The organism is Ezakiella coagulans, assembly GCF_003096635.1.
Lineage (GTDB): Bacteria > Bacillota > Clostridia > Tissierellales > Peptoniphilaceae > Ezakiella > Ezakiella coagulans.
In genome coordinates this window covers 244,548-302,218 of the sequence record NZ_QEKV01000001.1, presented here as the reverse complement: position 1 = coordinate 302,218, position 57,671 = coordinate 244,548, and the positions used below count along the sequence as shown (strand labels likewise).

54 protein-coding genes and 1 tRNA gene (2 of these 55 cut by a window edge) are annotated in these 57,671 nt (G+C 35.6%); 14 read left to right on the top strand and 41 right to left on the bottom strand.

Features of this window, described 5'->3' with window-relative positions; genetic code table 11:
• The 4 genes in view from C7381_RS01380 to pssA are tightly spaced (at most 9 nt apart) and all read right to left on the bottom strand, a layout consistent with a single transcriptional unit that may run on beyond the window.
• Positions 1 to 1,510, bottom strand: the 5' portion of a protein-coding gene (locus tag C7381_RS01380; RefSeq protein WP_116479632.1) for an NAD(P)/FAD-dependent oxidoreductase. Its footprint begins 20 nt before the window's first position; the window shows 1,510 of its 1,530 coding nt (coding positions 1-1,510); it begins with the start codon at positions 1,508 to 1,510; the stop codon falls past the left edge of the window.
• Positions 1,511 to 1,512: 2 nt separating this feature from the next.
• On the bottom strand, positions 1,513 to 3,015 hold the full coding sequence (locus C7381_RS01375) for a zinc-binding metallopeptidase family protein (protein WP_116479631.1): 1,503 nt from the start codon (positions 3,013 to 3,015) through the stop codon (positions 1,513 to 1,515).
• Positions 3,003 to 3,707, bottom strand: coding sequence for a purine-nucleoside phosphorylase (deoD, locus tag C7381_RS01370; RefSeq protein ID WP_116479630.1), 705 nt, complete (start codon positions 3,705 to 3,707; stop codon positions 3,003 to 3,005). The genes C7381_RS01375 and deoD overlap by 13 nt, the downstream gene beginning before the upstream one ends.
• A gap of 9 nt (positions 3,708 to 3,716) precedes the next feature.
• Positions 3,717 to 4,256 (bottom strand): CDP-diacylglycerol--serine O-phosphatidyltransferase, encoded by a 540-nt coding sequence (gene pssA / locus C7381_RS01365; protein WP_116479629.1) that lies wholly within the window; start codon positions 4,254 to 4,256, stop codon positions 3,717 to 3,719.
• An 85-nt stretch (positions 4,257 to 4,341) separates the two neighbouring features.
• Between pssA and C7381_RS01360 the strand changes: the two genes are divergently transcribed.
• The 11 genes from C7381_RS01360 to C7381_RS01310 all read left to right on the top strand — a co-directional run bounded on the left by C7381_RS01360 (position 4,342) and on the right by C7381_RS01310 (position 15,045).
• Positions 4,342 to 5,046 carry a phosphatidylserine decarboxylase gene (locus tag C7381_RS01360; RefSeq protein WP_116479628.1) on the top strand — a complete coding sequence of 235 codons (705 nt, stop codon included), beginning with the start codon at positions 4,342 to 4,344 and terminating at the stop codon, positions 5,044 to 5,046.
• A 90-nt stretch (positions 5,047 to 5,136) separates the two neighbouring features.
• Positions 5,137 to 6,036 carry a hypothetical protein gene (locus tag C7381_RS01355; protein WP_116479627.1) on the top strand — a complete coding sequence of 300 codons (900 nt, stop codon included), beginning with the start codon at positions 5,137 to 5,139 and terminating at the stop codon, positions 6,034 to 6,036.
• The gene (locus tag C7381_RS01350; RefSeq protein ID WP_116479626.1) at positions 6,036 to 7,055 is read left to right on the top strand and encodes an LCP family protein; all 1,020 of its coding nucleotides are present in this window, start codon (positions 6,036 to 6,038) and stop codon (positions 7,053 to 7,055) included. Before C7381_RS01355 ends, C7381_RS01350 begins: the two co-directional genes overlap by 1 nt.
• Before the next feature lie 2 nt (positions 7,056 to 7,057).
• Positions 7,058 to 8,020, top strand: coding sequence for an alpha-hydroxy-acid oxidizing protein (locus C7381_RS01345; RefSeq protein ID WP_116479625.1), 963 nt, complete (start codon positions 7,058 to 7,060; stop codon positions 8,018 to 8,020).
• The gene (locus C7381_RS01340; RefSeq protein ID WP_165803549.1) at positions 8,013 to 8,657 is read left to right on the top strand and encodes a YARHG domain-containing protein; all 645 of its coding nucleotides are present in this window, start codon (positions 8,013 to 8,015) and stop codon (positions 8,655 to 8,657) included. The genes C7381_RS01345 and C7381_RS01340 overlap by 8 nt, the downstream gene beginning before the upstream one ends.
• Positions 8,658 to 8,702: 45 nt before the next feature.
• Positions 8,703 to 9,167, top strand: coding sequence for a tRNA adenosine(34) deaminase TadA (gene tadA, locus C7381_RS01335; RefSeq protein ID WP_116479623.1), 465 nt, complete (start codon positions 8,703 to 8,705; stop codon positions 9,165 to 9,167).
• 4 nt (positions 9,168 to 9,171) lie between these two features.
• A tRNA-Ser gene (locus C7381_RS01330) sits at positions 9,172 to 9,260 on the top strand.
• 1,102 nt (positions 9,261 to 10,362) lie between these two features.
• On the top strand, positions 10,363 to 12,093 hold the full coding sequence (locus C7381_RS01325; RefSeq protein ID WP_116479622.1) for an ABC transporter ATP-binding protein/permease: 1,731 nt from the start codon (positions 10,363 to 10,365) through the stop codon (positions 12,091 to 12,093).
• Complete coding sequence (locus C7381_RS01320) at positions 12,083 to 13,735, top strand: amino acid ABC transporter ATP-binding/permease protein (protein WP_165803548.1); 1,653 nt, start codon at positions 12,083 to 12,085, stop codon at positions 13,733 to 13,735. The genes C7381_RS01325 and C7381_RS01320 overlap by 11 nt, the downstream gene beginning before the upstream one ends.
• A 286-nt stretch (positions 13,736 to 14,021) precedes the next feature.
• On the top strand, positions 14,022 to 14,564 hold the full coding sequence (locus C7381_RS01315; RefSeq protein WP_034546335.1) for a CD3073 family putative ECF transporter S component: 543 nt from the start codon (positions 14,022 to 14,024) through the stop codon (positions 14,562 to 14,564).
• Positions 14,554 to 15,045, top strand: coding sequence for a CD3072 family TudS-related putative desulfidase (locus tag C7381_RS01310; RefSeq protein WP_116479620.1), 492 nt, complete (start codon positions 14,554 to 14,556; stop codon positions 15,043 to 15,045). Before C7381_RS01315 ends, C7381_RS01310 begins: the two co-directional genes overlap by 11 nt.
• 452 nt (positions 15,046 to 15,497) lie before the next feature.
• On the opposite strand, the gene C7381_RS01305 is transcribed toward C7381_RS01310, so the two are convergent.
• The 3 genes from C7381_RS01305 to C7381_RS01290 form a co-directional block, all read right to left on the bottom strand.
• Entirely contained in the window at positions 15,498 to 15,857 is a 360-nt protein-coding gene (locus C7381_RS01305) for a DUF488 domain-containing protein (RefSeq protein ID WP_081935458.1), read from the bottom strand.
• Positions 15,858 to 16,494: 637 nt separating this feature from the next.
• The gene (locus C7381_RS01295; RefSeq protein WP_034546330.1) at positions 16,495 to 17,550 is read right to left on the bottom strand and encodes a DMT family transporter; all 1,056 of its coding nucleotides are present in this window, start codon (positions 17,548 to 17,550) and stop codon (positions 16,495 to 16,497) included.
• A gap of 187 nt (positions 17,551 to 17,737) precedes the next feature.
• Positions 17,738 to 17,995, bottom strand: a complete 258-nt coding sequence (locus tag C7381_RS01290; protein ID WP_281261744.1) for a type I restriction endonuclease subunit R, EcoR124 family — start codon at positions 17,993 to 17,995, stop codon at positions 17,738 to 17,740.
• Between the two features lie 126 nt (positions 17,996 to 18,121).
• Here C7381_RS01290 and C7381_RS01285 point away from each other — a divergent pair, with 126 nt between their 5' ends.
• From C7381_RS01285 to C7381_RS01275, 3 genes are all read left to right on the top strand, one after another.
• Positions 18,122 to 19,126: an alpha/beta fold hydrolase gene (locus C7381_RS01285; protein ID WP_116479619.1), complete on the top strand. Its 1,005-nt coding sequence runs from the start codon at positions 18,122 to 18,124 to the stop codon at positions 19,124 to 19,126.
• 111 nt (positions 19,127 to 19,237) lie between these two features.
• On the top strand, positions 19,238 to 19,747 hold the full coding sequence (gene yfcE / locus C7381_RS01280) for a phosphodiesterase (RefSeq protein WP_116479618.1): 510 nt from the start codon (positions 19,238 to 19,240) through the stop codon (positions 19,745 to 19,747).
• 94 nt (positions 19,748 to 19,841) lie between these two features.
• Positions 19,842 to 20,879 carry a threonine aldolase family protein gene (locus C7381_RS01275; RefSeq protein WP_116479617.1) on the top strand — a complete coding sequence of 346 codons (1,038 nt, stop codon included), beginning with the start codon at positions 19,842 to 19,844 and terminating at the stop codon, positions 20,877 to 20,879.
• Positions 20,880 to 20,985: 106 nt separating this feature from the next.
• Here C7381_RS01275 and C7381_RS01270 read toward each other — a convergent pair whose 3' ends face one another.
• The 34 genes from C7381_RS01270 to C7381_RS01105 all read right to left on the bottom strand — a co-directional run.
• On the bottom strand, positions 20,986 to 21,915 hold the full coding sequence (locus tag C7381_RS01270; protein WP_165803547.1) for a copper amine oxidase N-terminal domain-containing protein: 930 nt from the start codon (positions 21,913 to 21,915) through the stop codon (positions 20,986 to 20,988).
• Between the two features lie 164 nt (positions 21,916 to 22,079).
• The gene (locus tag C7381_RS01265; protein ID WP_165803546.1) at positions 22,080 to 23,234 is read right to left on the bottom strand and encodes an alginate O-acetyltransferase AlgX-related protein; all 1,155 of its coding nucleotides are present in this window, start codon (positions 23,232 to 23,234) and stop codon (positions 22,080 to 22,082) included.
• A 9-nt stretch (positions 23,235 to 23,243) separates the two neighbouring features.
• Positions 23,244 to 24,566, bottom strand: coding sequence for an MBOAT family O-acyltransferase (locus tag C7381_RS01260; protein ID WP_342748604.1), 1,323 nt, complete (start codon positions 24,564 to 24,566; stop codon positions 23,244 to 23,246).
• Positions 24,567 to 24,641: 75 nt separating this feature from the next.
• Positions 24,642 to 27,422 (bottom strand): LTA synthase family protein, encoded by a 2,781-nt coding sequence (locus tag C7381_RS01255; protein WP_116479613.1) that lies wholly within the window; start codon positions 27,420 to 27,422, stop codon positions 24,642 to 24,644.
• A 115-nt stretch (positions 27,423 to 27,537) separates the two neighbouring features.
• Positions 27,538 to 28,890, bottom strand: coding sequence for a branched-chain amino acid transport system II carrier protein (brnQ, locus tag C7381_RS01250; RefSeq protein WP_116479612.1), 1,353 nt, complete (start codon positions 28,888 to 28,890; stop codon positions 27,538 to 27,540).
• A 153-nt stretch (positions 28,891 to 29,043) separates the two neighbouring features.
• Positions 29,044 to 29,268 carry a hypothetical protein gene (locus C7381_RS01245; protein ID WP_116479611.1) on the bottom strand — a complete coding sequence of 75 codons (225 nt, stop codon included), beginning with the start codon at positions 29,266 to 29,268 and terminating at the stop codon, positions 29,044 to 29,046.
• 1 nt (position 29,269) lies between these two features.
• Positions 29,270 to 29,839 carry a hypothetical protein gene (locus C7381_RS01240; protein WP_116479610.1) on the bottom strand — a complete coding sequence of 190 codons (570 nt, stop codon included), beginning with the start codon at positions 29,837 to 29,839 and terminating at the stop codon, positions 29,270 to 29,272.
• Positions 29,840 to 29,847: 8 nt separating this feature from the next.
• Complete coding sequence (locus C7381_RS01235; protein WP_116479609.1) at positions 29,848 to 30,849, bottom strand: FAD:protein FMN transferase; 1,002 nt, start codon at positions 30,847 to 30,849, stop codon at positions 29,848 to 29,850.
• Positions 30,849 to 31,418, bottom strand: coding sequence for a ComF family protein (locus tag C7381_RS01230; RefSeq protein ID WP_116479608.1), 570 nt, complete (start codon positions 31,416 to 31,418; stop codon positions 30,849 to 30,851). The genes C7381_RS01235 and C7381_RS01230 overlap by 1 nt, the downstream gene beginning before the upstream one ends.
• Positions 31,408 to 33,618, bottom strand: coding sequence for an SF1B family DNA helicase RecD2 (gene recD2, locus C7381_RS01225; protein WP_116479607.1), 2,211 nt, complete (start codon positions 33,616 to 33,618; stop codon positions 31,408 to 31,410). Before recD2 ends, C7381_RS01230 begins: the two co-directional genes overlap by 11 nt.
• Positions 33,619 to 33,715: 97 nt before the next feature.
• Complete coding sequence (locus C7381_RS01220; RefSeq protein WP_116479606.1) at positions 33,716 to 35,269, bottom strand: hypothetical protein; 1,554 nt, start codon at positions 35,267 to 35,269, stop codon at positions 33,716 to 33,718.
• A complete protein-coding gene (locus tag C7381_RS01215) occupies positions 35,269 to 35,961 on the bottom strand; it encodes an ATP-binding cassette domain-containing protein (RefSeq protein ID WP_116479605.1) in 693 nt (230 codons plus the stop codon). Before C7381_RS01215 ends, C7381_RS01220 begins: the two co-directional genes overlap by 1 nt.
• A gap of 105 nt (positions 35,962 to 36,066) precedes the next feature.
• Entirely contained in the window at positions 36,067 to 37,347 is a 1,281-nt protein-coding gene (locus tag C7381_RS01210) for a polysaccharide deacetylase family protein (protein WP_116479604.1), read from the bottom strand.
• Complete coding sequence (gene ychF, locus C7381_RS01205; RefSeq protein ID WP_034546292.1) at positions 37,347 to 38,438, bottom strand: redox-regulated ATPase YchF; 1,092 nt, start codon at positions 38,436 to 38,438, stop codon at positions 37,347 to 37,349. Before ychF ends, C7381_RS01210 begins: the two co-directional genes overlap by 1 nt.
• A 58-nt stretch (positions 38,439 to 38,496) precedes the next feature.
• Positions 38,497 to 39,057 carry a hypothetical protein gene (locus C7381_RS01200; RefSeq protein WP_116479603.1) on the bottom strand — a complete coding sequence of 187 codons (561 nt, stop codon included), beginning with the start codon at positions 39,055 to 39,057 and terminating at the stop codon, positions 38,497 to 38,499.
• Positions 39,050 to 39,991, bottom strand: coding sequence for an AAA family ATPase (locus C7381_RS01195; RefSeq protein WP_116479602.1), 942 nt, complete (start codon positions 39,989 to 39,991; stop codon positions 39,050 to 39,052). Before C7381_RS01195 ends, C7381_RS01200 begins: the two co-directional genes overlap by 8 nt.
• On the bottom strand, positions 39,988 to 42,159 hold the full coding sequence (gene ppk1, locus C7381_RS01190; protein ID WP_116479601.1) for a polyphosphate kinase 1: 2,172 nt from the start codon (positions 42,157 to 42,159) through the stop codon (positions 39,988 to 39,990). The genes C7381_RS01195 and ppk1 overlap by 4 nt, the downstream gene beginning before the upstream one ends.
• Complete coding sequence (locus C7381_RS01185) at positions 42,156 to 43,058, bottom strand: Ppx/GppA phosphatase family protein (RefSeq protein ID WP_165803545.1); 903 nt, start codon at positions 43,056 to 43,058, stop codon at positions 42,156 to 42,158. Before C7381_RS01185 ends, ppk1 begins: the two co-directional genes overlap by 4 nt.
• Positions 43,059 to 43,263: 205 nt before the next feature.
• Positions 43,264 to 43,731, bottom strand: coding sequence for a hypothetical protein (locus C7381_RS01180; protein WP_116479599.1), 468 nt, complete (start codon positions 43,729 to 43,731; stop codon positions 43,264 to 43,266).
• Positions 43,731 to 43,949 (bottom strand): hypothetical protein, encoded by a 219-nt coding sequence (locus tag C7381_RS01175; RefSeq protein WP_116479598.1) that lies wholly within the window; start codon positions 43,947 to 43,949, stop codon positions 43,731 to 43,733. The genes C7381_RS01180 and C7381_RS01175 overlap by 1 nt, the downstream gene beginning before the upstream one ends.
• Positions 43,950 to 44,011: 62 nt before the next feature.
• Positions 44,012 to 44,485 carry a hypothetical protein gene (locus C7381_RS01170; protein ID WP_116479597.1) on the bottom strand — a complete coding sequence of 158 codons (474 nt, stop codon included), beginning with the start codon at positions 44,483 to 44,485 and terminating at the stop codon, positions 44,012 to 44,014.
• Positions 44,486 to 44,489: 4 nt separating this feature from the next.
• Entirely contained in the window at positions 44,490 to 44,684 is a 195-nt protein-coding gene (locus tag C7381_RS01165; protein WP_116479596.1) for a hypothetical protein, read from the bottom strand.
• A 151-nt stretch (positions 44,685 to 44,835) separates the two neighbouring features.
• Positions 44,836 to 45,423 carry a hypothetical protein gene (locus tag C7381_RS01160; RefSeq protein ID WP_133240914.1) on the bottom strand — a complete coding sequence of 196 codons (588 nt, stop codon included), beginning with the start codon at positions 45,421 to 45,423 and terminating at the stop codon, positions 44,836 to 44,838.
• Between the two features lie 108 nt (positions 45,424 to 45,531).
• Entirely contained in the window at positions 45,532 to 46,119 is a 588-nt protein-coding gene (locus C7381_RS01155) for a hypothetical protein (RefSeq protein WP_116479594.1), read from the bottom strand.
• 354 nt (positions 46,120 to 46,473) lie between these two features.
• Positions 46,474 to 46,998 carry a flavodoxin family protein gene (locus tag C7381_RS01150; RefSeq protein WP_133240913.1) on the bottom strand — a complete coding sequence of 175 codons (525 nt, stop codon included), beginning with the start codon at positions 46,996 to 46,998 and terminating at the stop codon, positions 46,474 to 46,476.
• Positions 46,999 to 47,006: 8 nt separating this feature from the next.
• Positions 47,007 to 48,203: a D-alanyl-D-alanine carboxypeptidase family protein gene (locus tag C7381_RS01145; protein ID WP_116479592.1), complete on the bottom strand. Its 1,197-nt coding sequence runs from the start codon at positions 48,201 to 48,203 to the stop codon at positions 47,007 to 47,009.
• Positions 48,196 to 48,645 carry a VanZ family protein gene (locus C7381_RS01140; RefSeq protein ID WP_116479591.1) on the bottom strand — a complete coding sequence of 150 codons (450 nt, stop codon included), beginning with the start codon at positions 48,643 to 48,645 and terminating at the stop codon, positions 48,196 to 48,198. The genes C7381_RS01145 and C7381_RS01140 overlap by 8 nt, the downstream gene beginning before the upstream one ends.
• Positions 48,646 to 48,699: 54 nt before the next feature.
• On the bottom strand, positions 48,700 to 49,899 hold the full coding sequence (arcA, locus tag C7381_RS01135) for an arginine deiminase (RefSeq protein WP_116479590.1): 1,200 nt from the start codon (positions 49,897 to 49,899) through the stop codon (positions 48,700 to 48,702).
• 513 nt (positions 49,900 to 50,412) lie between these two features.
• Positions 50,413 to 51,777 carry an MATE family efflux transporter gene (locus C7381_RS01130; RefSeq protein WP_116479589.1) on the bottom strand — a complete coding sequence of 455 codons (1,365 nt, stop codon included), beginning with the start codon at positions 51,775 to 51,777 and terminating at the stop codon, positions 50,413 to 50,415.
• Between the two features lie 21 nt (positions 51,778 to 51,798).
• Positions 51,799 to 53,544, bottom strand: a complete 1,746-nt coding sequence (locus C7381_RS01125; protein ID WP_006701969.1) for an ABC transporter ATP-binding protein — start codon at positions 53,542 to 53,544, stop codon at positions 51,799 to 51,801.
• Positions 53,545 to 55,257: an ABC transporter ATP-binding protein gene (locus C7381_RS01120; protein WP_007891092.1), complete on the bottom strand. Its 1,713-nt coding sequence runs from the start codon at positions 55,255 to 55,257 to the stop codon at positions 53,545 to 53,547. It lies immediately after the preceding gene.
• Positions 55,258 to 55,272: 15 nt separating this feature from the next.
• Entirely contained in the window at positions 55,273 to 56,781 is a 1,509-nt protein-coding gene (locus C7381_RS01115; RefSeq protein ID WP_116479588.1) for an ABC transporter ATP-binding protein, read from the bottom strand.
• Positions 56,769 to 57,443 carry an energy-coupling factor transporter transmembrane component T family protein gene (locus C7381_RS01110; protein WP_000687642.1) on the bottom strand — a complete coding sequence of 225 codons (675 nt, stop codon included), beginning with the start codon at positions 57,441 to 57,443 and terminating at the stop codon, positions 56,769 to 56,771. Before C7381_RS01110 ends, C7381_RS01115 begins: the two co-directional genes overlap by 13 nt.
• Before the next feature lie 17 nt (positions 57,444 to 57,460).
• Positions 57,461 to 57,671, bottom strand: partial view of an MptD family putative ECF transporter S component gene (locus tag C7381_RS01105; protein ID WP_001060382.1) — the 3' portion only. 392 nt of this gene lie beyond the right edge of the window; only the last 211 of its 603 coding nucleotides appear in the window; its start codon lies beyond the right edge, outside the window; the stop codon is at positions 57,461 to 57,463.

The following is a 57,671-nucleotide window of genomic DNA, read 5'->3' as shown; positions in this document are numbered from 1 at the left end:
CCTCCATTATTTTTTCAGCACACTTGAGTCCGTCAAGTGCCGCACTTACTATGCCGCCTGCATAACCTGCTCCCTCGCCGCATGCAAAAAGATTTGAAATGTTTGTATTAAAATATTCATCTCTTTTTATGCGAACAGGAGAACTTGTCTTCGTTTCCGGAGCAGTAATAATCGCATCATCTATAAAGCCGCTCATCTTTTTGTCCATTTGAATAAGGCCTTCTCTCAAATCATCTGCAAAGCCCTTTTCAAAAATTTCATCAATCTTTGTGTATCTCACACCGGTTTTTATGCTCGGTCTGACATTAATAAGAGTTTTTGCTTCACTGTTGTTTAAAAAATCTCTAACGTGAATTGCAGGAGCGGTGTAATCCTCACCGCCCAAAATAAACGCTTTTCGCTCAATCTCCCTTTGATATTCAATAGCCTTTATAGGATCATCGATATCATTTACAGTTCGAACAATTGCTGAGTTCGCATTCGGAAGCCCCCGATCATGAAAACTCATACCGTTTACCGAAAGGTGAAATTCTTCGCTTGCACTCGGTACAACTATTCCGCCCGGACACATACAAAAGCTGTACACTCCATTGTCGCCCGACTTTGCAGTCAAACTGTACTCGCCGTGCAAAAGTCTCTTGTGTCCGACATAATTTCTAAACTGTGCCTTGTCGACAAAAAGCTGACTGTGCTCAATTCTAAAACCGACTGAAAAAGATTTTCCCTCAAGGTGCACTCCTTCGTCGATTAGATTTAAAAATGTATCTCTTGCGGCATTCCCTATTGCAAGCACCACTATATCATAATAATATTTACCCGTTTCAGTCTCAATTCCAACAACTTTACCACCCTCAAAAATCAATCGCTTGACTTTTGAATTAAAATAAATATTCACACCTCTTTTAATCAAATCGTTTCTGAATTTTTTTATGACCTCCGTCATTATATCAGTACCGATATGAGGTTTGTGCATAATCTTAATGTCTTCAGGTGCCCCAAAAGAATAAAGCGTGTCTTTAACATATTCCTTGCGATCATCCTTGCTTCTTGATGTAAGTTTGCCGTCGCTGAAAGTGCCGGCACCGCCTTCTCCGAAAGAAATGTTTGACTCAGGATTTAAAATCCTCGTCTCAATAAATTTAAAAACATCCTCTTTTCTCTTATCAACATCTGACCCACGCTCATAAACGTCAACATTAAAACCTGCCAGATTTAAAATATGTGCTGCATAAATCCCGGCCGGTCCAAATCCTACAATTCCAACTTTTATTTTGTTTTTAGGAAGTTCCTTCGGTTTGTATTTTTCTCGATATTTTCCGGAGCCTTTAATTTCAAAATCAAAATCCACCAAAAGCTTTAAATTGAATTTTAAAATGCTTCTCCTTGCATCGAGACTTCTTTCAATAATTTCGTAGGACTCCAATTTTAAATTGTAATCTTTTTTCGCCGCTCTTTTTATTTCTGAATCGTCATAATCGAGTGAAACATTCACATTTATTGTTTGCTTCATGGCTACTCTTCACCGTCAAGAAGTCTTAAAATCGATTCCAATAAAAGCTTTGGCAACTTATTAAAATGGTAATCTTCATCAAATACATATTCACCGTTAATAAGCTTTGTCATTGCTCCAATTGTTACAGAAGGAATGCCAAGCTCTTTACTTATGTCAAGCATTTCAACATGGTCTTTTTTGTCGCCAGGCACAAGATCTGTTGCCGCCTTCAAATCTCTATATTCTTCGGTAAAGTCGAAAAATGAACTATAGCTGAGTTCAGGGAAGAAAAACCTTCTCTTAATTTTCGGGTCCACATCATTTATTGCTGACGTTACCGCAAGCATCAAATCCCTTTGGGCGTCGGATGTTCCCGTTATATCAACCCTGTGGAAAGGAAATTCTTCGAGATACAAAATTAATACCGGCTCATTTGCAGTCCTAAAATTATCATATAAATATCTGACCATTCTCAGTCTGATTTCACTTGGGTTTACGTCGTCTTCACGATTCTCCATAATCTTGAATTTATTTTTCAAAGAAGCATTTACAACTTCGCCTCTAACCGTTGCAACTTCATTTAAATACTCGTCCCAAGTGTAGATCTTCGGCATATTTTTCATCGGTGTAAACTTTATATCCCTCTTCAAACAATACTTGGCATATTTAGTATTTATTTCATCAATTGACTTCTTGAGTGACTCAGTAAGCACTCTTTTAAACTCTTTCATAAATCCGACAATCGAATGAGATACACTTGTTGTTGTGAACGATACATATCCAAATGCCGCACTTTGGAACTCCGTTCCCCCCGGCACGAGAAGACGATTTACGTAAATCGGTTCGCTAACTTCATTTTGATATATATCCATAAGTTCGCTGTTTAGAGTAATGTCTCTAACAATAGTAGAGAGAATATATCCCGGGTCGATTCCGTCATAGAAAGCGGTGGTTCTTGCAGTCTTTCCCGCAAAAAATATGCTTGGACGCAAAATCGCCTGCGAGCCAAAGAACACACTCTCTTCACCGTTTGAAAGATAAAGTGAAGTTTGGAAGAGTGCTTTAAAATTGTAACCCTCTTCACTCAACTCTTTAACAAATTTCGACGCCTTTTTTATGCCCTCGTGTTCACCGTATCTGTCACAAACATTTATAAGTACAACTTTTCCTTCTTTAAGCTTTTCAGACAATTCCTCCATCATTTGAAAAAGTGCTGCAGTCGTCGCCTTCATCGACATTATATCGAGACGTGAAAGCTTCTCCGAAAGTGCCGGTTCATCAATTGTGTTTACAATCAAAACAGCATCTTTCGATTCACCCTTTTCCAAAATCGAAACTTGATTGAAACGCAAAATGCTTTTCTCATCTGTCGAAACAAGTTTTACATTTTGAGGATTTTCCTTGAAATACGGAAGTTCCATAAAAAGATTGTATAGAAGCTTCGCCATATCAACTTCGCCTTTTGTATATGTTATGGCATCCATTTCAAGTAGTTTTTGATAAATATTTTCTATATTAAACATGATTCAAGTGCCACCAAAATCATATCGTTAAATGATTTTTCCCTTTCTTTAGGAGTTGTTTGTTCTTTCATGTGAAAACTGTCGGAAACTGTCAAAATTGTAAGAGCCTTTTTGCCCAATTTTTGTGCAGTTAAATATAAGCCGTAGCTCTCCATTTCCACAGCCAAAATTCCCATGTCTTCCCATCTCTTCCACTCGTCTTCATTGTTATTATAAAAAACATCGGATGAGAAAACATTTCCGACTTTTACATTCATATCAAGTTTTTCAGCTGATATTACAGCTTTTCTAAGTAAATCAAAATCACAAATTGCAGAAATTGTTCCCGGCAAATTGAATTGATGTGCAAAGTTCGAATCGCTCGACGCTCCCATCGCAATGACGAGGTCAAAAAGTTTTAAGTCTTTATTGTATGCTCCACATGAACCAACTCTTATAATATTTTCCACATCGTATTTCTCATATAGCTCATGTGCATAAATACCTATTGAAGGAATTCCCATTCCAGAGCCCATGACCGACAATTCTTTTCCCTTGTATTTTCCTGAAAATCCTAACATATTCCTCACAGCATTAAACTGTTTTACATCCGTCAAAAAATTCTCCGCAATATATTTTGCACGAAGCGGATCTCCCGGCATCAAAACAGTTTTCTTTATATCGCCTCTATTTGCTTCGTTGTGTGGTGTCATAAAATCCTCCTAACGCTTTTTGATTCTTATCTTCGAAAGTTCCAAAATTGACAGTATTATCATAACAACTACGAAAGTCACAGGTGCAATATTTCTTCTAAAAATTAAAAGCACCGCAAGAAGACTCCCGCCGATTGTTATCGGAAGGCCCATGAAGCTATTGTCTTCATCAAGCCCGACAATATTGTATCTTGCAAGTCGAAGAGCACCAGCGCAAATTAGCATGACCGTTGCAATGCCTCCCAAAAGTCTAATATTATTCGGTGCATGCAAAAAAACGGAATTGTACGCATGCACAGAAGGTGCAACTCCGAAACTTATAATGTCACCCATACTGTCCATTTGAACTCCCATATCGCTCGAAGTACCAAGCATCCTTGCAACTATACCGTCATATCTGTCTGCAATCGCCGCAATCCAAATCATTGCAATAGCTGTTTTATATTTTCCGTTCATTGTTGCAACAATCGACATTGATCCGCATACCATATTAAGAAGCGTAACGAAATTTGCTGCATTATTTAAAAATATATTATTATCTTTCTTCATTATCTTTCTCCTTCTTGAGAATATCTTACATTTATATTATACTAGATTTATTCAGAGTAATCAAATAAAGAACGGAGATGATAAAATGAAAGCTTATAAAATTTTAATTGAATTTTTTAATCTCGGTTTTATAAATAAATTGTTTTATAAATTGATGCGTACAAAATTCTCGTCGCTTTTCATACCGATTTATAAAAAGATTTTTAAAATCGATGAATCCTTAATCATTAATGACCAATTCGATTCGCTTGAAGATTTTTTTACAAGAAAAATAGATTTAACAAAAAGACCTGAAGGAAGAGGTAAATACATCTCACCTTGCGACGGATTTATTAGTGCTGCCGGAAAACTTAGCGAAGAGAATGAATTCATAGTTAAGGGCCATACTGTAAACACAATATCTCTAACAAACGACTCGGAGATTTACGAATATTATCAGGTTATTTATTTGAGTCCTAGTGATTATCACAGATTTCATGCGATAGATGAAAATGAATTTATATCTTCAACTACAATTGGCGATAAATCGATTCCCGTAAATGATATGGGCTTTAAAATCGGAAATCCGTTTTTAAAAAACTACCGAATAGTGTTAAAGACAAATGACTACGCATACATTCCGGTCGGAGCAACAAATGTAAACAGCATAGAAATAAAAAAACACAAATTCTTAAAAGGCGAAGAAATCGGACAATTTGGGTTCGGCTCTACAATTGTAATTCTTTATAAAGAAATACCGGGCACATCTAAATTCGGCAAAATCAAAGTTCGTGAAGACTTATTTTCATGACTTAAATTTTTAGCTTGAAATTGTCCGTGAATAAGTGATATAATATCAAGAGATTTCCATTAAAGATTGAATAGTTAAACTGGAGGAATTATGAAAAAGAGACTTTGTCTTTTGCTTTTGATTGTCTTTGTACTATTTGTTTGCGGCTGTAAGGAAAGAAGTTACAATAACGGCGGCGAAAATACTACTGAACCGACAGAAAATACACCGAAAGTTCATAAAGACCTTAAAGAATATATAAAAGAAAATATTAACACTTCGAACAAAAAAGAAAATACAAATTTATTGATGAATTTGGAGGATGCACTCACCGAGAATCTTTCGGTTGTCGAAAATATCGTGCTACAAGAGGACATTCAAAATTATCTTTTAAACAATTTCGAAAAAACAATTTTGAGTGAAGAAGATCTTGAAACGATTGAAAACGACGATATAAAAAACGAACTCAAAAAGATTTATAAGTCCGGATATTTCGTTCTTAAAATGGGTGTGAACTATCTTCCGGCTATAGATTATAGAAGTTTTCTTATTGCAGAAGATGAACTTGACGACGACGTAAAGGAATACTATGCCCTGAAAGCTCACGGTGTTGTAAATCCTGTGCTTGCAAGTGGAAAAGTTCTGATTAAGCCGGTTGAAATTCTAAAAAGAATAAATAATATTGAGAATTTTATAAAAAAATATCCTGATTTTCCAAGAAACAACGACTTCACTGTTCGCTATCAAAGTTGGCTCTATCTGCTTTTAACAGGCACGACTTTAAATCCTATTGTGGATGAGAACAACCATTTGACTCCGGATTATGCGGATCTTGTAAAAGAGACAGAAAATCCTGTTACTATGGCGGAAAGCGGAATAAAAGAAGGATATGAATTACTTCAAAAAACAAACTATTCAAATGATGAAAAAACCATGGCTTCTTTAAGGGGAATTGTAAAAGAAAAAACAGAAAATTTGAGACTACTTTCTAATAGAGAAGAGGATAATTAATGAAAAAAAAGTTTATAATATCATTTTTGGTTGCATTTTTAACTTTCGCAGCTTTCTATGCTTATGCCGAGATTAATCATGCACCAAATCCATTTGCGAAGTTAATCGGAATTGAAGAAGAACCGACCGCAAATGATATGAACAATGTCGAAAACGATAAAACGAATGAGGAAAATCCGGATTCTGAAGAACCGAAGAAACCTGAAAAAGAAATCACCGGCGAGCTTTTCTTTGTAGTTATGGGCGTTGACGGTGATGACGTCAAGGACATAAACTCAGTCAAAGGTCAAAGAACCGACACCATGATTTTAACAAAACTTAATTTTGACACCGGTGAAATTGATTTGATGAATTTACCTCGTGACACAATGGTAAATATTCCAAATCATGGAACAAACAAGCTTAATGCCGGTCACGCTTTCGGCGGAAACGAAGGTGCAATGAGTGCAATAAGAAGTCTGACAAATTTGGACTTGAGGCACTATGTAAAAGTTGACTATGAAGCAGTCAGAAATCTTGTTGATGCTATCGGTGGAGTCGAGTTTGATGTTCCTGTAAGAATGAAATACTACGACCCTACTGCAAAACCGCCGCTCGACATCGACCTTCAAAAGGGTCTTCAAACAATCGACGGCAACAAAGCGATAAAACTTTTGAGATGGAGACACAACTCCGACTGGACAACAGGCGGATACGGAAACGGTTCAGATATTTCAAGAATAAAAACTCAACAAGACTTTATAAAAGCGACAATAAAACAAGCACTCACGTTTAAAAATATATTTAAACTCCCATCAATTCTTCAAAAAGTGCTTCCAAATGTCGACACAAATCTTTCAATCGAAAAAATGATTTCAGCTGCAGCAAGTGCCGGAAAACTTAACTCTGAAAATATCAGAACGGAAACTCTTCCGGGGGACGCTCAATACATCGGCGGTGCAAGCTATTGGGTCTATGATAAGACAAAATCAAAAGAACTCATCACTTCCCTTTTCGGTAACTATTATATTGGAGATTAATTTTGAAAAAGTTAAATACAGATTTAGAACAAGCTATGATAAGAAAAATTGAACACCTTTTCTTTTGCAATAACTGCAAAAGAATGGGTGTTTTTAATAATGTAAAACTTGAGCCGGAGGAACTATTGGATTTGTCAATTGAAGACATCGACACAAGTGTTGATTTTCTTGACATGAAACTCTCGTTTCCTTCTTATGTAAACGCAATAACCGGAGGTTCATATATCTCGGAAAATATCAATCGAAAACTTGCTATACTTTCTCGCGAATTTGATATACCGGTTATGACCGGATCAATGTCCGTGTTTTTAAAATATGGCGAACTAAAAAGCTATTTGCCTCTTAAAAACTCCTACAAAGTCATTGTAAATCTTAGTGCGAGAAACACAGTTTCTGAGCTTTTAAAATGTGCAGATGCTATGGACACAAAATATGTTTGTCTTCATGTAAACACTGCACAGGAGCTCATTCAACCCGAAGGCGACAATTCATTTAAAAATGAAACAAGAAATATAAAAGACGCTGTAAATGAATTTGGTGAAAATCTTATTGTGAAAGCAGTGGGACAAGGCTTCAGCAATGGTACGATAAAAAGGCTTTGCGACCTTGGCGTAAAAAACATCGACATAAGCGGTGCCGGCGGTACAGATTTTTCTGAAATCGAAAGAATGCGAACAGTTAAACACTTTGATACTTTTCCTTCGATTGACACCGAGACAAGCCTTTCCTATTTAAAAGAGTTTGACGTATACAAAATTGCAAGCGGCGGCATCGACACTCCACTCGACATGATAAAAGCAATAAAGTTAGGCGCAGACATCACAGCAAGTGCTTATTACTATCTTATGCTCACAAAATTAGACAAATATGCCGCATTCGACAAAATAAAAAATGATCGACTGGAATTCAAAAAACTTATGCTTCTTCTTGGCAAAAAAAGTTTGAAAGAACTTGGAGGTGATTAAAATTATAAATCATCTACCACCACCGTATGACGAATTTGAAAAAAATAATAATAACCAACGAAATGTTGCAATCGGCCTTTCGTTATTTATCATAATTTCAATTTTTCTGCTTTATGTTTTTGCATATCAAAAAAAAGCACCGGCTGACAATGTTGAAATAAAAGAGTCAAACTTAAAAAAAGCGGAAGTGCTTCCGAAAGTTGATGAAAAAAGTGACAAAGAAGTCAAAATAATAACAGAGGAAATAAAACCGGGAGACGCAAATAAAGACGCTCCAACTGACGAAGCTGAACAAAGTGAAGAAGTCGAAATAAATGATACACTTTCTGATAATACCTCAAGTGAAGATTCAGATTATACAGATGAAAAAATCCCAAAAGATGCATTTTTATTTCCATCGGATTCAGTTTTGATAACAGATGAAAAACTCGAAAGTCTTGATGACAAAACAATTGAGCTAATTAAAAATGAAATCTATGCAAGACACGGCTATATCTTTACCGACCGAGCTTTAAAGAAATACTTCGAAACATTCAGTTGGTATAAACCGAACGACGACTACAGTCCGAAGCTTCTCAATCAAACCGAAAAAGCAAATATTAAAATTATAAAAAAATTTCAGTCACGTGAAAAGTAAGTCAAAATCCTTGACTTATTTTTTTTTCTATTGTAAAATGTACTTATGGTTGATGACAAAGTCTTCATGAAAGAAGCTCTAAAACAGGCAAAGAAAGCCTATGAAAAAAATGAAATCCCTATAGGTGCCGTTCTTGTAAAAGACGGCAAAATTATTTCACGCGGAAGAAACTCCGTTATTGAAAAAAATGACATGACTTCGCACGCCGAGATAAATGCTCTTAGAAAAGCGGGGAAAAAATTGGAAAACTATCGCCTTCCTGGTCTTACACTCTATACAACTCTTGAGCCATGCTCAATGTGTGCAGGTGCAATAATCGAATCTCGGATAGAAAGAATTGTTATTGGTGCTCTCGACCCGAAAAGAGGTGCAATAATTTCAAATCTTGAACTCACAAAATCAACCGTCTCCAATACCGACATCGCCGTTACAACAGGCGTCATGGAAAAAGAATGCCTCGAAATCATACAGGAATTCTTTAGAGGACTGCGAGAAAGAAAAAAGAAATAAGAATGGAAAAGTACCGAAGTGGTCGTAACGGGGCGCTCTCGAAAAGCGTTTGCGGGCAACCGCACGTGGGTTCGAATCCCACCTTTTCCGCCAAAATAAAAGTGTGGGCACAACGTGCCCACGCTTTTTATTTTAGAGGTGGGATTCGAACGCCGAGCATTTCCCGAGCGAACAGCGAGGAAAAAGAAATGCGAAGGCCGGACGATAAAATACCCACCTTTTCCGCCTTTTTAAAGGAAGGTGGGATTCGTCGCCGAACATTTCCTTAAGCGTCAGCGAGGAAAAAGAAATGCGAGGCCGGACGATTGCTCCCCACCTTTTCCGCCTTTTTAAAGGAAGGTGGGATTCGTCGCCGAACATTTCCTTAAGCGTTAGCGAGGAATCAGAAATGCGAGGCCGGACGATTGCTCCCCACCTTTTCCGCCTTTTTAAAGGAAGGTGGGATTCTCTCCGCAGATTGTTGTTCACAATCGAACTTCGCTTTGCTCGTTCTCTTGTACAACAAGTTGCGTTAGACCTACTAGCCAATCGAGCTTCCCTACGGTCGCTCTCTCGGGTTAGGTCTTAAACGCCGAGCATTTCCTTAAGCGTCAGCGAGGAAAAAGAAATGTGAGGCCGGACGATTGGATTACCACCTTTTCCGCCTTTTTAAAGGTAGGTGGGATTCGTCGACGAGCATTTCCTTAAGCGTCATCGAGGAAAAAGAAATGCGAAGGCCGGACGATTGGATAACCACCTTTTCCGCCATAATAAAATAGGATTCGTCGCCGAACATTTCCTTAAGCATTAGCGAGGGAAAAGAAATGCGAAGGCCGGACGATTGGATAACCACCTTTTCCGCCTTTTTAATAAAATAGGGTTCGTCGCCGAGCATTTCCTTAAGCGTCAGCGAGGAATCAGAAATGCGAGGCCGGACGATTGGATAACCACCTTTTCAGCCATAATAAAATAGGATTCGTCGCCGAGCATTTCCTTAAGCGTCAGCGAGGAATCAGAAATGTGAGGCCGGACGATAAAATACCCACCTTTTCAGCCATAGCAGTACAACCTTTTTACTAATTTTTCATATTACTCAGACCATTTCAATTTCTCCGCACAATTTCAAAACATTAATACATATATAGAATTTTTGATTATTTTATGCTATACTTTAGTTGATTAGCTTTAGCTAATCAATTTTTTTAAGGAGAAATAAATGCTAGATAAATACTTATTTAAAGCTATTGGCAATGCCAAGAAATATATTAGAAACAGTGTCTTTATGATGATGCTTAGGGTAGTCGGAACCGCCCTATTTGCTTATGCTTTCGGTACATTTGCTGAGAGTTTATACAAAAATAGCCCCATAGATTTAGAAATTCCTTGTATTATACTGGCGTTTGGTATATTGATCAGAGTTTTTGCACTATACAAAGTTACCGATTATCAATCCAATATAATCGGTGAAGTTAAAGGTAAGTTGAGAGAAAGACTGATCACAAAAGCGGTTTCAATCGGTCCTTCATATAAGGAAAAGCTCTCAACTTCAACGCTTATAAACTTGGGTTCCGACACAATCGAGCAGTTGCAAAATTATTATGGACGATTTTTACCGGAATATTATGGGGCTTTTGGAGCAAGTCTTGTAACTTTTGCAGTGTTTTTTTACTTAAATTGGAAACTTGGAATTTTATTTTTATTTTTAATGCCTATTATTCCCCTTCTGCTCAAATTTATTTTGACAATGGTTGGAAGGATGCAAAAAAAATATTGGCGTAAATATCAAGATGTAGGCGAGCTATTTCTAGATAGTTTACAAGGTATAACTGCTTTGAAAATTTTTAAAGCAGACTCTAAGAGAGCGGATGAACTAGACAAAAAGGCGGAAGACTTCAGAAAGGAAACCATGCGTATTCTTGCAATGCAATTGAATTCCATAACTCTTATCGAATGGATTGCATACGGTTCTTCCATTGCATGCATTTTTATGGCTATTAATATTTTCGTAAAAAACAATTTAAGTTTGCACTTATTAATTATGATTCTTATCATGTCGATGGATGCTTTTAGACCTATGATTACTCTTACTGCAAGTTTTCATGTAGCAATGACAGGAGTTGCCGCCGGAAAAACTCTTATGGAATTTTTAGAGCTTCCTGAAGATCAAAGACCGGATACTTTCCCACAAAACGATAAAATTAATTTAAAAATAGAAAAACTTTCATACTCATATCCTGATGGAGATTCGTATGCCCTAAACAATGTCAACATAGAGTTTCCGGATCGAGGTTATATTGCACTTGTCGGTGAATCCGGCTCCGGTAAGTCTACAATTGCAAAAATTTTATCCGGAGCAATGAGAGCAAAAGAAGGCGATGTTTTTGTAAATGACATTCCTTACAGTCAAATTAATTCTGCTTCCATTGCAAAAAACATTAATAGAATTACACACAATGCTCACATTTTTGAAGGTAGTATTTTAGAAAATCTCGTTATGGCAAAAACAGATGTGAAAAAAGAAACTATAACAGACGCTTTAAAAAAAGTGAATCTCTACGATGAAATCACGACTAAAGATGGTCTTGACGCAATGCTTACAAGCGGTGGACTCAATCTTAGCGGCGGACAAAGACAAAGGCTTGCTTTAGCAAGGGCTATGATTGAAGACTCAAAAATATTTATTTTTGATGAAGCTACAAGCAATATAGATATAGATAGCGAAGAAATTATTTTAAACAATATTAAAGAAATAGCCAAAGATAAAACGGTAATCATTGTCAGCCATCGCCTTTCTTCAATTAAAGATGCAGACAAAATTTATGTTATGGCAAACGGCTGCTTGGTTGAAGAAGGCGACCATAATAGCCTAATGGCAAAAGGTGGAGAATATAAACGCATATATGATGCACAAGAAAATTTGGAAGGAGCTTTTACAAATGCAAAATAAAACAAACGGATTAACAGTAATACGAAAATTACTTTCCCTCGTAAAGCCCCTAAGCAAATACATGGTTATTGCCGTAACAGCTGGAGTTATTTCCTTTTTATTTTACACAGCCATAAGTGTGTTGGCGGCAAATTTAATAGTTAAATACATTGATGGTGGCAATAATATCGCTCGTATAATAAAAATTATGATTGGTGCCGTGTTGTTGAGAGGGCTTTTCCGCTATCTCGAACAATATATGAACCATCTTATTGCATTTAAAGTTTTGGCATTACTCAGAAATAAAGTTTTTGCAGCAGTTCGTAAATTGGCACCCGCAAAAATCGAAATGATGAATAAAGGTGATTTGATTGCAGCGATTTCATCCGACATGGAGTTGTTGGAAGTTTTCTATGCACACACCATTTCACCTGTATGTATCGCAATAATCACAAGTATAATTTATGCCTGCTATCTTTCTACGATTTCTCCGGTAGCAGCAGCTATTATGATTATGGGGCATATTGCGATTGCTGTAATCTTACCGATGATATTTTCAAAACATGCAAGTGCTGCTGCCGCTAAAACAAGACATAACCTCGCAATGATCAGTTCAAGTTTTTTGGACCTCTTGAGAGGTCTCGGAGAAATAATCAGCTTTGCATATCAAAAACAAGCTGTAAAAAAAGTAAATGAGCTCAATCATAAATTAAAAACCAATCAAGATATTCTCATTAGACAACTGGCTATACTTCTTGCACTTGTTGATCTTCTTGAAGTTTTCATAACGGCAATTATATTCGCCGTGCTATCAATGACAGGACTCGACGGTAAATCTGCTTTTATTGCAGCAGTTCTTGTGTATTTCAGCTTTGGAGCAGTGCGAGCAGTTGCATTACTAGGAAACGGTCTTTCGCAAACTCTTGCCTCTGCACACAGAGTTATGGGAATTTTGGAAGAAAAACCAATGGTTCAAGAAATTATCGGAAAGCATAATCTAAAGAAAAATGAAATTGCAAACTACAGTGGAGATATTATCGAAATAAACAATATTAATTTTGCTTATAAAGAACGTGCCATTTTAAAAGATTTTTCCACATCAGTAAAAAATCATGAATTCATCGGCATACAAGGACCTAGTGGATGTGGCAAATCAACTCTACTAAAACTTATAATTCATTTTTGGAATTTGGACAGCGGCTCAATTAAAATTGCCGGACATGATATTTTGGATATCAACACTGCATCTCTTTACGAAAATCTCAGCTACATGACCCAAACAAGCGAATTTTTCGAAGGTAGCATACGAGACAATCTCCTAATTGCGAAACCGGATGCATCTGATGATGAAATTAAAGAGGCACTAAAAAAGGCATCGATTCTCGAATATGTTGAGGGACTTAAAGGTGGACTTGACAGTCCTATAAAAGAATTAGGCGACAATTTCTCCGGCGGCGAGAAACAAAGACTTGGACTAGCAAGATGTTTTTTGAAAGACGCAGAAATATATTTATTTGATGAACCAACAAGCAATCTGGATGCATTGAATGAAAGCATAATTTTGAATTCGATTAATCAATATATGAAAGAGAAAACCATAATTATGGTTAGCCACAGAACATCTACACTAAGAATATGCGATAAAATTATACAAATGTTATAAATACAAGCCATAAAAATAAGAAAATTGAGAAAAGACCCAATGGATTTCTTAAGTTCAAAAATATATACTATAAGAAATATGAATAGATGAAAATATTATAATAGCATGTCCTTTTTATCTGAGTAACCAATAAAAAGGGCATTTTTATTTATATTTTAAACATTAATATATATTCATTTAATTGAACTTGTCTATATTAAAATGTTCTATATTGAAATTTCCTATACATATACATTTATATTATCAAAGTGATATAATATAGTTATAATAAAAAGGAGGTCTCATTATGAGCAATAGTAAAAAATTAGCCTTTGCCGGTATTTCTATCGGCATTAACATTGTGCTTGGAACTATCGTAGGTTGGATTTCTATTCCACTGCTGTTCCTTGACACTGTCGGAACAATACTCTCAGCTGTTGTACTCGGACCATTATATGGTATGGCTGTAGGCGGCATAACAAATGTTGTGCTCGGATTTATATATAATCCAAAAGACATTCCATTTGCCCTCGTAAATATTGCCATAGGTCTTATAGTCGGACTTATAGCAAAGAAATTCAGATTTGATCTTAAAACCGCAATTATTACGGGATTAATCTTGGCAGTTGTAGCTCCTGCAATCGGAACTCCAATAGCAATTTATGTATATGGCGGTATTACCGGGGATTTTAATGACGTATTATTCACTGCTTTAAAAAATGCAGGTAAAGATATATTTTCAGCAGCATTTATTCCAAGAATCACCAGCAACATCATCGACAAAGTAGTATCTTGCGTTTTGGTTGCCGTCTCATACAATAGATTGAAAGGAGCAATCAATGGACGTTAGGTCCAAAAAAGTTGTCCTCGTCTCTCACTGCATTTTAAATCAAAATTCAGTTGTTAACGACCTGGCTCGCGCAAAAGGTGCTTACAAAGAAATTGTCGAAACAATTATGGATGGCGACATCGGAATCCACCAACTGCCCTGTCCTGAAATGATTCATCTTGGAATGGAAAGGCCATCAATGACAAAAGAACAATATGACACCGAAGATTATCGTAAACTTTGTCGGAGCCTTTCCGACCACACAATCGCAATAATTAATAACTATTTAAAAAATGATTATAAAATTGTCGGTATAATCGGAATAAATCATAGTCCAACATGTTCTATCAAATGTGGCGAAGGGGTTTTTATGGAAGAGCTGCTAAAAAAATTAAAAAATCTCGGCTTAGAAATACCTACCACTGATGTATCGACAGCATATGTAGAAGGCGGCGACAACAAATTAGAAATTGACGAACTAAAAAAATTTTTAAATAAATAAAAATAGGCTCTACAATCTTTTTATTTTAAACCAAAAGATTATAGAGTCTTTTATTTTAATCAAATTTATTTAGTTGCTTCATAAACTTCCCTACAACCCGACAAAAACATCCACAAGATTTTGTACTTTATAAAGCACTTCTTCTTTTTTCTTTTCTCTTGCACCTTTACGTCTTGATGTAGATGGTAATATACTGTCGTGTTCTTCGCCATTGTTTTAAGCAAAGCCTTCGGCTATAGATTTATTTTATAAATTTTTCTGCATTAAAACGAAATATAAAACCCTCCTATCAAAATTACATAAATAATAAGGACCACACGCCGCTTACTTTAAAGATATTATACCGTATAAAAAATAAATATGATAACCCCAATAAAAAATGAGGCCCCAGCCCCATTTTTATTTTATCAAAGCAACTAATAAGCTTTTAGTAGTTGATGATTTCTATTAAATTACTCTTGCAAAAATTTTTTCAAAACCTGGACATGATTAATCTCTGGATCCTTGGCTGCGTAAATCAAAATTACATTCTCAGTTTTTAAAATGTTTTTTACATGGATTTTAAATTTTTCCGCTTCAGGATTTTCCTCCAGCTCTTCCAAATAAAGTTTGGAAAATTTTTCAAAGTTTTCCGCCTTATGTGCAAAAAATTTTCTTATTTGTGTAGAAGGAGTAATTTCTTTTGCCCATTCAAAGGGCTCTAAACTTTCTTTTTTAATTCCCCTGGGCCAGAGCCTGTCGACCAAGATTCTCCTGCCTTGGCAAGTATCATCTATATCATAGGCCCTGATCATTAGTAATTTTCCAGCCATATATTCATCTCCTAAGCTTTTAATTTATAATATGCAAGGCCCAAAAGACCCCTGCCTGTGTGTACTGCTAGTGTTGGTGCTATCTGCTCTTCAACGTAAATCTTTGCTCGATCAACTTCACAATTTTTTTAATAATAAATTAAAACAATTGCTCCCTTACTTATTTTTCTAATCTTCTTTCAACCTTACAGCATCTAATTCTTTAATTATAAAATCTTAACCCTTTCGGTTTCTCTATCGTCAATTTCAAAAGAGCCGTCATTTACTTCTTCAATTCTTTCCATAAGTTTCCCAAGCAAATCAAGCATTTTATATTTATCCTTTTTCTATTGTTCTTTGTCAAAATATACGTGTTCTTCATTATAATTAATTTTATAATAGGATGAATATAAATCCGAAATTTCATCATTTAGATTTTGAATATATTCGTCATCATCAACTACATATATTCCAGTAACTAATTCTTTCTTTTTGTATCATATATATCCTTCCAAACCAGCCCGGATATTTAATCTAGAATTATTAATTTCTTCATTATCTTGAACCGCTTTAACTGAAATTATCTTCTTTTGTGTTCCCGTTATTAACATTATATAACAATATTTAGCTTTATTTGTCTTAATAATATTAATAGTATTTATACTTTATATTTATGTGCTGCAATATGCTCATCACTGAACAAAAAATCTGCGTGATTATGATTGTGTGTCTCCTCATTTATAAAATGAGAATGCTCATGCAAATGAGTAATAATATGTTTGTGCGTTACTCCGTCATGTGTATGAACAATTGTATGAGTGTGCGAATGCAAATGTTGTTTAATTAAAGTGTCATATACGACAAATGCAGTTCCAATAATCATAAATAATAAACCGGCATAATACATATTATTTAATTTTTCACCATTAATTAAAAATGATAAAAATGTCCCTACAAACGGTGCAACTGCATAATAAGCACTTGTTTTAGCCGCTCCTAATTCTCTCTGTGCTCTTACATAAAGAAATATACTGAGGCCGTAAGATATAAATCCCAACAACAAAATAAAAGCAATATATTTCGCCGCAGGTACTTCCTCTCCTATAATCATTGCAATAGCAAGTGAACCTCCACCTGAAAAAATTCCCTTCAGCAGAACAATCTGATAAGTGCTTTTCTCAGAAATTTTTCTCGTGCAATTGTTTTCAAGACCCCAACAGCATGTTGCAAGAATTACGAAAAACGAACCGACGGAAAATTTAAAACTGCCGCTGCCTTCAAATGAAAGTAAAATACTCGAAAAAGTAATAAACCAAATAGCCGTCCACAATCTTTTAGAAACTTTTTCTTCAAATAAAATCAAGGCAATGAGAGTCGTTGAAACTATCTCAAAATTTCCAAGAAGAGACGCGTTCGATGCCGTTCCGAGACTTATCCCAAGCATTAAAAATATCGGTGCCGCAATATCCAAAACCACCATTCCAATGGCATAAATAAAGTCGTCACTTGAAAGTCTATCCGACTTTTCTTCATATTTATAATTAAATAAATACATAAAGCCGACGCCAAGACCGGCACCAATATACAAAAACGCCGCCATAAATGTCGGCGAAACATACTCCAATAACAATTTTGAAAAAGGTGTATTGATTGCATAAAAAACAGCCGCCAGCAGTGCTAAACAAATCGCCCATACTCTACTTTCACTTTTCAAAAATATATCCCCCTATACTAAATTATCACTGTTTAATCCATTTTTAGCTTTGTAAAAGTTGTATTTTTCATCATGAAAAATAGTAGAATTAAAAAATCTTAAACACCGGAAGAAAAAACTTCCCTGTTTTAATTATATCATAAATCGGAAAATTACACGACTATTCCACTATAAAAGCAAGACTTCCCTAAAGCCCGACAAAAACATCCACAAGATTTTGTATTTTAAAAAGCACTTCCTCCTTCTTCTTTTCTCTTGCGCCTTTCCGTCTTGAAGTCGGCGGAATTATACCGTCGAGTTCATCCCCGTTATTTTCGGCAAATCCTCTCGAAATCGATTTTTCAATAAATCTCTTTGCATTTTCATTAAGATTTTCCTCAACTATTAAATCATTGATACTTTTAATTTGTTCTTCGATTTTTAATCTTGTCGTTGTCTGTTTTATTTTTATGTATCCGTTTTATTTTGTTCCTTGCTTTTCGGCGTTTTTTATATTACTCCTCTCCTGTTTTTTTCTTTCCAATTCGGGTAAATCTATAGATATACATTAGTTTATCCGGGAGATGTTTTTATGCTTATTTTAGCAATTATATTTTTAATTTTGTTTGTGCCGCAAGTTTATTACGCTTTTAAGAGGAAAAGATATAAGTCGCTCGATATGGCGAGCAAGTTTTTCAAGAGAATGACAGTCCTTAAAGAAGACGGTTATGAGGAGATGTATCTTACAAATACTGACGGGGCTGATGTTTTTGTGAGAGTTTTATCGTGCGAAAATCCAAAGGCTGTTGTGCAATTGGTGCACGGAGTTTCGGAGCATTCCGGAAATTATATGGAGTTTGCAAGATTTTTAAATCAAAACGGCTATATCGTTGCTATTGATGACCACAGAGGGCACGGGCGTTCCATTTCGAGTGCTTATCCGAACGGTTATATGAATATGGCGGAGGAGCTTGTCGACGATGAGATTATGATTGCAAATTATATGAAGGATGAATATCCGAATCTTGAGCATTATATGATTGGACATTCTATGGGGTCGATGATTGCAAGGCTTTTTTTAAGAAGGCACGACGATATGCTCGACAAGTTTATTGTTATGGGGACGGTGCCGGTAAACAAGTTTTCATTTCTCGGTGTATTTTTCTTAAATATTGCTTGTTTTTATTTGGGCAGCAAAACCGAGATTAGGCTTATTAACTCAGTCGTCGGTGCAAGCGGTCTCGATTTTATAAGTTATGACAGAGAAAATATTGAAGTCAAGTCGAATGATCCGTTGAGAATTTTCAGATTTAAGCTCGGCTATACGAGAGCGCTTATAGATTTAAACAGAAAGCTTGGAAAAAAAGCAGATTATGAATGCAAAAATCCGAACTTGAAAACTTATAATATGGTGGGAGCCGAAGATATTATTACAAAGGGCGAAAAAGGTGTCGCCGACAGTTTGAATTTTTTAAAATCCATCGGATACAAGGATGTTTCGAGCAAAAGTTATGAGCATATGAAACACGAGATTTTGTGTGAAACGAATAAAGAGGTTGTCTATCATGATATTTTGAATTTTTTTGACGAAAAATAGAATAGCTTTTCGAATTTTTATTGAGCCGTTTTCGGCTCTTTTTAGTTTAGCTAATTTTGTTTTCTCTCATAAATGTTGTATAATATTATTGATTGATTTTTGGAGGTTTTTATGAGAATCGGAATTGTTAGCGATACGCACGGTGGATACAAGGATTTTATGACGGCACTTGAAAAGATGGGAGATGTAGATTTTATTCTTCATCTCGGCGATGTTTTATATCACGGTCCGCGAAATGATTTGCCGGGCACTTATGAGCCGAAGAAGCTTGCGGAGTTCATAAAGAATATGGACAATATCATTTTTGTGCGCGGGAATTGCGACAGCGAGGTTGACGAGATGGTCACGGATAAAAATATCCACGAGAATTTCAGGATTATAGATTTCGGTGACATAAGGATTTATGCGACCCACGGCCACAGGGAGTCGGAGGATGAGAGAGTCGCCGCTGCTGAAAACAAGTTTTGTGATTATTTGATCACCGGGCACACTCATATAAAAAAAGATGTGAAAACCGACACACTCCACATTTTAAATCCTGGTTCAACGACGATTCCGAAAGACGGTTCGCACTCTTGTGCCGTCATTGACGACGATGGTGTTCATTTTTATGAATGGTGATTTGAATCGCATTTCACTTGATTTTTTTCGCCCTTGGTATTATAATGGACTTAACCGATGAGAATCGATAATATTATTGCAAAGGAAAGGTAATATGATATTTCTAAATTGTGATTATAACGAAGGCTGTCATCCAAAGATTTTGGAAAGACTGGTTGAAACAAATTTTGAACAATGTTTAGGCTATGGAGATGACAAGTATTCAAAGCATGCAAGAGAACTCATCAAGAAGTCTCTTGGCACTGAAGATTGTGATATTTATTTCTTAGTTTCAGGCACTCCTACAAATGTATCAGCTTTAAATCAAATACTTAAACCATATCAAGCCGTTATGGCTCCGGACACGGCACACATAAATGTTCACGAAACGGGTATGCCCGAAGCATGTGGACACAAGATTTTAACTTTCCCAAATCAAAACGGAAAGATTACAATTGAGCAAATTGACGAGTTTATGCGCCAAAGAAATTTCGAAGCTGTTGTCGAACATTCAGTAGAACCGAAGCTTGTTTATATAACATACCCGACTGAAATCGGTACTCTTTACACAAAGAAAGAACTCGAAGATTTGCACAAATATTGCAAGAGTCACGATCTTTATCTTTACCTCGACGGAGCAAGACTCGGATACGGTTTGACCGCCGAAGATGGAGACATCACTTTTGAAGACATTGCAAAGAACTGCGATATGTTCTATATCGGCGGCACAAAGTGCGGTGCTCTTTTGGGTGAAGCGATGGTCATTATGAACGACGAGTTAAAAAAAGGTTTCAGATATATTATTAAACAAACCGGCCAACTTCTCGCAAAAGGACGTGCAGCCGGCATACAATTTGAAACACTTTTCACTGACAATTTATATATCGACATTTGTGCAAATGCAAACGCACAAGCTTGCAGAGTAAGAGATAAGCTAAAGGAAAAAGGCATCGAGTTTTTATATGAAACTTCTACAAACCAACAATTCCCTATCGTCCCGAATTCATTCCTTGAAGCGACCAAAGATGAATATGTATTCGACAAGACAAAAATCATTTCGGATGATTTGAGTGCAATAAGAATTTGTACAAGCTGGGCAACAAAAGACGAAAATATAGACAAGCTTATCGAAATCATAGATAAAAATTTATAAAATTTACGGACACATTTTGATGTGTCCTTTTTTTAATGAAAAAAATTTCTCAACAAAAATGGACCTGTAAATTAATACAGGCCCTGAGATTTTTTATGACTTTAATCTATAGAAATTCTATTTCATAGATTTCAAATTTGTCACTTGTCTTGGATGTTTCGTGGCTAACATTCGCCGACAAATATCCGTTTGCTCTTGCAGTCTTTGTTGTGATTGATTCTACTTGACCAGGTGTGAGAGTTGATGGAACTGCAAATTTTAAAGTCTTTTTGCCGTCTTTTGCAGCTTTTGTAAGACCCGCTTCGATTTCTTTTATCGAACCGAAATAAAGTCCGTCAGCTTCTTTTTTAACTTTGTCTATGTCTCCACCTGAAGCAGTTGTTTCTCCGCCCTTTTTGTCGTCAACCTTTTTGTCGGCCTTTGCCAATTCCGGAGCGTTTAATTTCTTTGCAAGCTCTGCAATATATGTGTCAACGTCAGCTGTTTTAACATCTTTCAAAGATTTGTATTCAAGTTTCTTTGCAGCAGCTAATGGTTTTACTTCCGCAACCTTGGTCTTGTTGTCCCACTTTACTTCATATCCTAGTGCATCACAGAGAGTTCTTAGCGGAAGATATGTTCTGCCTTCTTTTGCGTCGATAGTTGCCGGCACATCGAGTACATAGAGTTTTCCATTTACATAAAATGCCTTTTTGTCAACCGGGAAAATAATATTGCCCTTGTCGCCGTTGTTTATAACAACAAGTTTGTTTTCCTTGTCCCAATAGACTTTTTTACCGAGTGCTTTTAAAACATCGGTAACCGCCAAAGCACTCTTATTGTCAATGACCTTCGGTGCATATTTAAATTTGTAATCCTTGAGTTCACCTTTGTCATTCGGCACTTTCAAATTGAATTTTGAAACAAACTCACCCAATTTTGCAGGTGTCTTCTTTACTGCTTTCATCTCATCTATGAAACCTGCAGCCTTCAAGCTCATTGTAAACACCATAGTAAACGCAATTAAAATCGCAATAAAAGTAGTTCTCTTCTTCATAATAACCCTCCTTGATAAAATAAGATTTTCGTATTTCCACGAATATGAAAACATCACAAAATATCTTCTAATTATTATTACCCATATCTACTTAATTTAAAACACTAAATCGAAATCACATTGCGTTGAAAAGTTAAAAAAAGAGATGCTTTTGCATCTCAATTTTATTCTACTATTCCATTTTCTTCTCTGTTCAAATACATCAAATTATCCCTTATGCAAATCACAATGTCCGGGTTATATTCATCGACGATTTCAGTCAATGTTTTATTTTTTTGATATCTGAAATCAAAGCTATAAAAATTATTTGCATTTCTAACAAGAAGCGTTTCTAAAGGATTTGTGAAAGAGTCGCCATAAACAAGAATATTTGGCAAATTTTCTCTATGCGTAGCAATTTTTGTAAAACCCTTATCTCCGTTCATATAGACACCGTATCCGACCGCTCCGTCAAATTTATTTTCTTCCGGAAAAAATAGTTTGCTCAAAGTTTTTTCTCCGTCATCAAATCTTTCGAATTCAAAATCCGGGTTGTAGGTGTAATAGTCGTCGTTATATCCACCTACAAAAAAGAGTTTTCTTGAATATGAACCCTTAAACGGTTCCGGCATCTTTACAAGTTCTACATTGCCGTCAAGTTTAAATTCTGTATTTTCATTTATCTTTTGTATTATATTTTCATAAACATTTTTTGCACCGATATAAGAAAAATGGTGATCTGTTTTGGTGTATTCCATTTCTTTATCTTTTATAAATTCGCTCATTTTTATATTTGAGATATTATTTTTATTGAGTGCTGCAAAAAAATCTTTTTCAATGTTGTGCCATTCTTCATATTTGTTTAAAAGATATTTCGGATAATCATCTGAAAATACATAACTGTGCTCCGGCACGCCTACGTAAAGAAAATAAATTCCCTTGTCCTTCAATGCTTCGTTAAGACCTTTATAGCCTAATGTCATTTTTTCGAGGTCCTCTTTGTAGTCGTACGGCCACCATCTTTGCCAACGCGTCATATAGTGCTTATCTGATTTATAAATTCCATTCACAACCGGTCGCTTCAACAATTTAAGATTTAAAAATGTATCAAATTTCAAAATTCTGTTTCTGAGTTTAAAAGAGTCCGACAAATGCTCTTCAACATCTCCAAAGTAATTATTTTCAAAAACATTTTCATAATTTAAAGTCGGACATTCCTTAATATTTCGATTTTCAAAATAGAGAAGTCCTTTTTCATTTCTGAAAAATGTAATCATAAAGCACATTCCGAAAATAATCATGAGAAATCCTGTTGTTATAAAAAAATCTTTCTTTTTCATCGGCATCTCCTAAAATCTAAAATAAATAAATGGATTGTATGAACTACTGAAGAGAGAAACAATCGACAATATCAAAAGTATAAAATAGATTGAGATTGCCGGTATTGTCTTTTTCCCTTTTTCAAATGCCTTTAAAATATTCGCAGAAAAAATTATTCCCAAGAAAATTTCAATATAATATTCTTTTAAATAATAAGTCACTCCACCAATTGTCGGCTTCAGTCCCACGCTAAACATAGCTTTTAGGTATTTCAGAAGTAAGAAGCTGTTCTCCTCTTTAAAAATAACCCATCCGACAAGAATAACTATTAATGCATACAGATGTCTGAAAATTTCCGGCACTTTCTCAAATTTATTTCCAAAGACATATTTTTCAATTACGAGAAAAACAAAGAAGTATAGTCCCCAAATTATATAGTTCCACGAAGCACCATGCCAAAATCCGGTAAGAAACCATACAATAAACATATTAAGAATATGTCTCGGCACGGAAACTCTGTTGCCGCCAAGCGGTATATAGATATAATCTCTAAACCAGGTTCCGAGGGACATGTGCCACCTTCTCCAAAATTCCGTTATGCTCTTTGAAATGTATGGATAGTCGAAGTTTTCAAGAAAATTAAATCCGAACATTTTCCCAAGACCGATTGCCATATCCGAGTATCCGCTGAAGTCATAGTATATCTGAAGTGCAAACATAAGAACTCCGAACCAACTTAAAGGCACACTCAAATTATAGTTGCCGTTCAATTTAAATATTTCATCAGCAATTATCCCAAATTTATTTGCAAGTAATACTTTTTTTGAAAGTCCAACTATAAATCTTATTACACCGGTCGAGAATAAGTCAAGCGTTTCAACTCTTCCGTCTATTTCATCCGCAACGGTTTTATATCGAACAATAGGTCCTGCAATTAATTGAGGGAAAAGAGAAATATATAGTGCTATATCCAAAGGATTTTTCTTAACTTCCGCATTTTTCATATAAACATCAAACACATAACTCATACCTTGAAATGTGAAAAAGGAAATTCCAATCGGCATGTAGATGCTTTTCGTTTCAACACTGAAGTCAAAAATCTTTGAAAGATTCCCAACTATAAACATCAGATATTTGTAATAGAAGAGAATTGTAAGATTTAATATCACTACAATCGTGAGCGAAATTTTTCTTTGCTTTTCTCCTCCACTATTTACCGCAATACCTCCAATATAATTTATAAAAATCGAAAGAAGCATCACAACTATCGCTTTTGGCTCTCCAACAAAATAGAAGAATAAAGAGCCTATGAGAAGAACGAAATTTCTCCCGTATCTAAATTTTTTCGGCAAAATATAATACAGAAACAGTATTGTCGGTAAAAAATAAAATAGAAATGATAAACTTGAAAAAACCATATCTGCCGCCTAATACATATAAATTTGTTCTAACTCTTCGAGTTCATTCGGACCGACATTAAGGTCGAGAACTAGATTTGTAAAGCCCATTTTTGTCACAAATGAAACTTGACCCGGAGTTATAAGTTCAACCATGATTCTGTCTTTCGGAGGGTTCAGCTTTAGAAGTGCCCTCATAATTTCAACTTGTGAGCCGTCGGCGGTTAAATAAATTTTTATATTTTTATTTTCTTCCATAAGTTTAAAGAGTTCTGCAGGGTCACTGCTGTCCGTTAGATTTGTCGTGACTGAATCGCTATTTGCATCATAATAAACCTTGATTGGAACAAATTCATCGCCCGCCCTTTCGGAAATTTCTTGGAGGCTTGTTGCGAGATTGCCATCAGGAATTTTAAATTCTTCGCTCACAGTTTTTATCTCTGCTTTCGAATCGGTCGTTTCGATACTTTCAAAAGGAACTATTGCAAGTTCTCCCTCTTTTTCTTCGCCAAATTTTCTGAATGTTTGGTCTTTAAATTCTGTCAAATCTCCACCGTAAATTAATAAGTCCGGCATGCCGAGTTTGATTGATTTAACTTCGTCTTCAGTATAATCAGAAACATCAAGAAGAATGTTGTATCCGTTTTTCCTGTAGAAAATTTCTTCATACTCATCTTTCGAATTCGCTTTTATTATAAGGCTGTCATGATTTCCGCTGACAGTCTTTACAAAAAATGCAAATTCACGTGGGTCTTTTGTGTCTACGATGAATTTATAGTTTTTGTATTTTCCAAGCACATCTCCAAGGGAAATATATCCCGTTTTTGCCGCTTCGAAATTCATATTTTCGCCGTTTGGATTTGTGACATAGTAGTCGTCAAGCGTTTTATGGAGCGTCAAATAGAAATATTTGTATCCGTTTTGAATCGCGCCTTCAAGTTCGTCTTTCGTTTCGACAACAACTGCATTTGACGGCTTTTCATAAGCATTTGTAAGCTCGTCTTTGTTGCCTTTAGCCATAAGTTTTTCAATGCTGTTTGTGTCCAAAATTTTATTTGAAAGAGTGATTTCTTTTATCGCCTGTTTGTAGAGTTTCTTTGCTTCTTCGTTCGGCGGCGTTTCCTCGCCCGTCTTTCTATTTACGAGAGTTCCGTTTTCAAAAATTCCGTCTCTTTTCATCGTGAATATATAATCGTCGGAAATAAACGATCCCTTTCTCATATATCCTTCCGGAAAAGCGACACATGGATGATTTTTATCAAAAATATCGTGTCCGAATGTGATATATTTCGACGCATCGATGCCGAAAAGATTTAAAATTGTCGGCATAAAGTCGAGCTGTGATCTCACCGATTCAACTGTTTTCTTTTCTTGTAGTTGTGGCACATGAATGATTAACGGCACATTCATAAGCTCATCGAAATCGAATTTCTTTCCGATAAATTCTGCAACTCTTAACATCGCATCCGCTTCAACGCCGGTTATTCCGTGGTGGTCGCCGTAAAGTGCTATAACGGATCTGTCAAACATTCCGTTTTCCTTTATCTTATTCAAAAATTCTCCAAGCGCCTTGTCCGTATAATGAACAGCGTTTATATATCTAAAGAAAAATGTATCCTTGTCTTTGTCGAGTGCGCTTAAAGAGCCTTCATAATCCGGCATTTCGTACGGAACGTGGCTCGATAGCGTAATCAAAAATGAATAGAACGGTTCCGATTGTTTTGAAATAATATCAAAAGATTGTCTTAAGAAACTTTCGTCTGAAAGTCCCATTCCGACAGTGTCATCAAGATTAAAATCGTCCTCGGCATAAAACTTGTCAAATCCGATGTGCGGATAAACTCTGTCACGCATCCAAAAGTCTCTCTTGTAGCCGTGAAATGCATCTACAAGATAGTTGTTGTCAGCAAAAATTTTCGGAAGACCGTAGAGATATGTGTCGATATATGCCTCATAGGACTGCGCCCTCATTGTCGGATAGAGAGAGTGAAGACTAACGAACTCCGCATCAGAAGTGTTTCCCGCTCCGAGCATTTCGATATAATTCTTGCAATAAATGCTTCCCGTTTCCTCAATCAATCGATTTAAGTTCGGCGTGATTTCCTCGCCGTTGTATTCCCTTCCAATCACAAAATCATTCAAACTTTCGATTTGAATATGAATAAAATTGTCACCTTTTGCAATACCTGTGTATTCATTTTCATATTTGTCTTTGTTTAAATTATTAATGCTTTCAGAAACATCGTCCTCGTGTAGCTCGCCCGGCTTCGAAACGCTTTCCGCAATATCTCTTATGTGATAACCGAAGAGCGAAAGTTTTGAAGCCGACGCCATCTTTGAGCCGGAAAATGCAAATGCCGCAATCAAAACTGCAGCTACAACGCTGAGAGAAATATATCTTGGAATATAAATATCAAAAAAATTGTTTTTTAAAAACTTTTCGATATATCGCTTAAAATAAATATAGCCTGTAATCGGCAAATCCAAAATCAAAATGAGATTATTAATCTTAAACAATCTCTTAACGGCGTCTGTAACGCCGCCGAGATTTCCCGCGTGTCCAAGCTCGCTTATGACCGGCATGCGGTTGAAATATGAAAAATAAACCACATCCGCAAACATGATAAAACTTAAAATCGCATAAAGCACAAAATTTAAGACTCTGACTTTCTTACCTCTTTTTCTAAGAAGAATATAAAACGCGTTAATGACCGCAAAGTCCATCAAAAAAACTAACATCGGCGCAAATTGGACCTTGGTCTCCGTGTAAAACAAAATAAGTTTTAAAATAAGTAAAATATATAGTAACATATTCTCTCCATTTCTAAATCATTTTATAAAAATAATTCTACTACATATTAGTTATATAGTCAAGTTTAACGTTTTTACACAATAAAAAAGACTGCATTTTCTGCAGCCTTTAAAACTATGCTAAATTCATATTTGCAATATCAAGTTTTTCATTGTTTCTTAAAACGGTTCTATCGAGAATGAGTGCGATGACCATTCCTATAATTGCTGTGAACACCCAAGCAAAACCGTCTTTTCCGAGAGGGAGTTTATATAAGAAGTTTTGAATAATCGATAAGTTTTCATTTATAGCAGCAACTCCATAAAGAAGTCCCATTACAAGTGCACCATATGAACCTCCGATATAAACTGTTCTTCTTTTCATTTTGTGTCTGATTAAATTCAATAGTATTAAAACTATTGCGACCGGATATAAAACGCTCAAAATCGGAACTGAAAGTTTGATGATGTTGTTTACTCCCTTTACCGAGAGGAAGAATGAAATGATTGTTACAACTGTAACTGTAAAATTATATTTGATTTTTCCGTTACTCATTTCGCTGAACGTGTTTGCAATTGTTGTCATAAGTCCGATTGAGGTTGTGAGACATGCAAAGCACATTGAAATCGAAAGAAGTGTGCGTCCGAAAGTCGAGCCGATTGCTTCAACGAGTTTGATTGTTGCTTCGGTTCTTGCGATATCTTTAAATCTGATTGAGCCGGTTGCTCCGAGATATATAAATCCGCCGTAAACAATGAATAATCCAAGTGCTGCAATTATTGCCGCGCCGATTGTCGCTTTTTGAATTTTCTTTTCGTCTGTGAGCTTTGATTTTATAGACATTATTGCAACGCCCGCCATTGCAAAACTTCCAATTGCGTCCATTGTTTGATAACCTTCTCTGAAGCCCATTCCAAATGGATCCGGAACTAAAGGTTCACCCGGTGCACCGATTGGATTTATAATACCTTTAACAATAAGTGTTATCAATAGTATAAGAAGAATTGGAGTGAAATATTGTCCAATTATGTCGATTACTTTCGATGGTCTCAACACTAAAAAATATGTCAATAAAAAATAAACAAATGAAACTACAACTCTTGAAAGTGGCATCCCTAAAATTGTACCCCAATCAAAGTTTCCAAAAATCGGAACGATACCGATTTCAAATGTTGTTGCAGCTGTTCTTGGAATCGCAAGAAAAGGCCCGATACACATAAGTATAAGTGTGTTGAAAATAAGTGCAAATTTTTTTGAAACTATGCCTGTAAAGCTGAGCATGCTTCCCTTTGTGTTTGTAGTTGCAATGATACCCAAAAGTGGCATTGCAATTCCGGTGAATAAAAATCCAAGTGTGGCTATAGGGAATAATCTTCCGGTGTTGATTCCGATATTCGGTGGGAAGATCAAGTTGCCCGCCCCCAAAAACATTGCAAATAAAGCAAAGCCCGTCACCATCACATCTTTAATAGTGAATTTTCTTTCCATAATAGTAAAATACCTCCAATAAAAATATCTGTATTAGTTTTTAGCTTTACTATACTAATACTGTGTATAAAAACATGAATCCATGATTCATGTTCAATAAAAAGCAAGTTCGACCAAACTTGCGAGCAAAGTCAAACCCACTTTATATCCAAATTATTCGCCTTGTTCTTCCTTTTGTTTTCTCAAAGCTTCTTCTTGCATTTTGTGTCTTGTTTTAAGATCCATTGCATCGACCGATTCTTCCTGAGCTTTAGCTTCCACCGTTCTTAAAACTCTTTTTTCTGCTCTGACCGGAGTGTAAACCGTGTCGAGTTTTCCCATCAATTCGTCCAAAGTTCTGTATGCTTTTTGTCTTATTGCTTCAAAACGTTCTTCCATTCTAATCATCTTCTCCTTTAAATGCTATGACGAAAATCGCCATTAAAAATATGCTTGCTACAACAGGCACAATGAACATCCATCCATAGTAGTGTTCAACCCCACCGAAAATCGCTCCGGCGTTATTTATCATTTCCGCCTTGTCATCGAAAAATCCGAGCCAGTTTGCAATATGGTAAACCGGTGTGACGCTTATTGCTCTGAAACACACCAAATAAAGTGATTCAGTGAGTGCAATGTTTTTTATAATTCCCGGAATGTTCGGCCAAAGTATTGCCGCCACAATCGAAAATATATTCGAAACAAGCATAAACCAATGCATTCCAAAGAATGCTCTTTTAAACGAGATTCCTCTTTTAGAAATTTTTCTCGTATATATAAACCAAATTGCTCCGGTTACAACCGCCCATATTAATGATATTATATCACTTATTGTTGCAATTGTCGTTAGTCCGTAGTAAAGCAACGAAGACATAGCCGGAATTGCAAATCCGACAAACAAAAACATTCTGTCCGTTGCCTTTTCTGTGAACTGTGTGTGTAAAATTTTATCCTTTATATCTATATTCAAAAAATCACCTATTCCAAAGTTGCGCCGCAAGATTTGACATATTTTTTCAAACCCTCGCTCACAAAATGTGTTCCGTCTTTATAAATAATGTAATATTCATATCCAGGAAAATCTTTCAAACATTCGTCAATTTCGTCCTTGCTCTTTAAAAAGAGTGTTGTTGAAAGAAAGTCGCAAAGAAAAGCATCATCCCCCACAATTGTGATGGATCTCTTTTCATTGTCCGACGGATAACCGGTATTTAAATCGACAATGTGGTGATAATTTTTCCCGTCAATTTCCACAAATCTTTGATAGTCACCGCTCGTTACGAGGGATTTGTCAGTTGTGTAAATGATGTCAAACGGATCGCCGAGGTCAAATGGATTTTCGATGCCGATGCTGTAATTTTTTCTGTCAGCAGCTCTTCTCCCGTGAACCGTAACGTTTCCACCCGAGGAAATAATAAAATTTTTTATTCCAAGTGAATCAAAATCTTTTTTCAGTTCTTCGTTCAAATAACCTTTGCAAACCGAGCCGAGGTCAACCGCTGCACCGCTGTTGAGTGAGATGTGGTCGCCGTCAACAATTACGCTTCCCTTGCCCCCTTGCATAAGAGCATCTTTTATATCACTTTCCGGCGGAAGTACGCCACTTTCTATTGCGTCTCTCCAGATATCGAAAAGTTTTCCCTTTGAAATATCAACCGCATTTCCGGTTTGATCTTCAAGTTTTAATGTTCTTTCCAAAATCGGTGCAAGTTCAGGCCAATCTTTTTCACCTGATTTGTTAAGTTCATCAATCGCACCGCCTTCAAAATTTGAAAGCACATCATTTAAATGTTTTATCTTATCTTCAATTACAGTTTTTACTTTTGCTTCGTCAACATCGTCTTTAAAATAAGTAATCTCAATTACAGTATCAAAATAATCATAAAAGACCATGTCATGCTTTGCTTCATCTTTAGGCTTGCACGCACTCATAAGAATTGCACAAACAATTAGTCCGAAAACAATAAATCTTTTCTTCATCAAATTTTATCCCCCAATAATACAATCGCTTTTAAATATACATCATCATTTGAGAATTTTATCGCCTTTCCGGCATCACTAAGCGTTTTTCCTGTCGTAATTACGTCGTCCAAAATAATATATCGCCCCGTTTTCACCGGTTCTTTAACCTTTATGCCGTGGTCAAAACTTGCACGTTTAAAACCTGTCATTGTGTGACTCGGCTTTGTCGGCATACTCTTTTTTAAAATATCGTAAAGCGGAATACCGTAGTCCACAGAGATTCTTTTCGAAAGCTCATAGCTCACGTTGAAACCTCTTTTCAGCTGTCTTATAAAGTCCGACGGAATATAAATTATGCCGTCGATATTTTCAAATGAGCATTCTTTCTTTATTATATCATAAAAGAAATCAAGATAACCATAAATTTTTTCAAATTTTAATTTTGACATATATTTTTTGAGAATTCCCATATATCGAAAAATCACTTCGAGCTCGTCGATAAAGTCGATTGAATTTATCGTGTTTGCCCTTTCAAATTCGGTGTAACATTTTTCACATATAGGATATTCGCCCTCGTTACATATCAAGCAGGCCTTCTTCAAATCTTATTACCTCGTCAATCTTTTCTTTAAGTGTTGTATTTCTCTTTTGCACTTCGGTGTTTTTTATCATTGTGCGGAAAACATCCCGGCTGCCCATCGAAATTAAAAGTTCTTTCGCACGCGTGATTCCGGTGTAGAGAAGATTTCTGTTGTTCAAAAATATATTTCTCGCCCATGCAATGAAAATTATGCACGGAAATTCCGAGCCTTGCGATTTGTGAACGGTGATTGCATAAGCAAGCTCGAGTTCTCTCAAGTCGTCATCGTCATACACCGCATAGTAGTCATCAGAAAAAAGAACCGTTAGTTGTGAATTTTCAATGTCAACGTCAGTCACAATTCCGATATCGCCGTTAAAAACTCCCTTCGTCGTGCCACGTTCGATTGTCTTATATTTAATCTCGCGGTCATAGTTGTTCGTTATTTGCATAACTTTGTCACCGAGCTTAAACATTCTATCGTTGTGCTTTAAAATCATTTTCTTTTCCGGATTCAATTTTTCCTGTAGCACAACATTTAAATTGTTCACTCCGATTTCACCCTTTCTCGTTGGAGAAAGGATTTGAATATCATTGAATTTGTCAAATCCGTAGTGGTTCGGCAGTCTCGTGTCCACAAGTTCGACCAATTCATTTAAAAAGGCCTCATGGTTGTATTCATCCAAAAAGAAAACGTCCGAATCCTTTTCATTAAATTTTGGCTCACCGCCCTCTTTTATAGTCTTTGCAACAACCGCAATCTCGCTTGTGTCGACAGTTCTGTGAATCGTTTCGAGCTTAACCTTCGGCATTTCCTCGACTCGAAGGAGATCCTTTAAAACATTTCCCGGTCCGACACTCGGAAGCTGGTCCGCATCTCCCACCATAATGAGCGACGTGTCCTCTCCCATAGACTCCAACAGCTTTTGATAGAGATTTATATCGACCATACTCATCTCGTCGACAATAACCACATCGGCGTCGATGTCCTCTACGTCCATTATAAAATTGTCGTCATCATCCGACGGTCTCAAACTAAGAAGTCTGTGGAGTGTCGCCGCTTCGACTCCCGAGCTTTCCTCGAGTCTTTTTGCCGCGCGTCCTGTCGGTGCCGCCAAAACAAAACTGAGTTTAAGCTCGCGTAAGCCTTCGAGAATTGCACGAACAATCGTGGTCTTTCCCGTTCCCGGTCCGCCGGTTATGATTGCAATATTGTTTAGAAGAGCCATCTCAATCGCCTGTTTTTGCGTTTCGTCGTATGAGATGTTCTTGCCCGCGAAAAGATTTTCAAGTATTTCCTTCACGCCCGCCCTGAAAGGCTTCGGTCTTTTTATGAGCTGAACGGTTTTACTTGCGGCACTGTTTTCAATCGCATTTAAAACTGTCGGATAAATCATCGGCTCTCCCGTCGACGGCTTTCTTACGACGTCGCCCTTTATTATGAGCTCCTGGAGCGCAACGTCAAAATCCGGTGCATCTTTTTTTAGAAGGCGTTTTAATCGAGTTCTGATTTCGCTCTCATAAAGAAAAATATTTCCCTCGAGTCTCGAATCGTAAATGACGTACATTATCGCCGCTTGCACTCTTCTTATGTCGAGCTCTCCGATGCCCACAGTTCGTGCGATTCTGTCCGCCTTAAAAAAGCCGAAACCGCGCACATCTTTTATGAGGCGATACGGGTCATCCATAATCATACTTTTTGCATTGTCCTGGTAAATATTGTAGATATTATATGCGTCTTGCCCGAAAATTCCGAGCTCCGCAAGGTCGACAATCGACTTTCTCGCAAGCTTTCCGATTTCCAAAGCTTCCTTTATCTTATGTAATTTTTTCGGACCGATTCCCTTTATCGTCAAAAGTTTTTCCGGATTGTTTTCGAGCATATCCATCGTGTCTTCTCCGAATTTGTCCACGATATCCTTCGCAACTTCTTCGCCGATGTAAGGAAGATTTCCCGACTTTAAATAGTTGTAAACTCCGGCGGCGCTCATATCGTCCAAAACTTTGTAACTCGTAAAGCTGAACTGTTCTCCGTATTTCGAATGAACGATAATGTCTCCTTCGAGCTCCAATGGAATTCCGACGCTTGGCGATAGAATATTTCCGGTACAAATGATGTCGTCATCTTCCGTATCAAAAAGAAATACGGCAAAACCGTTGTCGTCGTTTTTATAAATTATTCTTTCGATACTGCCCTTGATAATCATATTGCCTCCTCGCGATTTCGCTACATATATTATATAATAACCGCTTAAATTTGTCTAATAAAAAAGCAAACCCATAAAATGAGTTTGCATAAAATGATTAGTATCTGAGTCTGAAAGTGCGAATAAAATATTTCTTTGCGAATAAAAATATCAGCACAGTTACTCCGAATGCAATATAAATATATTTTTCGATATTTAATATATTTGAATTTTTTAAAATGAAGAGTGCAAAAACAAGTCCGCTAATAAATCTCACAACTTTATATGCCGGAGATTTTACATTGAGCTCCGCTGAATAAGGCGAGAAAATATAATAAACCATAATTTCAACAAGTCCCATGCTTGCCATCATCGCCAAATATGCAGCCATAATTCTCGCAAACTCAACAGGTTCAAATTTCAAACCGTTTAAAAATATTAAAATCAAAAATCCCAATCCTACACTCAGTAAATCAAAAAAGCTGGATTTTATAAGCATTCTTATACGATATTTGAGCGATTCATAGAGCCCCTTTTCGGTCAAAATTTTATTTTTCAAAAGTATTCTGTCCACATTTCTAAAACACATTTGAAGAAGCGCTGCAGAATATCCCGTACCGACTGCAAATGCAATCGCAAGTCCGCTTATTTCCGAAAAGCTTTCAGGCTTTTTTATAATTCCAATCTTTATAGCGATTGAATAAATTATGAGTATGGCGATGCTCCCCGAAAAATTGCCCCTTAGATTTTTTATGAAAACTTTCCTATATCTACTGAAAAATGCCATGTCGATATATTTCGCCGGATCGACATCTTTGTATTTGTTTTGAAAATTTTGAATTTCTTCCGCATCGGACACAAGATATTTCGAGCTGTCTTCGTTAATCGCCGTGCTTACACTCATCTTAACAACTTGTCCCGATGAATTTGCGGTAATCCTTTTTAGTGCTGGATAGTTTTTATATTTTAAAATAAATGCTATTCCTAAAATTGAAATAACAGCAGAAGCTATTGCAAGAATGTTCAAAATTTTGTCGTCGAGATTTAAATCAACTCTAAAAAATATTACTAAACCGCCGAGAATGACAAATAATGCAGAGATGAGGGCTCTGATTTCAGATTTCGGAAGAGTCTCTCTTTTTTTGATATAAGTTAAATATATCATATTTACAAGAAGCATCGACGCCAAATTTAGAACCGCTAATTTCAGGGCGATTCCCAAATCTTGGAACACATAATATGTCGCCGGAAAATTTGCCAAAATCGAAATCACGATGTTCGTAAAAATTTTATTTAAATAATAAACCCTTGAGTTTATTGAAAACAAATTCAAAAATATATAGTCGTCTTCATTGTGTATCAAAAAAGTCGGCTTCGATATCTTTGATGCTATGACCGCAATCAAAATATAAGACAAAAGTTTTACCGATATATTGTCGATGCCGAGTCGAACGAACAAACGCCAGAATATCAATGCCGTAAAAATCGACGGCAGAATTGTTTCTTTTATAAGCTCGAATAAAAACCCGAAACCCGCAAGAATATTTTTGAGTCCTGTGTTTTTATAAAGCTTTTTAAATGAAAGAATTTTTAAACCCGGCAACTTCGACAAAAAGTTGATAAAAGCATTTGTACTCATCAATTGTTTTAGAGAACGCAATTCATAAAACATTATATTTCCCCTATCAAATAATCTTCAAATGCTTTCAAATCGCTTCTGTCTCCATCGTAGTGTGCAACGTTCAGCTTTTTGTCCTTCAAAATCGCAAGTTCATCGCTCACATCCGTTGCAAGCTGAACAATATGCGTCGACATAATTATTATGTGCTCGCTCTTCATTGAAATCAGCATTTCTTTTATATCGTGGCTAACGATTATGTCGAAAGAGCTGAGCGGCTCGTCCAAAAGAATAATTTTCGGTTTTAAAATAAACGCACACATAAGTTGCACTTTGTTTTTCATGCCGAAAGAATATTCTCTAATAAGTACATTTCTATCGCTTTCATTTATATTGAACAAATCGAAAAGCTTTTCCGTGTCGAGACTGTGGTCAGCGTTTTTATTGAGTTTAACAAATGCGTCGATAAATTCCCTTCCCGTCAAAAACTCCGGCAAAATCGGAGAATCGCTTACAAGATATATGTCCTCCTCTTTTAATTCTCGAATAACTCCGTCATCTTCGATCTGAGGCACCGGGCCCTCATACTTTTCCTCGCCGTTTAAACAATGAAAAAGCGTTGTCTTCCCGGTTCCGTTTCTGCCTATGACACTATAAATTTTTCCCTTTTCAAAAGTGTATGACAAGTCTTTTAAAACTTCTTTGTCGCCATAACTTTTCGAGAGATTCTTAATTATGAATTTCATATTGCCTCCTCGCCGCTTTATTTACATATATTATATATTACCCAATAAAATTTGTCTAATAAAAAACTGACACTTGAAATTTTCAATTTCAAATGTCAGTGTATTTTACAATTCGTATAAGCTTCCGAATCTATAACCCATATTCACAGCTTTGTCAATAATCTCTCCCAAAATCTCCGCGTTTGTGTTTGAAACGGCGTGCAAAAGAAGTACGCTTCCCGGATGAAATTGTCCGGTTATTTTTTCAATTGCGAATTTTTTGTCGGGTTGATTGTCGCGTAGCCAGTCTTTGTATGCGAAGCTCCAAAACACAGGTCGATAGCCCATATCGTTTATAAATTTGAGCGTTCTTTCGCTGTAGACACCTTCCGGCGGTCTCATAAAACTTGCAAGATTGTTTCCTGTTTTCTCTTTGTAAAGAGTTTGAAGACCCGTAATATCGTCCTCGAGCTTTTTCGGATTTTTTATCGCCTCAACTTGGTTCAAGTGGTTGACCGAGTGGTTGCAAACGAGATGTCCCTCGTTCGCCATTCGATTCACAAGGTCGAGATTCGATTTTACATATGCTCCCGTGACGAAAAACGCTGCCTTTACACCTTTCGCTTTTAGTGTGTCCAAAATTTTCGCGGTGTTGTTGTTAAATTCATAACCCTCGTCGAACGTGAGATACAGTACTTTCTCGTCGGTTTTCGCCTGCCAGATTCCGTTGTATTTGTTTAAAAGATTTGACGTCTTTTCAGGAATTGTGCTCTTGCCGTTTCCACCTGCCTTTTTCGGATTGAACCACCAACCCGCTTTTTCGTTTGAAAGCGAAGCATAGTCGCCCGATTCCTTTTTGACCGGTTCTTCGTTTTTGACCGGTTCTGCAGGAGTGTCGTCTTTTTTTGACGAAACCAAATCTACAGTTTCATCTTTTTTATCCTCATTTTTGTCGGCCGCTTTATTTGTATCCTTGTTTACATTTTTCTTTTCGTCGGCCTTCTTATCAGTTGTTTTGTCGTCAGTCTTTTTATTCTCTACATCCGACTTTTCATCTTTTTTCGAGTCTTCAGATTTCTTTTCCTCGGTTTCTTTTTTAGTTTGAACTTCGGATTTTTTATCTTCTTTCGATTCATTTGTCGTGGTTTCGTCTTTTTTCGGCGTTTCAACATCGGCTTTTGCGGTTTCTTTCGAATCTGAATTTGAATCCACATTTGTATCTACATTTGATTCATCATTTGCTTCGCCGTCAGTCACGTCATTTTCGTCATCCAAAATCGGTGACATCTCGTCCGCTTTTTTTATCTCTTTATTTTCAAGCGTTCCTCTGCCGTATTCCTCAACGATACTGCATCCCGAAAAAATAACCGAAATCGTGCACAATAATACTAAAAATTTTCTTTTCATTAAACATTAAACCTGAAGAGAACGACGTCGCCTTCCTGCATGATGTAGTCCTTGCCTTCGAGACGAACTTTTCCTTCTTCTCTCGCCTTAACAAGCGAACCGCCGAGTTCGACAAGAGTGTCGTAGTTCACGATTTCCGCACGAATAAATCCGCGTGCGATGTCCGAGTGAATCTTTCCTGCAGCGTCTTGTGCCCTTGTGTTTTGCTTGATTGTCCAAGCTCTTGTTTCCTGTTCACCTGTGGTCAAAAAGCTCATGAGTCCGAGCGTTTTGTAGCTTGCCTTGACAAGTTTGTCGAGTCCCGATTCCTTTAGACCCATTTCGCTCAAGAACTCTTTCTTTTCATCATTTGAAAGTTCGCTCAGCTCTTCTTCGATTTTTACGGAGACAGTCAAAACTTCTTCGCCCGTATTTGAAGCGTATTCTCTGATTGCATCGACATATTTGTTGTCGCCCGAAACCAAATCATCGTAGCTCACATTTGCAACATAAATGAGCGGTTTTGCAGTCAAAAATTGGTAGCCCGCCAAAACTTTCTTTTCATCTTCATTTAATCCGAGACTTCTCACCGGCTTCGTGTTGTTCAAACATTCATTTACTTTTTCCAAAACTTCAAGCTCCGATTTGAGACTCTTGTCTGCTCTCGCTTGCTTTTCGAACTTCGGAAGAATATTTTCAATCATTTGCATATCCGCAAGTAAAAGTTCAGTGTCAATCGTTTCGATGTCACGAACCGGGTCGACACTTCCGTCGACGTGCACAATGTTTTCGTCATCAAATGCTCTTAAAACGTGAACAATTGCATCCACGCTTCTTATGTGGCTCAAAAATTTATTTCCGAGCCCTTCTCCCTTGCTCGCACCTCTGACGAGCCCGGCAATGTCGTAAAATTCAATAACTGCCGGCACAATCTTTTTAGAATTGTTAAGCTTTGAAAGCACATCGAGCCTTTCGTCCGGAACGTTTACCGCACCGACGTTCGGGTCTATCGTACAGAACGGATAGTTTTGTGCATCCGCCTTATTATTTGTAATTGCATTAAAAAGGGTACTCTTTCCAACATTTGGAAGCCCTACAATACCAAGTTTCAAAATATTTCACCTCTTATACATTATAACTTATTTTGTAAAATAATAAAAGACCAATCGGCTATTGGTCTTCGAGTTTATCAGTAAATTCATTTTTAAAATCACGCTTTGAGTATGTGTAGACATGTCTGAAGATGTAACCCTCATATCTTGCGAGTCCGAATTGTGTGTATCTCTCCTTCGCCTTGTCGGAAAGTTTTCGAACAAATGCATCTCTGTATCTGTTTTGGCGATATTCTTTTATATTGAACGGATTTTTCTCGTAGTTATAAACGAGAATAAAATCCACATTTTCTCTCGAGTGTGCAATTGTTTCGCCCGTGATGTCCGTGTACATAATCACGGAATTTAGCATCTTGTCAATGATCGAGTTTATTAAAGCCTTATCCACAATGCCGTTTTTAAATTCAATCATTGTCGCGTGGTTTTCGTGAAAAACGAGCGCATCGATGCTTTTCGGATTTACATAAGTGTCGAGTCTCATCACGTAGTCGTCCTTAACCGCATCGAAATCAATCGCAACATATTCCGACTCAGTCATATATTCGACATCGGAAGGGTTGTGGTTGTCCACGGAGATGAGTTTCAAAGTACGTAGATGTTTTTTAAATAAATTATTCATCTCGATATGCCTCATCGTCAAGTTTTAAAAACGGATTTACAAGTTTCTTATAAATCTTCTCGACGTTTTCGGTATAGTCTCTTATTATTGCGAAATTCCCCTCATTTTCGCTGAAATAGAATTTCAAATTTTTATAAATATCATTTTTCTCGGAATATACTTCGATTGCATTCAAAAGATACGGGCTGTGCGTGTTTAAAACAATTTTGCTCTTCATCGTTTTATTTATCTCGACAATGATTTTTGCAAAAAAGAGTTGCCACTCCGGATGAAGATGAATTTCCGGCTCGTCCAAAACTATAATAGTATTTTCATCAATCCAACCGTTTTCAATCAAGCGTGCAACAATCAAAAGCGTCTTCACTCCCGACGAGGTGTTTCTTATGTCCACAGTCTTTTTGTTTTTTGTTTCATACCAAAAACGTCCATCCCTTTCGGCGAGCGTTCCCTCAACTTTTTCATAAATTCGTCCGGGAATTTCGCTCCCGTCGACAGTTTTGTTTTTTGAAACTAGCTTTTTTTGCAAATCGATTCTGTGTTTCGGATAAAACGATTCCAAATGTTCAATTGAATTCATCGGCACGTCCAAAATATGCGGGTCGTCAAGATAAATCGAGTGATAATTGTTTTCTCCATCAATTCTCGCCTCGATTTTCGACTCCGTCACATCGATTTCCCCTTCAATATGTTCCGCCGAAAAAATTATCTTACCGTCATTTTTTGCATTGAAATTGTAAACCGCACCGTTAAATTCGTCCGAAATTCTATTTTCTATCATCTCGCCCGTTGGCTTTCGTCCACAGTCGAAAATGCTGTAAAGCACACGTCCGACCGTACTCTTTCCCGAACTGTTTTCGCCGGCAATGACGGTTATTCCGTCGACAACAACGTCCGCTTTGTCAATCTTCGTAATATTTTCGAGTTTTATCCTCATCTGATCCACCCTTCATCTCTCAGAAATTTAGTGATTTTCTCTATGAAACTGAGCTTGACCGGCTCCTCATATTTGCCGTTCATGCTTATTTCCATCTCTTTCTTGTGCGAATTAAATGGCACTTCAGAAACTTCTCTATATATTATATCATATTGACCGTCGTTTTTTAAACGCCTTGCGTTTTCGGTGTCTTTCCATTGTCTTTCGATAAATCCGTTCAGTCTGTTTTTTAAATACGGTGCTTCAATCGGAGTCAAAATCTCGACTCTTCGAATTGTATTTCTAGTCATCATATCTGCGGAGCCGATGTAGATTTTTTCATCACTTCCCTCGCCGAATTTATAAATTCTCGAATGCTCGAGAAATCTTCCGACAATGCTTCGAACTTCTATATTTTCCGTCACATTCTGAATGCCCGGAACGATTGAGCAAATTCCCCTTATCATGAGTCGTATTTGCACACCCATCATCGATGCGAGCGCAAGCGCACGAATCACTTCGCGGTCAGTGAAGCTGTTCATCTTCATAAAGATTCTTCCCTTTGCTCCCTTTTCGATTTCCTCAAAAATCATATCTATGATCGATGACCTTACCGTTGACGGCGACTGCAAAAGTTTATTGTAAACGCCGTCAAGTTTTCCGAGACACATATTCTTAAAAAACTGCGTTGCATCCTCTCCAATCGCTTTGTCCGATGTGACGAAGCTGATGTCGGTGTAGAGTTTCGACGTCGACTCGTTGTAGTTTCCCGTTCCGATTTGCGTTATATAAATAGGCTCTCCGGATTTCGCCCTTTTTGTTATAAGGCAGATTTTAGAGTGCACTTTAAAACCTTCCGTACCATAAAGAACATTGCAGCCCGCATTGAAAAGTTCTTCGCTGTAGTCGATATTGTTCTTTTCGTCAAATCTCGCCCGAAGCTCCATAAGAACCGTCACATCTTTTCCATTTTCCGCTGCGCGCACAAGATTTTGAACAACTTTTGAATTTTTCGAGAGCCTGTAAATCGTAATCTTTATGGATAAAACATCCGGGTCGTTCGCCGCCTCTTCCAAAATCTTAATAAACTGCTCCATGCTGTCGTACGGATAGAAAAAGAGAAAGTCCTTGTCCATCACTTGCGAAATAATCGGTTCTGTCGGTTTTATCGCACTGTTAAGGCCGCCTTTAAATGGAGGATATGAAACTTTTTTCAAAGTCTCCTCGTCGATTATGCTCGAAAGTTTAAAAGCATAGTCCATATTGAGCGGAGTTTTTGTGACAAAAATTTCGTTTTCTTTTATGTCGAGATTTGACATAAAAAATTTTTTCATTCTCGGACTCAGCTCTTTTGAAGAAGTCATCCTTACGCATCCGAGTCTCTTTCTTTTTTTCAAAATATTTCTCATCTGCGTTACATACTCTTCCTCGCCGACTTCCTCGTCATCAATCGTGAGGTCAGTGTTTCTCGTAGCGCTTATAACGCACTTGTCCTCGATTTTAAACTCCGTATAGAGCTTGTCCAAAAAATTTAAAACTATATTTTCTGTCAAAATATATCTCGTGCCTTCGGTGCCCAACTTAAAAAACTTCGGCAGCGTTTCCGGAATATTTAAAATTCCGAAAGTCCCTTTTTCTTCAACAGGCGATTTCAGCTCGCAGGTAATATAGAGTTCATTGTTTTCAAGAAATGGAAATGGGTGACTTCTTGCAATTACCATCGGACTTAAAATCGGCTCAATTCGCGATTTGAAAAGTTTCAGCACATACTTCTTTTCATCTTCCGTGAGCTCCTCAAACGAAACATTTTGAATGTCGTATTTTCTAAGCTCATTTTCCACATCGAAAAAAACATTGTCCTTCAGACCGTAGAGTCGTCTCACCGCATCCAAACATGCTTCGTGTTGCTCTTCCGGCGTCATATTCGTGCGCGAATCGCGCGGCGGATCTTTAAGTTTTTGAAGATCCGAAAGACTTCCGATTCGAACCATAAAAAACTCCTTGAGATTCGAAACGAAAATTGCAATGAACTTGAGTCTTTCGTAAATCGGCACATTTTTTATAGTCGCCTCTTCAAGCACTCTTTCGTTGAACTTTAGCCATGACAGTTCTCTGTTTTGGGTGTAGGTTTCCATCTTCGGTAACTTCTTATACAAATTTTCTCTCGCATTTAAATCTATATCGCTCATTTTCTCCCCTCGCTCAAATAATTTGTCAAAACTCCTTCTCTAACGCCGAACTTCGAGACATAAACCGTCTTCGCTTCGGACATCCTTAAAATTTCCATCAAAATTATAGTCCCCGGAAAAATTGTGTGAACTCTTTCAGGTGAAACCTTCAAAACATATTCATATGTTTTTTTGTCCTTCTTTTTCAATTTGTCGTAAAGCTCAAAAACAAACTCCGACTTAATCATCTTGTTTGATTGGAGCGACTTCATCTCCATAATCACATTAGAAACCGCTCTTATTGTTCCGCCGACTCCATAAAGTTCGTCGCTTTTTAAATTCTCGCTGTAAATCGGATCGAATTTTTTTACGACATATTTCTCCGCTCTTTTAATGCTTTTCTTCGGAATGAAAATCCCCGAGCTATATTTCTTAAACAGATTTAAAGAACCTAGCGGAATCGAATTGTTGTATACCGTCTTTCCCGCATCAATCGAGGTGATTTCCGTAGAACCGCCGCCGATGTCGACGATAAGTCCGCTTGAAACATCGTACTTTTCCTTGACTCCCAAATAACCGAAATAGGCTTCGTCAACTCCCGAAACAATCTCAACCGGCTCGTCAATCTCTCTCTTTAAAATTTCCTTCACTTCTTCAATATTTAAAATATTTCTAAGAGATGCGGTTGCAAAGATTTTTATCTCTTCAAAACCCAAAACCTTTGCCGTCTTTATTAAACCGTTTAAAATTCTAAGAAGCTTTTCAATCCCGTCTCTCGAAAGAAAACCCTTTTTGACATAACTTGCAAGCCCTGCCGTGGTCTTTTTGTTTAAAAGCTCGTAAAATTCTTCGCCCTCCACATTGAAAAGCGACATCCTTATTGTGTTTGAACCGATATCTATGATTGCGATTTTTCTCATATTCCACCTCATATAAATTACATTTTATATCCAATAAAATTATAAACTTCAAATATTAAAACTATGTAAAATTTATACAAATAAAACCCAATTTAATAAAAACATTCTCTTTATATACTAAATATACCCGATAATGTATAGTTTTGTTATGACTAAAGCTGTAAATGTTTACAACAAAAAATCTGTCGGAGATTTTCCAACAGATTTATTTCAAATATCTAATTTTGTCATCAGGGTAATATGGAAACTTGAACTCGTAACCATCGTAATTAAAACTTATTGTACACATTTTTTCACCGTCATAACGTGACCACGCTTTTTCCATCATTTCCGTCATTTCTTGTAGATTTTTTCGGTTCAATATGTTTTTCTTTCGAAGTTCCAAAAATACATCTTTGTCCGTGAATGCGTTGCTGAAAAGCTCTGTGTTCTTAGGACCAATCCACTTTTTTTCAATATTTTCTTCACTTAATTCATTTTTACAAATCTCTTTGTAGTAAAGAATCACATGAAGCAAATCGCGATACTCATCGCCCGTCATCTCCACATCTCTAAAATAAAGGCTCGCGTTTAAAGTTTCCGGTGCATTTGTAACATAAAGAAAGAAAAAGAGTATCAAAAGATAAGCATAAAAACTTTTCGGTATAATATCTTTTAAAAATTTTCTTATCATTAAAAATGCCTCGTTGGATCCCTATAAACTTCAACTTCATAGAACGGGTAGTTCAAATAACTTTTGTAACTGAACCTTAGCGGCTGCCAAAGAAAATAAACAAGTTTTGCTAGATAAAAAAGCGACAATAGAATATATATAATATTTAATCCTTTTTTCGCATCCCTAAAAAGCCATTCATTCCTCATTTTTAATTTTTCAAAACTGTTACTCTCCATTTAACTTCCTCATAAAATAATTTCAATCACGAATTCAATTGATTTCTTAAATTTACTACACATTATCTTGAAACACTTCTCTCAACACTTATCGGAAACTTAAACTTGTATCCCTTATATTCGAAACTGATAGTCGACATAGTCTTTCCATCGTAGTTTTCAATCGCTTTTTTTATTATATTATTTATCCTTGAAAGATTTTTCTTGTTTAATATATATTTTTTTCTGAGTTCAAAGAATGTGTCCATATCCGTAAAAACCGAGCTGAAAAGCGCATCGTTTGCCGGAGCGATCCAATCCTTTTTTTCTCTCTCTTTGCTTGTAGGCTTTGACAAAGTCGCGTCGTAATAGTATGTCAAAGTTTTTAAATCTGCAATTTCTTTTTCGCTAAGTTCTATCGTTTCCGTTTCCACATCCGCAATCGCAACTCTCGACCTGAAAGTCGTGTGGAAATTTGTTATTAAAAACAAAATGAAAGCGTATAGAAAACCAATACATAATAATCTAATATCGGCAGCTATTATATCTTTATTCATAGCTCTATCTCCTATCATCCAATCTCAAATTTTCCGTTTCCACATAATATATTCCGTCTGCTTCATTATATGTAAAAACAAACCCTTTCGGGCAAAGAATCATATGGATGGTATAAATCAACACAAATATAACGATAATAATCTCCCACCTAGATGCTCTTCTGTTCATTGTATCTGGGTCTTCAAATACTAATATCATACATTTTCTCCTTTTTTATATACCATAACATCTTATAAATTTTAATATGTTATTTCTACTATTGTTAAAATGCGTTACTTTAAATTAAAAATTTATTCTCTTATACACTAAACATATAATTAGTGTATAAGAGAATAAAAATATAATTAAATTATCTATCCTTGACCTTCTTCTTATCCTTTAGTGCATTTAATGCTCCGGATGAGATCCAACCACCGCTTACATGAACTCTTTTGATATTTCCTCCGCCTTGAATAAATTCTACATCACGATAATTCCAGTTTGTATACACACTAAATTCGACTTCAACTTCTATAACTCTTCTACTTAACCATTCTTCTGTACTTTTGTACCCATCAATCGCTCTTTCTATAGCTTCCAGCCCGTATTCTGTAGCCTTTCTTAAAAGACTGATTTCTTCAAATCTGGCAACTACAAACAATGCTTCAAGTCCATCTATAATTGCTGCTACCTCTTTTCCAAAAACTCTTTTAACTGCTTTCTCAAGCACACGCCTTCCAATGTATTTAGCTAAGCTGTCAACATCTCCGAATCTTAATGAATTCTTGTAGTCTTTTGTAAAATCACGAAGTTCATATAACTCGTCTAAATCGAGTATAAATAATTTCATATACTCATCTCTCATCAACATTTCTTCGTCTTCTTTCTTTTCTTCAAATGCACTTGCGCTAATTGGCAAACACATAGTTATAGCTAAGACAATAGCTACAAATTTCATTAAATTATTTTTCATATAATCCTCCTTAAATTTTTTATTTACATTTCCTATTTTCTTCATTCTTTACCTACTTATCAAATATTAAATAAATACCATATTAACCTCCTACTAAGAAATACTTGTATAAAACAAATATTGCAAGAAATCATCTCTAGAAAATAAACCTCTTTTAATACTTGCCATATACAACTGATTAAATCCTCTTATTCCAAGTTTTTTATAAATTCGCGAGAACTTGGATGAAAGGCCTTTCTGACTATAGAAAAACTTTTCAGCAACGTCACTAAAGCCGTCGCTCATTGTATAATATTTTATAAGTTCCATATCTTCAAAACTTAAAAAATTTTTATCTCTATTTATATCTATTTCTTCTAACTTGACAAGTTTAGTTAAAAATTCTTTTACAACTTCATAATCATCTATTATATAAAAATAATTTGCTCCCAATGTCTCTGTCTTCATATAGCTATAATATGAAAACCCGTGGCTGTATATATACGTTCTTTTATTATGTCTTTTTATAAATTCTTTTAAAAAATCTATGTATGCTGAATTAATTAAAAATACAGAGTCCTCTCCGTATTCTTTAAATTTAAAATCTTTGACCCTTATATTTTTTTCATACTTCATATTTGTTATCATTTTCTTTAAAATATCATATCCGGATAAATAATAAATATCTAAGTTATCGTTCATAAATAACTCCTATTTTGTAATCATTTTAATACACTATCGTTAATTTTATGTTAACATGTATAAATTAATTATTCAATACTTTTTCAATTTGTGACGTTTTAACGCCATATTTCTCAAAACCCCTTGTAGGGATTATCTGTACATTGTAGATTTTAAACACCTTTTATTAATCATCTAAAACTATTTAGGTATTTGTTTCTCCTTTTTTATAAAAACCACTCCATAATATTTTGCAATTATGTATTTCTAATATAACATTTCCCTATCAATTCTATTATATCACTATACTATTTCAATTTCAAATGCTCCGATAAATCAATTGCATAATAAAAAAAACTGCAATCAAAGTTGCAGTTAAAATCCTTTTAAATCTCTGTCCACAATATTTCTAAAAATCTTCCGCGCGTTTTCAAGGTCCTCCGAATCCGGATGACTCATTCCTATTTCCCGTCTAAGCGTCGACTTCTTCGAGCGCTTCGGATCGTCCGGCGGAAGTGCCGCAATTCTCTTTAAACTTTCGTCGCTCACTCGCCCCTGACAAATGTAGCAGCCCTCAATTCTGTTCGACTTGTCGAGCACTTCTTCCGCTCTCGCAAAGACTCGAAATGCCTGCATCGAATAAGGATATGCGCCGAGTGTCGAGAAGAGTCCAAGCTTCTTCTCTTTCAATTTCGGCAACAATTCCATTGTCGGTTCGTCGGGATAGCCCTTGTCCACAAAAAATCCGATAAATATATATTCATATCCATCGATTTCGGAAATATCCTTTATCGACTTCGTCTCCATCAGCTTCGCTTCGCCTTTAAATTCTTCATAAATCGCCTCTGCGACTTTTTTCGTGTTTCCCGTTTCCGAATTATATAAAACTAAAACTTTCATTTCCACCTCTAAAATTTTGATTTTATTTTTTTCCAAAGTCTTTTAAAGAAACCGCTTCTCTTTACTTCTTCGGTCGTAACCAAATCTATTTTTTCAATCGGCTTACCATCTTCAACGAGTGTTATGCTTCCGAGCACCTCGCCCTCCGGAATTGTTTCCTTTCCCGGCTCCAAATACTCAATTCTGAGCTTGTATGTGCTGTTCACATTGAGAAGCTTATCACACTGCGTTTTCGGCATAAGTCCTATCTTATCACTTTTAAAATTTATTCCGTCAAGATCGAGACTGTATCTTTCTTTTCCCGTTACAACTCGCTTGTAAACATAGTTGTCAAGTGCGTAATTTAAAAGCCCGAGACTCACAATGCCCCTCTCTTTGTCGTTTGCCGCACCGAACACATAGGAAATAACGCGTCTTTTTCCGTCTATTCCGCTCATATCTTCTGTTGTCGTTGCAATAAGGCATCTCCCCGCCTTTGTCGTCGTTCCCGTTTTAAGTCCGTCAACACTTCCCGTTCCCAAAAGCGGATTTGTTGAAACTGTTTTCAAATTTAATCGCTCGATTGCGTATTCCTTTAATTTTGTAATCTCGAGAATTTCCGGAAAATCATCCAAAAGTTTGTTCACGAGAATATTGAGATCAACAAGCGTCGACATATTTTGCTCGTCGGTTTGTATGATTGGAAGACCGTGGCAATTTATAAAATGCGTGTCTTTCATTTTGAGTTCTGCAGCTTTTTGGTTCATCTTTTCGACAAATGCAGCCTCACTTCCTGAAATCACCTTGGAAAGTGCGAGTGCGGAGCTGTTTGCCGAGCGAATAAGCAAAAGATGTAGAAGCTCGTTTACATCGAGAGTTGCTCCCCTTTCAATCGGCACGTCGGAACCGCGAAGATACAAATCGAGTTCTTCCTGAGTGTATGTGTATTTTGTGTCCATTGCAATTTCATTGTTTTTTATTGCCTCGTATGTCAAATATGCGGTCATAAGTTTTGTGATTGATGCGATGGCAATTTTTTCATTTTCCATATTTTTTACAATGCTCTCGCCCGCCGCTCTATCATAAACCATGTAAGGAATTTCGAGCCCCTCAACAACCGGAATGTCTGCACCTTCAGCTAATACAATTTGAAAAGGAGTTGCGACCGAAAAAAATACAAATAAATAAATTAATATATTTCTTTTTATATTTTTTATGTTAACCATAAATAAAAACCTCCCTCAACAAATGGTATGCCAAAAAACCGAGCGATGCCCCCAAAATGTTTAAAACAAAATCGTCAATTGACGTTATACCCGTCTTTGTAATATATTGCAAAATCTCAATTCCTAAACTAAAAATAGCAGAAATTAATAGCACGACCCAAAACTTTTTAGTCTTGTCGTGTGCGAGAGGCAAAATTAATCCCATCGGAAGAAAAATCAAAACGGGACCCAAAAGTTTTCTTATGCCGACCGAAGTGGAAATAGATTCCAAACTGAACATGCCCGATGAAAAAGGCACATAAACAAGACCTCTCATGAGGTTGTTCGAAAAAAATCTATTGAATATTGATGTCTTAAAAAGCACATACAAATAATACAATAATACTATGTAAACAAAAAAACGTATCATCAAAGTTTTTTCTCTATTTCTTCTTGTTGCCATATTTTCTCCTTAAAATTAAAGGGACCGATGTGTCACCGGTCCCCTTCACATCCACTATATATCTTCTCTTACAACCGGCATGCTCATGCATCTCGGGCCTCCACGGCCACGGCTGAGTTCTCCGGATTTCATTACATGAAGCTTGACGCCTTCCTTGTCCAATATTTCATTTGTAACATCATTTCTGTCATAAACGATAACCTCTCCCGGTTTTATTGCGAGAGTGTTCGAACCGTCAGACCATTGTTCACGTCTTGAATCTATAGGATTTCCCCCTGCACATCTTATAAGTTTTACATCAGTTCCAAGTTCATTTGAAAGGAGCGTTCTAAGATCTTGTTCAATTCTCTTTACCTTCAAATCTTCGCCCGGCTTTGTTATTTCGAAAACTTCGAGCGGCCCTTCAATACCAGGGTGGACTGTGAAAACATCTCTGTCTATCATTGTGAAAACAGTGTCGAGGTGCATAAAAGCTCTCTTCTTCGGAATTACAAAAGCCATAACCTTTTTGAATTCACCGATTTCAAGTGCCCTCTTTGCAAAAGTTTCGAGTCCCTTTGCGGAAGTTCTTTGGCTTATGCCGATAGCAAGACAGTCCTTTGAAAGCACGAGTTCGTCGCCGCCTTCAATAGAAAACTTTTCTTCCCTGTCATAATAGAACGGAACATCTTTAAATGCTTTATTATATTTAAAAATATATTTACCATAAATAGTTTCTCTATTTCTTATGTCGCTCCACATCTTATTTAAAGAAACACCTGATCCCATAAGTGCGAACGGGTCTCTTGTAAAATATAGATTCGGCATAGGTTTTGTGATGAAAAAATCATCCTTTGCGAGAAAATCATAGAGAGTCACAGCTTCATATTTCGGAAGTTCTTCTCTTCTTATGCCGGACATAGTACGCTCTATCAATTCTTTTCCTTCAAGTTCACCAAGTAAATCCTTTAAAAACTTTATTTCTCTTTCATCGACAACATGAGCTTCTCTAATGAATTCATCTATAAACTCTTCCTTGACGGAAGCGTCTTTTATTGCCTCACCAGCTAAATCTTCGAGATAATAAACTTCAGTTCCGTTGTCTCTGAAAATTTGTGCAAAAACATCATGTTCCTCTTGAGCTTGTGCAAGATATGGAATTTCATCAAACAAAAGCTCTTCGAGCATATCCGGTTCAAGATTAAGGAGTTCCTTCCCCGGTCTTTTTAAAATGACCTTTTTAAGTGGTCCGATTTCTGAATATACTTTAATCATATAAACCCTCCTGAAATATATTCTAACATATATTAAGATAATTTTAAAGAGTTTATCCAAAAACAAAATTTCTTTAATGAAATAAAATGATGGAGAGAATGTTGTCCCTTAGATTTGGAATTGGTTGGGATTTTATGGTTTTGTTTCGATATTGTATTTAAGCAACATTGTTAGTTTGCATACATATTTCAAATACACAAAAATAGGCGGCGGGATTCGCAGAACCCGCCGTTACAGCAGCGTACAAACTCCTATACAAAAAAATACCTTGGAGACGCATTGTTCCCAAGGTATTTTTATTATATATTTCACCCAAATTCTTCGCTAAAATGGATGAATAATGACGCTTTGGAAGAAGCGACCAACCGTGTTCTTTTTCTAATAGTAATTGTATTTAATTTTTTAACTGAGTTATCTAACTTGTAAACAGCGTAAACCAAAGAAAAAAGGTAAATGTAATTTAATTATATTTATTTGCATATTTCCCTCCATTCTTTTAAATAAACCTGCTTATTATTCATTACTTGAATTTTTCAAACTAATTTTATCCATCCTATTTAATTCCCCAAACATCATTACTACACCAGCTATTATCATAATTAAATCTACAAGGGGTTCTGCAAACCATACTGCTTTAACTCCAAATATCATTGGTAAAATAATCATGGCAGGTACGAATAAAAATAACTGTCTTAGCATTACTATTATGCCGGCTTTTTTAGCGTTTCCTATTGATTGGAAGAATGTTATAGTCATTACCATTACTCCATATAGGATAAAGATAGAATAAAATAGTCTAAAGTTCCCTATTCCCTGAGTTATAATACTTTCTTCTACTCCAAATAAAGAAAGAATATTCTTTGAAAATGCTAATGCTGGTATCCAAAATATTGAAGCAAGAACTAATCCTCCGATAGAAAATACTTTCATAGCTTCTTTTACTCTGTCGTATTTTTTCGCTCCAAAATTTGTACCAACTACAGGTTGTAAACCTTGACTCATTCCCCAAAGTGGAATGAATGAAAAGGCATATATTCTAAGTGTTGCTGCCATCAAGATAGCATTTGTATCTCCGCCATATTTAAATGACATTTTATATAGCATTGTTTGTTGAATCATAAATAAAATTTGCATCATCATAGCAGATGACCCTACGCCAAACATTTCTTTTTTTATTTCCTGATCAGGTTTGATTTTATTTATTTTTACTGCTTTACTTTTATATTTGAAGTAATGGAGTGTTATTATTGCTTGAACAAATTGTGCTGTAATAGTTGCAAGTGCAGCCCCTTCTATTGCGTATTTTCCCATTAATTTCATTAGAATGGGATCAAGAATTATGTTTAAAAAAGCCCCTATCCCCATAATGAGCATTGCTTTTTTCATTAATCCTTCTCCACGCATAACCATGTTTGCTGATTGAGTAAAGTTTACAAATAAAGAACCAATGAAAATTACTCGTAAATATCTGATACCATATTCTTTAATTTCTCCACTTGCTCCAACCATATCTAAAAAATGTGGTGCAAGTAAAATTCCGCCTATTGTAATAATTGATGAGAATAGAATAACCCAAAAGATTAAATTCCCCATAATTTTATCAACTGTTTTTTGGTCACCCTTTCCTATAGCTCTTGATAAAACTGATGCTGAACCTACACCTATGAGTGTAGATACTCCACTATTAAAAAAGGTAAGTGGCATAGCTACACCACAAGCTGTCATTGCAGTTTGTCCTATAATATTTCCTGCAAAAATTCCATCCATTAGTGGATAAAGACCTATTACTATCATTCCTATTACAGCAGGGACAGATAATTGAAAAAGTAAATCTATAGGTCTTTTTGTTAATAATTGTTCTTTCATATCTTGTTTCATAAAATCATCCTCTATTAAATTTTATTCAATTTTCCAACCAGTAGCTTTTTCTCTTTTCTCAATAAAACTCTTGTATATGTGTGATTTTTCCATAAGCTCTTTATGTTTACCAATACTTTCAATATTTCCTTTATCCATAACAACAATTTGATCAGCATTTTTAATAGTTTCAAGTTTATGTGCAATCACAATTACAGTTTTATCTTTTAACAAATTGTTTAAAGCAGTTATAAGTTGTTGTTCATTTTCTGGATCTACACTTGAAGTAGCTTCGTCAAGAATAACAATTCTGCTTGGTTTTAGCATAGCTCTTGCTATAGATATTCTCTGACGCTCTCCTCCAGATAAATTTGAACCACCCTCTTGTAAAACTGTGTCATAACCATCTGACAACTTCATAATAAATTCATGACACTGTGCTTGCTTAGCAACATTAATAACTTCCTCATCACTAGCTTCTGGATTTCCGAACTTAATGTTATTTTTTATAGTGTCATCAAACAAATATACATCTTGAAAAACAAAAGTGAAATTAGATAACAGATTGTCATACCTAAAATCTTTTATGTTATTATCATCAATCAATATTTCTCCAGAATCTACATCCCAAAATCTAGCTATCAAATTACAAAGTGTTGTTTTTCCACTTCCAGAACCACCTACAATTGCTGTAGTCTTACCTTTTGGAATATCTAAATTTAAACGGTTAAATAAATTCTGTTCGTCATATGAGAAGTCAACGTCCTTTAGATTTATATCTCCTTTTTCAAAGCTTGTTCTTGTGCCTTCTGAAATTGTTGGTAAATTCCTAAGTTTAGCAATTGAATCCAAGTTTTGTATAGCTATTCCCCTAACGTTTTGCATACTTCCAGCCATTTCAAAACCAGAAAAAACAATAAAACTAGATACTACAAGCATTACAGCTTTATAGTGATCAATTTCTCCTATACAAAATCTATAAATAGCTGAAAATATAATAAGACAAATCCCTAATTTAAATATAATTAGAAATATCAAAGCAGCAGGTGCTACAGTTTTTTCAACATTTATAAAGCCTCTTCTATTTTTATAAATCTCTCTGTCCAATTCTTTAGTCATTTCACCACTTTTTCCAAACGACTTAATGACGCTAATACCTTTAACATACTCTAAAGTAGATGCGTTTAGATTTATTTTCAACGCTTGTAATTTTTTAGTCAACTCATCTGATTTCTTTTGAAAGATAACATTGCATAACATTCCTAAGAATAAAGTTCCTAAAATTATAGAACCTGTAACTATATCAAACGGAATCATAAATATCGCCATTATTATAGTTTGAATTACTCCCACAAATAAAGTTTCTATTATATTAACTCCTACGGTTTCAAGTTCACCTATAACTGTGGTTAATCCGCCTGAAATGTTTCCAAGGCGATTACTGCTAAAATATCCCATATTCACTTTTTTTAGCTGATCACCTATATATAGCCTATTTTCTGCTCCCATATTGTAAGTTGCGATGTATTTATTTCTATCAGCCATATAACTAGATAATATTTTCCCTACTACACTTAGTAGAGCTATTGCAAATACGACATAGATGTCTTCTTGTGTAATATTTCTTCCTTCAAATATATTTTGAAATATTTTAAGTAAAAGCAACATTGTAGCTCCAAGGGATATTCCTTCAAATATACTTTTTAATACTTCAAAGAAAAACATCTTGCTAATTTTGGAAGATTCTTTTCCAGCGACCCAATATAACTTGTGAATTAATTCTTTCATTTACTCACCCCTATCGTTTGATAAACTTATGTGTGATTTCCACATTTTTGCATATGTTTCACTTTTTCCAAGAAGTTCTTTATGAGTTCCTTCTGCTTCAATTTCCCCATTGTTTAATACTATGATCTTATCGGCTCCTATTATTGTAGAAAGCCTATGAGCAATCATAATAACCGTTTTATTTTCAACTAATGCATCTATAGATTTTTGAATTTCAGCTTCATTATCTGGATCAGAATATGCTGTAGCTTCGTCTAATAAAACTATTGGGCTATCTTTAAGCAAAGCTCTTGCTATTGTAAGTCTTTGTCTCTCTCCTCCAGACAAGTTGCTCCCAGATTCTCCAATTATGGTTTCATATCCATTAGGAAGACTCATAATAAAGTCATGACAAGAAGCTTTTTTACAAGCGTCTTTTATCTCTTCAATACTAGCATTTTGATTTGCCATTCTCATATTATCTATAATACTTTTTCTAAATAGATAATTTTCTTGTGATACATAGGTTACAAGTTCCATGTTCTTTTCAAGAGAAACATCTTTAAGATTTACATTTCCTACGGATATTTTCCCTTTATTAATGTTCCAATATCCCGCAATTAGCTTAGCAATAGTGGATTTTCCACCGCCAGAATAACCAACAATAGCTGTAAGTTTATTTTCTTTTGCACTAAAGGATAAGTTATCAAAAACTTTTTTCTTATCATTATAGGCAAAACATACATTTTCAAAATTAATATCGTATGATCTTATTTTTTCCTCTCCATTACCTCGTTCTAACTCTGGTAACTCCATAACATTTTTTATTTCATCTATTACAACTCTTACATTCGCCATAGTATCCATATGACTCATAGCTTTAATCAAAGGTTTGTAGCAGGCATAAGATAATAAAACACACATTATTAGATTGCCTACTTCAATACTTCCATTCATATACAAGTATAAAGAAGTTGGTAAAACAAATAATAAAGTTGATGGTAAAACTTCCATTGCTGCTGTCATATAGAAACAAACACTTAAATACCAATTTAGCATACTGTCTCTATTACTATTTACAGCATCTACAAATTTTCCATATGATGATGCAGATTTATTGAATGCCTTTATAACTTGAATACCTCTAATATATTCAACAGCTGTTGTATTCATGTTTTTTGCAGCTTCTTGATAATTTCGTGATTTTTCTTCATATCCACCCATCATTAGAATTGAAAATAACACCCCTAGTGGTAATGTAATAAGATTTGCAATTCCAATCCTCCAATCCATTATAAAAATAATAACTACTAAAGCGATTGGAATGATAAGATTAGCTATTACTTCAGGAATAACATGAGCTATCGGTTGCTCAATTTTATTCAAAGTTTCTACCATAAACTGAGTCCATTCTCCACTAGATCGTTTTTCAATCTCTCCCATTGATAATCTATTAATTTTTCTTACAAGTTTCTTCCTCTCATCCTCTATTATGCGAAATGCTAAATTGTGAGAAATTAAAGTTGAAATCTCATGAAAAATAACACTTCCTATTAACCCACCTAAAATAAGCAAAATTGGTCTTATATAGAATTCTAAATCTGTATTACTAATTGCTATATTTTGAGTAATCTTAGCTAAAGCAAAATATGGTACAACACTACAAAAAACACCAATTACTGCAATAATAACTGATGATAAAATTTGTCCTATATGCTTTTTTAAAACTTCCATTACGCACCTCCTAAATTATTTAGCCTCCATAGCTCTTAACAGCTGTCCTATATTATCAATATAAAAATCTTCTGTTATTATCCCATTCTCTAGTTTTACAAGTCTATCACACGTCTTTGCTATAAATTCAATATCATGAGAAATTATCAAAAATTTTGTTCCTTTTTTTTGTTCCTCTTTGATTAATCTCCCCACCTTATCCATACTCCTGAAATCAAGCCCTGATGTCGGCTCATCCAATATAATAAAAGGTGTTTCTCTCAACATAGCTACGCATAGAACCAATCTCTGTTTTTGACCACCTGATAAAGTTGCTGGATGCTTATCTCTTATATCAAATAATCCAACTTTTTTTAAAAGTTCCTCTGCTTTCGTGATATAATCTTCTCTATTTTTTAACCCAGTTAATAATTCATCCATCAAATCTTCCCCAAATAATTGAGAGTCTAAATCTTGAGGAATATACCACACTTTGCTTAACCTCATCTTTTTATTAGCTTTGTGTCCATTTATCTTTATTTCCCCATCAGTCTGATTTTGAATCCCAGAATAAATTTTACCGAGCGTACTTTTACCTGTGCCATTTATTCCTACTAAAGAAATAGTCTCATTGCTATCAAATTTAAGTGACACATCTTTTAGTACGAAATTATTTTTATATTTTTTACTAATATTTTTCACCTCAAAATCAAAAGAATTGTCACTACTAATTTCTTTTTCTTTAACTTTGTGGTCATCTACAACAATATCATTAAGATTTATTGAGCGTAAGCCCAATGCATTTAAGTCTTTTGAACTGATTTTTTCAAATTCTTCTGCTTTATAACTATTTATTAAAGATCCATTTTGTATCAATAAATACCTATCAGCTATTCCTTTTAAATAAAATAACCTATGCTCAACAATTACTATAGTTTTTCCTTCTTTTTTTAAGTCCATTACAAGTTTTGAAAATTTATATATTGATTGTAAATCAAGATTTGCAGATGGTTCATCAAATACATAAATAGATGGTTCAATGGCTCTTGCTGAACAAATTGCTACTTTTTGCCTAATTCCATAGGATAAATTGTATATCCTATTATTTAGCAATTTATCAATATTCATTTTCTCAGTTGATTCATTTACTCTTCTTATTATTTCATCACGCTTATATCCCAAATTTTCCGGTCCAAATGCAATTTCTCCATTAACTTCATTGGCAAAAAATTGGCTTCTAGGATCTTGAAATACATTACCAACTAACTTTGCTATTTCCCAGGATTTTAAATTTCTGATAGATTTACCATCAATAAATACTTCTCCATCTAAATTTCCTTCGTAAAAATTTGGAATTAATCCATTTATAGCCCTTGTTAAAGTAGACTTTCCACATCCAGACTCACCTATAATTACACAACATTCACCATCTTTAATGTCTAAATTTATATCTTTCAACTGTTCATCTTTATTGCTATTATATGAAAAAGATAATTTCCTAATTTCCAGTTTATTATTCAATGATGCACCTCTCATATAAGACATAATATAAATAAAACAAAGCTTGCAGTTATTATAATTATGTCTAATTTACACAACTTGTTACTATAATATGAATCCCTTTTTATTGGGTTTTCAATTCCTCTAACAATCGCTGCTGCTGATAATTCATCTCCTACTTTTATAGAACGAAAAATTAAAGGAACTATAGCATATTCAAGAGTCCTCAAAGGATTTGATAAAATATGAAAAAAGTTACCTGTAAATCCCCTTACTTTCATAGCTTCTTTTATTGTTCTAAATTCCCCAGCAATTGTTGGTACAAATCGAATAATTACCGTTAATATAAGTACAAAATTTCGTGGCAACATTAATTTGTGAAATATTGAAATTAATTTTCCTGATGGTATCTTAAAAGTTAAAAATCCTGCCATGATTGGAACTATGAATTTATACAACATTCCCAAAAGCATTGGTGAAATTATAACTACACCACTAGGTATCATTTTTAATAACCAAAATGTAGTAAAACTATATATCATAAAATAAATTATGCTCTGTTTGATAAAACCAAAATATGCTAAAAGCATACAAAGCCATCCTACAAACAGAGCATGCATATAGTAACTTTTTGTAAATATTGACACCATACAGGAAATAATAGTTAAAAAAAGACAAGTTATTCCACTTATTTTTTCTATTTTCATTTCCCATATATCTCCATTTACTCTAAAATACCCGCCTTTTTAAAGTGCTTTTTAAGAATTTTTTGTGCAAACAAAACACCTAAAGCAGATAATATAACGGTTATTGTTACACCTAATAATAGTAGTTTTGGTGAAGATACCAAATTATATTGCAATGTTAATGTCTTATCTGCAAACCCACTCTCTAAAGCTTGCTTTTGATAAGATTCCCAAGCTATCCAACATGGG

What these genes read in the sequence shown, in the direction of transcription:
- C7381_RS01350 (WP_116479626.1), top strand. Translation starts at nt 6,036, where the DNA reads ATGAAAAAAAAGTTTATAATATCATTTTTGGTTGCATTTTTAACTTTC.
- C7381_RS01275 (WP_116479617.1), top strand. Translation starts at nt 19,842, where the DNA reads ATGATATTTCTAAATTGTGATTATAACGAAGGCTGTCATCCAAAGATT.
- C7381_RS01155 (WP_116479594.1), bottom strand. Translation starts at nt 46,119, where the DNA reads ATGAACGATAACTTAGATATTTATTATTTATCCGGATATGATATTTTA.
- C7381_RS01320 (WP_165803548.1), top strand. Translation starts at nt 12,083, where the DNA reads ATGCAAAATAAAACAAACGGATTAACAGTAATACGAAAATTACTTTCC.
- recD2 (WP_116479607.1), bottom strand. Translation starts at nt 33,618, where the DNA reads ATGATTATCAAGGGCAGTATCGAAAGAATAATTTATAAAAACGACGAC.
- C7381_RS01175 (WP_116479598.1), bottom strand. Translation starts at nt 43,949, where the DNA reads ATGGAGAGTAACAGTTTTGAAAAATTAAAAATGAGGAATGAATGGCTT.
- C7381_RS01265 (WP_165803546.1), bottom strand. Translation starts at nt 23,234, where the DNA reads ATGAAAAAGAAAGATTTTTTTATAACAACAGGATTTCTCATGATTATT.
- C7381_RS01310 (WP_116479620.1), top strand. Translation starts at nt 14,554, where the DNA reads ATGGACGTTAGGTCCAAAAAAGTTGTCCTCGTCTCTCACTGCATTTTA.
- C7381_RS01180 (WP_116479599.1), bottom strand. Translation starts at nt 43,731, where the DNA reads ATGATAAGAAAATTTTTAAAAGATATTATACCGAAAAGTTTTTATGCT.
- C7381_RS01145 (WP_116479592.1), bottom strand. Translation starts at nt 48,203, where the DNA reads ATGGTTAACATAAAAAATATAAAAAGAAATATATTAATTTATTTATTT.
- C7381_RS01170 (WP_116479597.1), bottom strand. Translation starts at nt 44,485, where the DNA reads ATGAATAAAGATATAATAGCTGCCGATATTAGATTATTATGTATTGGT.
- tadA (WP_116479623.1), top strand. Translation starts at nt 8,703, where the DNA reads ATGGTTGATGACAAAGTCTTCATGAAAGAAGCTCTAAAACAGGCAAAG.
- C7381_RS01325 (WP_116479622.1), top strand. Translation starts at nt 10,363, where the DNA reads ATGCTAGATAAATACTTATTTAAAGCTATTGGCAATGCCAAGAAATAT.
- deoD (WP_116479630.1), bottom strand. Translation starts at nt 3,707, where the DNA reads ATGACACCACACAACGAAGCAAATAGAGGCGATATAAAGAAAACTGTT.
- pssA (WP_116479629.1), bottom strand. Translation starts at nt 4,256, where the DNA reads ATGAAGAAAGATAATAATATATTTTTAAATAATGCAGCAAATTTCGTT.
- C7381_RS01355 (WP_116479627.1), top strand. Translation starts at nt 5,137, where the DNA reads ATGAAAAAGAGACTTTGTCTTTTGCTTTTGATTGTCTTTGTACTATTT.
- C7381_RS01140 (WP_116479591.1), bottom strand. Translation starts at nt 48,645, where the DNA reads ATGGCAACAAGAAGAAATAGAGAAAAAACTTTGATGATACGTTTTTTT.
- C7381_RS01360 (WP_116479628.1), top strand. Translation starts at nt 4,342, where the DNA reads ATGAAAGCTTATAAAATTTTAATTGAATTTTTTAATCTCGGTTTTATA.
- C7381_RS01195 (WP_116479602.1), bottom strand. Translation starts at nt 39,991, where the DNA reads ATGAGGATAAAACTCGAAAATATTACGAAGATTGACAAAGCGGACGTT.
- C7381_RS01305 (WP_081935458.1), bottom strand. Translation starts at nt 15,857, where the DNA reads ATGGCTGGAAAATTACTAATGATCAGGGCCTATGATATAGATGATACT.
- C7381_RS01210 (WP_116479604.1), bottom strand. Translation starts at nt 37,347, where the DNA reads ATGAAAAGAAAATTTTTAGTATTATTGTGCACGATTTCGGTTATTTTT.
- ppk1 (WP_116479601.1), bottom strand. Translation starts at nt 42,159, where the DNA reads ATGAGCGATATAGATTTAAATGCGAGAGAAAATTTGTATAAGAAGTTA.
- C7381_RS01160 (WP_133240914.1), bottom strand. Translation starts at nt 45,423, where the DNA reads ATGAAATTTGTAGCTATTGTCTTAGCTATAACTATGTGTTTGCCAATT.
- C7381_RS01130 (WP_116479589.1), bottom strand. Translation starts at nt 51,777, where the DNA reads ATGAAACAAGATATGAAAGAACAATTATTAACAAAAAGACCTATAGAT.
- C7381_RS01185 (WP_165803545.1), bottom strand. Translation starts at nt 43,058, where the DNA reads ATGAGAAAAATCGCAATCATAGATATCGGTTCAAACACAATAAGGATG.
- C7381_RS01120 (WP_007891092.1), bottom strand. Translation starts at nt 55,257, where the DNA reads ATGGAAGTTTTAAAAAAGCATATAGGACAAATTTTATCATCAGTTATT.
- C7381_RS01115 (WP_116479588.1), bottom strand. Translation starts at nt 56,781, where the DNA reads ATGTCTTATATGAGAGGTGCATCATTGAATAATAAACTGGAAATTAGG.
- C7381_RS01375 (WP_116479631.1), bottom strand. Translation starts at nt 3,015, where the DNA reads ATGTTTAATATAGAAAATATTTATCAAAAACTACTTGAAATGGATGCC.
- C7381_RS01220 (WP_116479606.1), bottom strand. Translation starts at nt 35,269, where the DNA reads ATGTTTTATGAATTGCGTTCTCTAAAACAATTGATGAGTACAAATGCT.
- yfcE (WP_116479618.1), top strand. Translation starts at nt 19,238, where the DNA reads ATGAGAATCGGAATTGTTAGCGATACGCACGGTGGATACAAGGATTTT.
- C7381_RS01215 (WP_116479605.1), bottom strand. Translation starts at nt 35,961, where the DNA reads ATGAAATTCATAATTAAGAATCTCTCGAAAAGTTATGGCGACAAAGAA.
- C7381_RS01245 (WP_116479611.1), bottom strand. Translation starts at nt 29,268, where the DNA reads ATGGAAGAACGTTTTGAAGCAATAAGACAAAAAGCATACAGAACTTTG.
- C7381_RS01270 (WP_165803547.1), bottom strand. Translation starts at nt 21,915, where the DNA reads ATGAAGAAGAGAACTACTTTTATTGCGATTTTAATTGCGTTTACTATG.
- C7381_RS01165 (WP_116479596.1), bottom strand. Translation starts at nt 44,684, where the DNA reads ATGATATTAGTATTTGAAGACCCAGATACAATGAACAGAAGAGCATCT.
- arcA (WP_116479590.1), bottom strand. Translation starts at nt 49,899, where the DNA reads ATGATTAAAGTATATTCAGAAATCGGACCACTTAAAAAGGTCATTTTA.
- C7381_RS01200 (WP_116479603.1), bottom strand. Translation starts at nt 39,057, where the DNA reads ATGAATAATTTATTTAAAAAACATCTACGTACTTTGAAACTCATCTCC.
- C7381_RS01150 (WP_133240913.1), bottom strand. Translation starts at nt 46,998, where the DNA reads ATGAAAGTTTTAGTTTTATATAATTCGGAAACGGGAAACACGAAAAAA.
- C7381_RS01315 (WP_034546335.1), top strand. Translation starts at nt 14,022, where the DNA reads ATGAGCAATAGTAAAAAATTAGCCTTTGCCGGTATTTCTATCGGCATT.
- C7381_RS01285 (WP_116479619.1), top strand. Translation starts at nt 18,122, where the DNA reads ATGCTTATTTTAGCAATTATATTTTTAATTTTGTTTGTGCCGCAAGTT.
- C7381_RS01125 (WP_006701969.1), bottom strand. Translation starts at nt 53,544, where the DNA reads ATGAAAGAATTAATTCACAAGTTATATTGGGTCGCTGGAAAAGAATCT.
- C7381_RS01110 (WP_000687642.1), bottom strand. Translation starts at nt 57,443, where the DNA reads ATGAAAATAGAAAAAATAAGTGGAATAACTTGTCTTTTTTTAACTATT.
- C7381_RS01255 (WP_116479613.1), bottom strand. Translation starts at nt 27,422, where the DNA reads ATGTTACTATATATTTTACTTATTTTAAAACTTATTTTGTTTTACACG.
- C7381_RS01235 (WP_116479609.1), bottom strand. Translation starts at nt 30,849, where the DNA reads ATGAAGAAAAGATTTATTGTTTTCGGACTAATTGTTTGTGCAATTCTT.
- brnQ (WP_116479612.1), bottom strand. Translation starts at nt 28,890, where the DNA reads ATGGAAAGAAAATTCACTATTAAAGATGTGATGGTGACGGGCTTTGCT.